The organism is Fibrobacter sp. UWH6, from assembly GCF_900142465.1.
Classification (GTDB): Bacteria; Fibrobacterota; Fibrobacteria; order Fibrobacterales; family Fibrobacteraceae; genus Fibrobacter.
Map to the genome: position 1 here is coordinate 1 of NZ_FRAX01000007.1, position 57671 is coordinate 57671.

46 protein-coding genes (1 of these 46 running past the window's edge) are annotated in these 57671 nt (G+C 49.7%); 27 read left to right on the forward strand and 19 right to left on the reverse strand.

The features are described from left to right. Positions 1 to 294 precede the first annotated feature (294 nt). Positions 295 to 801, forward strand: coding sequence for a hypothetical protein (locus BUB73_RS07685; RefSeq protein WP_101479231.1), 507 nt, complete (start codon positions 295 to 297; stop codon positions 799 to 801). Positions 802 to 808: 7 nt separating this feature from the next. Beyond that, positions 809 to 1879 (forward strand): alpha-hydroxy-acid oxidizing protein, encoded by a 1071-nt coding sequence (locus BUB73_RS07690; RefSeq protein ID WP_073284836.1) that lies wholly within the window; start codon positions 809 to 811, stop codon positions 1877 to 1879. A 65-nt stretch (positions 1880 to 1944) separates the two neighbouring features. Here BUB73_RS07690 and BUB73_RS07695 read toward each other — a convergent pair whose 3' ends face one another. The 6 genes from BUB73_RS07695 to glgC form a co-directional block, all read right to left on the reverse strand. Further along, the gene (locus BUB73_RS07695; protein ID WP_139259151.1) at positions 1945 to 2361 is read right to left on the reverse strand and encodes a hypothetical protein; all 417 of its coding nucleotides are present in this window, start codon (positions 2359 to 2361) and stop codon (positions 1945 to 1947) included. A gap of 122 nt (positions 2362 to 2483) precedes the next feature. Further along, positions 2484 to 3860 (reverse strand): methylenetetrahydrofolate--tRNA-(uracil(54)-C(5))-methyltransferase (FADH(2)-oxidizing) TrmFO, encoded by a 1377-nt coding sequence (gene trmFO, locus BUB73_RS07700; protein ID WP_073284839.1) that lies wholly within the window; start codon positions 3858 to 3860, stop codon positions 2484 to 2486. Next, on the reverse strand, positions 3860 to 4315 hold the full coding sequence (locus tag BUB73_RS07705) for a hypothetical protein (RefSeq protein ID WP_073160952.1): 456 nt from the start codon (positions 4313 to 4315) through the stop codon (positions 3860 to 3862). The genes trmFO and BUB73_RS07705 overlap by 1 nt, the downstream gene beginning before the upstream one ends. A gap of 62 nt (positions 4316 to 4377) precedes the next feature. Beyond that, positions 4378 to 5430 carry an IMP cyclohydrolase gene (locus BUB73_RS07710; RefSeq protein ID WP_073160950.1) on the reverse strand — a complete coding sequence of 351 codons (1053 nt, stop codon included), beginning with the start codon at positions 5428 to 5430 and terminating at the stop codon, positions 4378 to 4380. Between the two features lie 129 nt (positions 5431 to 5559). Continuing rightward, the gene (locus BUB73_RS07715; protein WP_073160948.1) at positions 5560 to 6366 is read right to left on the reverse strand and encodes a NifU family protein; all 807 of its coding nucleotides are present in this window, start codon (positions 6364 to 6366) and stop codon (positions 5560 to 5562) included. A 193-nt stretch (positions 6367 to 6559) separates the two neighbouring features. Continuing rightward, positions 6560 to 7810: a glucose-1-phosphate adenylyltransferase gene (glgC, locus tag BUB73_RS07720; RefSeq protein ID WP_073238817.1), complete on the reverse strand. Its 1251-nt coding sequence runs from the start codon at positions 7808 to 7810 to the stop codon at positions 6560 to 6562. 333 nt (positions 7811 to 8143) lie between these two features. On the opposite strand from glgC, the gene BUB73_RS07725 reads away from it, so the two are divergent. From BUB73_RS07725 to BUB73_RS07760, 8 genes are all read left to right on the forward strand, one after another. Beyond that, positions 8144 to 10006, forward strand: coding sequence for a phosphoenolpyruvate carboxykinase (GTP) (locus BUB73_RS07725; RefSeq protein ID WP_073160944.1), 1863 nt, complete (start codon positions 8144 to 8146; stop codon positions 10004 to 10006). 488 nt (positions 10007 to 10494) lie between these two features. Next, positions 10495 to 11055 carry a PDDEXK family nuclease gene (locus tag BUB73_RS07730; protein WP_175552194.1) on the forward strand — a complete coding sequence of 187 codons (561 nt, stop codon included), beginning with the start codon at positions 10495 to 10497 and terminating at the stop codon, positions 11053 to 11055. A 516-nt stretch (positions 11056 to 11571) separates the two neighbouring features. Beyond that, the gene (locus BUB73_RS07735; RefSeq protein WP_139258435.1) at positions 11572 to 12747 is read left to right on the forward strand and encodes a multidrug effflux MFS transporter; all 1176 of its coding nucleotides are present in this window, start codon (positions 11572 to 11574) and stop codon (positions 12745 to 12747) included. Positions 12748 to 12932: 185 nt separating this feature from the next. Further along, positions 12933 to 13556, forward strand: a complete 624-nt coding sequence (locus BUB73_RS07740; RefSeq protein WP_073160938.1) for a PadR family transcriptional regulator — start codon at positions 12933 to 12935, stop codon at positions 13554 to 13556. Between the two features lie 99 nt (positions 13557 to 13655). After that, a complete protein-coding gene (locus BUB73_RS07745) occupies positions 13656 to 16169 on the forward strand; it encodes a glycoside hydrolase family 94 protein (RefSeq protein WP_073284844.1) in 2514 nt (837 codons plus the stop codon). 228 nt (positions 16170 to 16397) lie between these two features. Then, positions 16398 to 16976 (forward strand): hypothetical protein, encoded by a 579-nt coding sequence (locus BUB73_RS16895; protein WP_139259152.1) that lies wholly within the window; start codon positions 16398 to 16400, stop codon positions 16974 to 16976. Further along, positions 16931 to 17692 carry an FISUMP domain-containing protein gene (locus BUB73_RS07755; RefSeq protein ID WP_073284850.1) on the forward strand — a complete coding sequence of 254 codons (762 nt, stop codon included), beginning with the start codon at positions 16931 to 16933 and terminating at the stop codon, positions 17690 to 17692. Before BUB73_RS16895 ends, BUB73_RS07755 begins: the two co-directional genes overlap by 46 nt. 376 nt (positions 17693 to 18068) lie before the next feature. Continuing rightward, complete coding sequence (locus BUB73_RS07760) at positions 18069 to 18968, forward strand: Rpn family recombination-promoting nuclease/putative transposase (protein WP_073284853.1); 900 nt, start codon at positions 18069 to 18071, stop codon at positions 18966 to 18968. 44 nt (positions 18969 to 19012) lie between these two features. Here BUB73_RS07760 and BUB73_RS17235 read toward each other — a convergent pair whose 3' ends face one another. Beyond that, a complete protein-coding gene (locus BUB73_RS17235; protein WP_073284856.1) occupies positions 19013 to 19786 on the reverse strand; it encodes a J domain-containing protein in 774 nt (257 codons plus the stop codon). Then, a complete protein-coding gene (locus BUB73_RS07770; protein ID WP_073284859.1) occupies positions 19738 to 20076 on the reverse strand; it encodes a hypothetical protein in 339 nt (112 codons plus the stop codon). Before BUB73_RS07770 ends, BUB73_RS17235 begins: the two co-directional genes overlap by 49 nt. On the opposite strand from BUB73_RS07770, the gene BUB73_RS07775 reads away from it, so the two are divergent. Further along, a complete protein-coding gene (locus BUB73_RS07775) occupies positions 20075 to 20752 on the forward strand; it encodes a trimeric intracellular cation channel family protein (RefSeq protein WP_083539694.1) in 678 nt (225 codons plus the stop codon). The genes BUB73_RS07770 and BUB73_RS07775 overlap by 2 nt on opposite strands. A gap of 86 nt (positions 20753 to 20838) precedes the next feature. Here BUB73_RS07775 and BUB73_RS07780 read toward each other — a convergent pair whose 3' ends face one another. After that, positions 20839 to 21636, reverse strand: coding sequence for a J domain-containing protein (locus BUB73_RS07780; protein ID WP_112132464.1), 798 nt, complete (start codon positions 21634 to 21636; stop codon positions 20839 to 20841). Between the two features lie 165 nt (positions 21637 to 21801). On the opposite strand from BUB73_RS07780, the gene BUB73_RS07785 reads away from it, so the two are divergent. Both BUB73_RS07785 and prfB read left to right on the forward strand, forming a co-directional pair. Next, on the forward strand, positions 21802 to 22803 hold the full coding sequence (locus BUB73_RS07785) for a peptidylprolyl isomerase (protein WP_073238204.1): 1002 nt from the start codon (positions 21802 to 21804) through the stop codon (positions 22801 to 22803). 129 nt (positions 22804 to 22932) lie between these two features. Then, positions 22933 to 24043, forward strand: a protein-coding gene (gene prfB, locus BUB73_RS07790; protein ID WP_101479220.1) for a peptide chain release factor 2 whose coding sequence is annotated in 2 segments (ribosomal slippage) — positions 22933 to 23004 and positions 23006 to 24043 — 1110 coding nt in all. Because the reading frame shifts where the segments join, the coding sequence is not laid out codon by codon here. Between the two features lie 69 nt (positions 24044 to 24112). On the opposite strand, the gene BUB73_RS07795 is transcribed toward prfB, so the two are convergent. From BUB73_RS07795 to aqpZ, 7 genes are all read right to left on the reverse strand, one after another. Next, positions 24113 to 25264, reverse strand: a complete 1152-nt coding sequence (locus BUB73_RS07795; RefSeq protein ID WP_073284870.1) for an acyltransferase — start codon at positions 25262 to 25264, stop codon at positions 24113 to 24115. Between the two features lie 12 nt (positions 25265 to 25276). After that, entirely contained in the window at positions 25277 to 25450 is a 174-nt protein-coding gene (locus BUB73_RS17240) for a hypothetical protein (RefSeq protein WP_170932293.1), read from the reverse strand. A 387-nt stretch (positions 25451 to 25837) separates the two neighbouring features. Next, a complete protein-coding gene (locus BUB73_RS07800; RefSeq protein ID WP_073160894.1) occupies positions 25838 to 27532 on the reverse strand; it encodes a diphosphate--fructose-6-phosphate 1-phosphotransferase in 1695 nt (564 codons plus the stop codon). A 110-nt stretch (positions 27533 to 27642) separates the two neighbouring features. Next, on the reverse strand, positions 27643 to 30225 hold the full coding sequence (locus BUB73_RS07805; RefSeq protein WP_073284872.1) for an FISUMP domain-containing protein: 2583 nt from the start codon (positions 30223 to 30225) through the stop codon (positions 27643 to 27645). Between the two features lie 26 nt (positions 30226 to 30251). Beyond that, positions 30252 to 32369, reverse strand: coding sequence for an FISUMP domain-containing protein (locus tag BUB73_RS07810; protein WP_175552195.1), 2118 nt, complete (start codon positions 32367 to 32369; stop codon positions 30252 to 30254). Positions 32370 to 32523: 154 nt separating this feature from the next. Beyond that, on the reverse strand, positions 32524 to 34809 hold the full coding sequence (locus BUB73_RS07815) for a CotH kinase family protein (RefSeq protein ID WP_249269349.1): 2286 nt from the start codon (positions 34807 to 34809) through the stop codon (positions 32524 to 32526). A 206-nt stretch (positions 34810 to 35015) separates the two neighbouring features. Beyond that, positions 35016 to 35735, reverse strand: coding sequence for an aquaporin Z (gene aqpZ, locus BUB73_RS07820; protein WP_073160886.1), 720 nt, complete (start codon positions 35733 to 35735; stop codon positions 35016 to 35018). A gap of 163 nt (positions 35736 to 35898) precedes the next feature. On the opposite strand from aqpZ, the gene BUB73_RS07825 reads away from it, so the two are divergent. From BUB73_RS07825 to BUB73_RS07835, 3 genes are read left to right on the forward strand one after another with little or no spacing between them, the layout of a single operon-like run. Beyond that, a complete protein-coding gene (locus tag BUB73_RS07825; RefSeq protein WP_073284880.1) occupies positions 35899 to 38043 on the forward strand; it encodes a polysaccharide biosynthesis tyrosine autokinase in 2145 nt (714 codons plus the stop codon). After that, a complete protein-coding gene (locus BUB73_RS07830) occupies positions 38003 to 39622 on the forward strand; it encodes a hypothetical protein (RefSeq protein ID WP_249269348.1) in 1620 nt (539 codons plus the stop codon). Before BUB73_RS07825 ends, BUB73_RS07830 begins: the two co-directional genes overlap by 41 nt. 52 nt (positions 39623 to 39674) lie before the next feature. Further along, the gene (locus BUB73_RS07835; RefSeq protein WP_073160882.1) at positions 39675 to 41594 is read left to right on the forward strand and encodes a polysaccharide biosynthesis protein; all 1920 of its coding nucleotides are present in this window, start codon (positions 39675 to 39677) and stop codon (positions 41592 to 41594) included. Positions 41595 to 41603: 9 nt separating this feature from the next. Here the strand turns inward: BUB73_RS07835 and BUB73_RS07840 are convergent, their stop codons facing one another. Continuing rightward, a complete protein-coding gene (locus BUB73_RS07840; protein WP_249269347.1) occupies positions 41604 to 44255 on the reverse strand; it encodes a U32 family peptidase in 2652 nt (883 codons plus the stop codon). Between the two features lie 111 nt (positions 44256 to 44366). On the opposite strand from BUB73_RS07840, the gene BUB73_RS07845 reads away from it, so the two are divergent. Both BUB73_RS07845 and BUB73_RS07850 read left to right on the forward strand, forming a co-directional pair. Then, complete coding sequence (locus tag BUB73_RS07845; protein ID WP_139259155.1) at positions 44367 to 44546, forward strand: hypothetical protein; 180 nt, start codon at positions 44367 to 44369, stop codon at positions 44544 to 44546. Between the two features lie 365 nt (positions 44547 to 44911). Then, a complete protein-coding gene (locus BUB73_RS07850) occupies positions 44912 to 45616 on the forward strand; it encodes a hypothetical protein (protein ID WP_073160878.1) in 705 nt (234 codons plus the stop codon). A gap of 289 nt (positions 45617 to 45905) precedes the next feature. Here the strand turns inward: BUB73_RS07850 and rpiA are convergent, their stop codons facing one another. Together rpiA and BUB73_RS07860 are read right to left on the reverse strand one after the other, a co-directional pair. Continuing rightward, the gene (gene rpiA, locus BUB73_RS07855; RefSeq protein ID WP_249269346.1) at positions 45906 to 46595 is read right to left on the reverse strand and encodes a ribose-5-phosphate isomerase RpiA; all 690 of its coding nucleotides are present in this window, start codon (positions 46593 to 46595) and stop codon (positions 45906 to 45908) included. Then, positions 46595 to 47224, reverse strand: a complete 630-nt coding sequence (locus BUB73_RS07860) for an FKBP-type peptidyl-prolyl cis-trans isomerase (RefSeq protein ID WP_073284886.1) — start codon at positions 47222 to 47224, stop codon at positions 46595 to 46597. Before BUB73_RS07860 ends, rpiA begins: the two co-directional genes overlap by 1 nt. Before the next feature lie 144 nt (positions 47225 to 47368). Here BUB73_RS07860 and BUB73_RS07865 point away from each other — a divergent pair, with 144 nt between their 5' ends. From BUB73_RS07865 to BUB73_RS07905, 9 genes are all read left to right on the forward strand, one after another. Beyond that, positions 47369 to 48097: a metallophosphoesterase family protein gene (locus tag BUB73_RS07865; RefSeq protein ID WP_073160872.1), complete on the forward strand. Its 729-nt coding sequence runs from the start codon at positions 47369 to 47371 to the stop codon at positions 48095 to 48097. 8 nt (positions 48098 to 48105) lie between these two features. Beyond that, complete coding sequence (locus tag BUB73_RS07870) at positions 48106 to 48567, forward strand: 23S rRNA (pseudouridine(1915)-N(3))-methyltransferase RlmH (RefSeq protein ID WP_073160870.1); 462 nt, start codon at positions 48106 to 48108, stop codon at positions 48565 to 48567. A gap of 160 nt (positions 48568 to 48727) precedes the next feature. Next, positions 48728 to 49777: a GGDEF domain-containing protein gene (locus tag BUB73_RS07875; RefSeq protein ID WP_073284889.1), complete on the forward strand. Its 1050-nt coding sequence runs from the start codon at positions 48728 to 48730 to the stop codon at positions 49775 to 49777. A gap of 142 nt (positions 49778 to 49919) precedes the next feature. Then, positions 49920 to 51485: a peptide chain release factor 3 gene (locus tag BUB73_RS07880; RefSeq protein WP_073160866.1), complete on the forward strand. Its 1566-nt coding sequence runs from the start codon at positions 49920 to 49922 to the stop codon at positions 51483 to 51485. 152 nt (positions 51486 to 51637) lie between these two features. Next, entirely contained in the window at positions 51638 to 53212 is a 1575-nt protein-coding gene (gene cimA, locus BUB73_RS07885; protein WP_073284891.1) for a citramalate synthase, read from the forward strand. Further along, entirely contained in the window at positions 53203 to 54492 is a 1290-nt protein-coding gene (hisD, locus tag BUB73_RS07890; RefSeq protein WP_073284894.1) for a histidinol dehydrogenase, read from the forward strand. Before cimA ends, hisD begins: the two co-directional genes overlap by 10 nt. A gap of 238 nt (positions 54493 to 54730) precedes the next feature. After that, entirely contained in the window at positions 54731 to 56647 is a 1917-nt protein-coding gene (locus BUB73_RS07895; protein ID WP_073284897.1) for an RHS repeat-associated core domain-containing protein, read from the forward strand. 60 nt (positions 56648 to 56707) lie between these two features. Next, positions 56708 to 57274 carry a hypothetical protein gene (locus BUB73_RS07900; protein WP_175552196.1) on the forward strand — a complete coding sequence of 189 codons (567 nt, stop codon included), beginning with the start codon at positions 56708 to 56710 and terminating at the stop codon, positions 57272 to 57274. A gap of 344 nt (positions 57275 to 57618) precedes the next feature. Beyond that, on the forward strand, positions 57619 to 57671 hold the 5' end (the start) of the coding sequence (locus BUB73_RS07905; protein ID WP_073284902.1) for an RHS repeat domain-containing protein. Its footprint extends 1087 nt past the window's final position; 53 of the gene's 1140 nt are visible here — the first part of the coding sequence; it begins with the start codon at positions 57619 to 57621; the stop codon falls past the right edge of the window.

The window sequence follows — 57671 nt, forward strand, 5'->3', positions numbered from 1 at the left end:
TGGCCGATGAATTCTGCCGGGATGGCAACCTTGCGAATATTTCTTTTCGTTTTATTCATAGAATTCCTTTTTAGGGTTCTATGGCTAACACGTAAACAAGGACTTCGCAAAAGATGTATCTTTTGAAGGGTATACCGACGAAATCTTGCTCCTGGAGGCTAATATGGTGATGACTTTAAACCATCACCTTTTATTTTATAGTTAGCGCTTGTTATTTTGACGTCCACCCATTTAATAAGCTTGGATTCCGTGTCTGCTTTTTTTTGATTGGTCGATATTTTATATATTGGCGGTATGAATAAGATTTTATTGGGTATTTGCTTTGCTTCGTTTGCCGTTTTGGTGGGGGCATGCTCTGATAGTACTGGCGACTCTTGCAATGGAGTTTGTGCCGATCCGGCTTATCATTGCGATCCTGTTTTTAATGTGAAGCGTCTGTCTGGCAGGGCGTATTCTGAATGCGAAGAGAATATCGTTCGTTATATCGATGACTTGCAGGAATGCAACGATATTTGTCTTGGTGAAACGATTTACAACGAAAAAGAAATTCACCTGAGCTATTTTGATTTTAATCATTGGTATTGCGACTTGTCGGCCAAGGGCAAGAAGAATGAGACTTGCAGCATCAAGTATGTGGGCTCGACTTTCGATGCTTTGCAGCGTACTGTTGGTTATTGCGATATGGATCATATTGTGTCGGATGGGGCCATTAAGCATTTTGTGTGTGAAAGTGGTGACACTGTTTCTGTTAATGAGGGTTTGCGCCGGAAGAAGGCTTTAGAGGGTTCTTCTGTTCGTTAGAGGTTTTATGAATTATTCAGAAGTTTTGGAAAACGCCCGCAAGAACATTGGCCCCAATTGCCAGGTTTGCCCTGTCTGCAACGGTTTGGCCTGCAAGAACACTATGCCGGGCCCTGGCTCCAAGGCTCCGGGAAACGGTGCTAACGATAACTATAATGCTTGGAAAAAGATCAAGCTGAATGTGGACACTTTCGTGCCCAATACACCTATCGATACCAGCACCAATTTGCTGGGATTGAAGTTGAGTTTCCCTTTGATTACGGCTCCTATCGGGTCTATTGCCATGCAGTTTAACCCCACCGACGACGTGGCGGATTTCAACGAAAAGTGCATGGCCGCCTGCGAGACTCGTGGAATTTTCCATGCCTACGGCAATGGCCGCGACCAGCGTATTTGGGACCGTGCCATTGAATCGGGCAAGGCTCATGGGAACAATGGAATTCCTGTTTTCAATCCGGGAACCAACGAAGGTATCATGGGTTTGATGGACCTGTATAAGGATTGCTTACCGCAGGCCATGTGTGTGGTGGTGGATAGCGCAGGCCTTCCGCACTTAAAGACTTTTAACGGCAAGGGTGGCGGAACCAAGACTATCGAAGATCTGCAGGAATTGAAGGCTTATGCCAAGGTTCCCTTTATTGTCAAGGGCATCATGAGCGCACGTACCGCCCTGAAGGCCATGGAAGCCGGTGCCGATGCCATCATCGTTTCTAATCATGGTGGTCGTGTTCTGTCGGATACGCCCGCTACCGCCGAGGTTCTTCCGGAAATCGTCGCCGCTGTTAAGGGTGCCAACGCGGCAAGTCGCGCAGCGGGTGCAACTTCCGGCGCAACTCACCAGACCAAAATCCTCGTGGATGGCGGAATCCGCTCTGGCCTGGACGTTTTTAAAGCTCTCGCTATGGGCGCAGACGCCTGCCTCATTTGCCGCCCAGTGCTGATTTCTTACTACGGCGGCGGTCAGGAAGGCATTGAATGCTACCTGGATAAAATCAAGGCTGAACTTGAGGACACCATGTACATGTGCGGTGCCCGAAAAATTGCAGACATTGATCGCACTATGATCCGCATGGGCTAAATCTGCAATGAACGCAAAGTGCTGCGAATGGCATAAGAAAAAAGCTCCCCTCGAGGGAGCCTTTTTTATAAGCTGAATTTTACGCCGGCAGAAAATGATCCGACTTGTCCAGCACCAAGTTCAAAGAAGAATGATGTGTCTAATCCGAATTCGAAGCCGATTAAAGAGATGTGGAATACAGCTTCAACATCAAATGTGTCACTGTCAAAAATTGTGGCGACCCCGAATGCCAACTGGGAGTAACAACGAAAATCTGTCTTGTTGACCCAATTGAACTTTGCCTTGGGCATGAGCGAAATGGTATGCATATTGATATCATTTGCGACGTATGCGTAAGTCAGGAAACCACCGGTTTCAAGAAGTTTTCCGACTTCAAATCCGTAGGCAATGTTGAATGAACTTGCCGTTATAAAGTCTACTTCTTCATCTTCGAAATCTTTATCGAAAGCATGTGATATTATGTTGCCAGACACAATAGCCATAGCATTGAGATTGAAATAACCATAGCTTATGCTGATATTCTGTTCATGGTCCGAACTAGCGAACGCCGATGCGTACGAAAGCAGTAAACCAAGTACGAAGATGATGGCTTTATTCAAAAGAATTAACCTTCGCATTCCTCGTCGGCTTGCGGGTTAATAAACCTTGCGTTGCCGATGGTGCGGTCTGCGATCCACTGGCGCACAGCGCGTTCTGCAGCGGCTCCAAGAATTTCCTTCTTGTTCTTTTTCTTCAGGCCTTCGTGATGGGGGAGGAGGCCGAAGTTGAAATTCATGGGCTGGAAATCTTCGTTTTCTTCTACCAGGCGGTTCATCAGGGCACCGATGCAACTTTCATCCGGCAGCGGGTCGGCGGCGCCGTGCAACAGCGTCTGTGCCATGTTCCATGCGGCGTACAAACCGGTGGCAACTGCTTCGGTGTAACCTTCGGAACCTGTAATCTGGCCGGCAAACCAAGTAGGCGGAATATCCTTGGCGCATTCCAGTTCCGGGCGCAGGCGCAAAGTCTTGTCCAGGAACTTGGGTGAATCGATGAAGGTGTTGCGGTGCATGCAGCCCAGGCGTGCAAAGTTGGCGTTCTTCAGGGCCGGCACCATGGTGAAGATTTCCTTCTGGGTGCCCCACTTGAGGCGAGTCTGGAAGCCTACCATGTTGTACAAAGTCTTCTGCTTGTTTTCGGCGCGGAGCTGGATTACAGCGTACCAAAGTTTGCCGTTGTTGCCAAGGCCCAGACCGATGGGGCGCATGGGACCGTGGCGCAAAGTTTCGTAACCGCGGCGGGCCAGTTCTTCTACAGGCAGGCAGCCTTCGAACAGTTCGTGCTTTTCGTAGGGGCGGGGTTCCACAGATTCTGCGTCCACAAGGGCGGCCACGAATTTCTCGTAGGTTTCGCGATCTAGGGGGCAGTTGATGAAGTCTGCGGTTTCGCCCTTTTCCCAGCGGTTCATATAGAAGGCGTGGTCAAAGTCGATGGAGTCGGTTTCTACCACGGGAGCGATGGCGTCGTAAAAGTGCAGACGGTCGCTGCCTAGACGCTTGAAAATATCGTCGGCTAGAGTATCGCTGGCTAGGGGGCCTGCGGCCACTAGGGTAGGGCAGTCGCCTTCAAGCGACGTCACTTCTTCGCGGTGCATGGTAATGTTTGGGCAGGCCGCGATGCGTGCTTCTACCAGTTCGCTAAAGATGTCGCGATTTACGGTCAAGGAATCGCCTGCGGGAACGGCTGCTTCGGCGGCGCATTCCATGAGAAAACTGCCCAGCATTCTCAGTTCCTGTTTCAGAAGTCCGTGGGCACTTGTGACACCGAGGGCCTTAAAGCTGTTGGAGCAGACCAGCTGGGCCAAGTGGCCGTCACGATGGGCGGGGGTAGGCTTTACCGGGCGCATTTCATAAAGGTGAACGTCAAAACCGCGGCTTGCCAACTGCAATGCGGCTTCACAACCGGCGAGACCGCCACCAATCACACGAACTTTCTGAGTCATTAGTTCATCACCATTTTTCTGTAAGTCTTGGCGTTTCCGATCCAGAGCTTCACAAGAAGTTCTTCGAGAGATGCCGAGGTGACGCAATCTGGATCAGCATCCTGGATTTCATCAGAAATCATATTGGCCTGGGTGATGTTCAGCATGCCGTAATAGAGTGCTTCCATCAGCTGGGACAGAAATTCGGGCGAAACCCGTGCGATGGTTTCCATGTCGTTTAGGGGAGGAAGCTGAGACTTGTCGGGCTGGAACTGGTCCAGGTTGTCCATAGTCCACATGTCTGCGGCGCGGCCCATGTCGGAGTTAGCGGCGATACCCTTTAGACTGGAGCGGTATTCGTTCCATTCCTTGTCGGTTGTCTTGCCGGCCTTACGAATCTTCTTCAAAAAAGAAAGTACAGCGTAGTACAAATCTTTTTCTTTCTGGTTTGCTTCCCTTTGGGATACTGGAATCATGGATACCTATTAAAAATTCGAAAGAGTCGCGCCGCACGAGGCGACGCAACTGATTAATGAAATTAGTGGCGGAAGTGACGCATGCCGGTGAAGACCATGGCCATGCCGAACTTGTCGCACATTTCGATAGACAGGTCGTCCTTCTTGGAACCACCCGGCTGCACGATGTAGCGAACGCCAGCGTCGTGAGCGGCTTCAACGTTATCCGGGAACGGGAAGAAGGCGTCGGAGCCCATAACGACTTCGCTGAACACCTTGGCTTCCAGAGCCTTGAGACCAGCTTCGTTGATCAGCTTGCCTTCGGCGTCGAAGAATTCCTTGGCTTCTTCCATGCGGGCCACGTTGTCGCGAACGCGGGGCTGGCAGAGGCGGAGGTTGGAGTCGATGCGGTTGGGCTGACCGGGGCCAAGACCCATGATCTGGAAGTAACCGGGCTTGTATTCGTAACCCATGACAATGGCGTTAGACTTGGTGTGCTTGGTAACGATCCAGGTGAAGCGGGCCAGGTCTTCCTTGTTCTTCGGGAACTGAGCCTTGGTAACGGTTTCGAACTTTTCGTAAACGTCAACGTCGCGATCCTGAACCAGCATACCGCCGATCACATGCTTGTAAACCTTGCAAGTGGTGGCCTTCTTGATTTCGCCAACTTCCAGGAGGCGGATGTCCTTGGACTTGTTCTTCAGGAATTCGAGAGCGTCGTCGTCGAATGCCGGAGCGAGGAGGATTTCCACGAACTTGCCCTTGAGGAATTCGGCAGTGTTCAGGTCAACCTTGGAGGTAACAGCGATCACGGAACCGAAAGCGGACACCGGATCACCTGCCCATGCAGCTTCCATAGCTTCGCGGAGGTTTTCGCCGGTAGCCAGGCCACAGGGGTTCATGTGCTTAACGATCACGACTGCATTGGAACCTGCAAATTCGCGAGCCATTTCCAGGGCTGCGTCTGCGTCAACAATGTTGTTGTAGGACAGTTCCTTGCCCCAGTGCTGCTTAGCGGTAGCCAGGCTAGCTTCGGTGCAAGTGGGGTCGCGGTAGAACACGGCGGACTGGTGAGAGTTTTCACCATAGCGCATGGGTACCGGGTCAACGAATTTGAGATTCAGTTCTTCAGACATATTATCCTCTTTGGGGGTTAGTTAATAAAATTATGAGTTATAAATTATGAATTATGAGATTTTGTTTGACGGCGCTGCCGCACTTGTGAAAGCCTATATCTCGTACTTCGTAATTCATAATTGAAACCTTTAGGTTTCAGAAGGTTCACCGCCGAATACGGAGGCATCCGGGTTGATGTTATCCAGGGGGTCTTCGGGTTCTACAACCAGATTATAATAGACATTGTTCTTTAGTTCGTCTTCGATGTAGAACAAGGTTCCGCCCATGGCACTACCACAGCCGGCGCATGCTCCCTGGAAACGGATCTTCAGGCGGTTGCCGTCTACCAGGTCCAGAATTTCGAGGTCGCCACCGTCGCCCTGCAGCGTTCCGCGGACAGACTTGTGGAGCCATTCCTCGATCTTTTCGATCTGCTGGATCTTGGTCATGGCGTTCCATTCGGCATCGGCTTCGGCTCGACCTTCTGCGGTCTGGGTGCGGTACTTGATGCGTTCCATCTTTTCGCGGATGATGATGGCTGTAGCCTTCTTCTCGGGGTATTCCTCAAGAATTCTTGCAATCAGCTTGTTCATCTGACCGATTTCAGGAGCGTCTGCTGCAATGGCTCGAACTTCGGGAACGTCTCGCAATTCTTCTTCGATAGATTCTGCGGTAATCTTGCAGGCGTCGTCTACAGTCACCATCTGGATCTTCTTGCAGAATGTGTCTGCCAGGGCCGTGAATACCGGACCGCCATAGGTAAAGAAACGTGTTTCGAGAATCTTGTCGCAGTCCGGGTCGATCATCAGGTAGACCTTGAGACTTGCTTCCTTCACATCCACCAGTGCCAGGCCCTTTTCGTCGGCCTCGATCTGGAAGATTGCCCCGCGATACTTGGGGGACTTTGCAATATCTTGCACCTTTTGGGAAAGTGTGCTTGTTACATCTTCACTCATACGCTAAAAAGTTAGAAATTTTTCTTTAGAGAAATCCTTTCGCCTCTTGTCCGTAGGCTCGAAGAACCGTTCTTTTTTCTTTTTATGGAGCCCACGCGGGGGTAGCTCTCGCAGCTCCGGCAGCAGCGATTAAACGAATAAAGCCCCGCTTTCGCGGGGCATTCTTTAACCTTTAACCTTTAACCTTTAACCTTTAAGCTTTAATAATCGTGTCCTTGGCGAGAACCACAATGCCGGATTCGGTCACGTGGAACAGCTTGCGGTCGCGTTCCAGGTCGTAGCCGATTTCGAAACCGGCCGGAATATGCAGACCCTTTTCGATAATGGCTCTGCGAACCTTTGCGCCCGGGCCGATAGTCACGTTGGGGAAGAGGATTGCTTCTTCGACCATGGCGTCCTTCTGGATGGATACGCCCGGAGAGAGGATGCTCTTGACCACGGTACCGCCACCGATGATGCAGCCGGAAGACACGATGGAGTCAATAGCTGCGCCCTGATGAGCTTCGTTATCGCCTGCGAAGAATCGTGCAGGAGGCTGGTTCCAGTTGAAGGTACGGATAGGCCAGTAGTTGTTGTAAAGATCGAACGGCGGATTTTCGGAGCAAAGGTCCATGTTCGCTTCGAAGAAGGCGTCCAAAGTACCCACGTCGCGCCAGTAACCCTTGGTACGGGACTGTTCGCCGCGAACGATGTTGGTGTTGAAGTCGTAGACGTAGACCGGATAGTCCTTGTAGAGGGCCGGAATGATGTGCTTGCCGAAGTCGGTAGCGCCGCTTTCTGCACCCTTCATCAATTCACGTACAAGGAACTTGCTGGTGAAGATGTAGTTGCCCATAGAAGCCAGGCAGTAACCCGGATTGCCCGGCATTTCCTTGGGATTCTTGGGCTTTTCTTCGAAACCGATCATACGGTTGTCCTGGTCCACTTCGATAATGCCGAATTCGCTAGCTTCGGAAACCGGAACGGGAATGGCGGCGATAGTCAGGAGGGCTGCGCGGGACAGGTGGAAGTCGATCATCTGGTTGATGTCCATCTTATAGATGTGGTCACCACCGAAGATTGCCACCAGGTCCGGACGTTCGTCAGTAATCAGGTTGATGTTCTGGAAGATTGCGTCAGCAGTTCCCTTATACCAGTCATCGCCGGTACGCATCTGGGCGGGAACCAGGTCCACGTACTGGTCCAGGCTGGCGTTCAGGTTCCAGGCAGCAGAAATGTGCTTGTTCAGAGAGTCGGACTTGAACTGGGTCAAAACCTTGATCTTGAAGATGCCGGAGTTGATGAAGTTGTTCAGAACGAAGTCGATAATACGGTAAGTACCGCCGAAATGAACGGCAGGCTTTGCACGGTCGCGGGTGAGGGGCTGCAGACGGCTGCCCTGGCCACCGGCCATGATCATGCAGAGAATGTTTTTCTGGTGTTCTCTAGAATAGGACCAGCTCATATTGCCTCGTGTAGTTAGATGGCTTGAAAAAATTTACTTGCCTAATCTATCAATTTTTCGCCTAAAATGGGAGATTCTTGCGAAAAAACAATAATTTTTTTGTAAGATTTTTTATTTCATACAGGAATAGTAGACTTTAAAACGGGGATGCGATAGGTTCGGCTCGTACTGCAGGGGGCGGTCGGGACAGGATTTTTCTCACATTTTCACAAAAAACTCGTTTGACGTACCCGATTTTTTTATACATTTTCAGCGTTCGAAAATTCTCGAAAGGGCGAATTGTGCGCAAAACGTGTCCAGGTCGCCTTAACATTAACCAAATAGGAGCTCATAATGTCTCTTACTCTGAACGACATCAAGCACCCGAAGATCAAGGCTTGGGTTGAAGAAGTCATCGCAATGTGCGAACCGGATAACGTTGTTGTTACCGACGGTTCCGTTGAAGAATACAACACTCTTATGCAGAAGTGCGTTGACGCTGGTCTCGCTACTAAGCTCGCTAAGAAGGAAAACTGCTACCTGTTCCGTTCTCTCCCGTCTGACGTGGCTCGTGTTGAATCCCGTACCTTCATCTCTTCTGTTAAGGAAGAAGACGCAGGTCCGACCAACCACTGGATCGACCCGGTTGAACTGAAGAAGACCATGTCCGGTCTCTACAAGGGTTGTATGCACGGCCGTACCATGTACGTGATTCCGTTCTGCATGGGCCCCCTCGGTTCTGCAATCTCCAAGAACGGTATCGAAATCACTGACTCCGAATACGTCGTTCTCAACATGGACATCATGACTCGCGCCGGCAAGAAGGTTCTCGATATCTTCAATGCTGACCCGAACGCTGACTTCGTTCCGTGCCTCCACTCTGTTGGTAAGCCGCTCAACAACGGCGAAAAGGACAACGGCATCTGGCCCTGCGCTGACGTTGAATTCAAGTACATCTCCCAGTTCCCGGAAGAACACCTCGTGTGGTCCTACGGTTCCGGTTACGGTGGAAACGCTCTGCTCGGCAAGAAGTGCTTCGCTCTCCGTATCGCTACCGTTCTCGCTCGCGACGAAGGCTGGCTCGCTGAACACATGCTCATCCTCAAGCTCACCAACCCGAAGGGCGAAGTTAAGTACGTAACTGGCGCATTCCCGTCTGCTTGCGGTAAGACCAACCTCGCTATGCTCATCCCGACTATCCCGGGCTGGAAGGTCGAAACCATCGGTGACGATATTGCATGGATGAAGTTTGGTGCTGATGGCCGTCTCTACGCTATCAACCCTGAAGCTGGCTTCTTCGGCGTTGCTCCGGGCACCTCCGCAGAATCCAACAAGAACGCTCTTATCTCTGCTGAAAAGAACACCATCTACACCAACTGCGCACTCACTGAAGATGGCGACGTATGGTGGGAAGGTATCGGCTATCCTGCAACTGGCAAGCTGGTTGACTGGAAGGGCAATACCCGTGACGCTCTCCCCAAGGACAAGGCTCCGAAGGGCGAAGAAATGGCTCACCCCAATGCTCGCTTCACCGCTCCGGCATATCAGTGCCCCTGCATTGCTGAAGAATGGGAAAATCCGGCAGGCGTTCCGATCTCCGCAATCCTCTTCGGCGGTCGTCGTCCGTCCACCATTCCTCTGGTTCACCAGTCCCTGAGCTGGAACCACGGCGTGTTCCTCGGCTCCATCGTTGGTTCCGAAATCACCGCTGCTTCCACCATTAACGCTGCTGAAGTCGGTAAGATCCGTCGCGACCCGTTCGCAATCCTCCCGTTCTGCGGCTACAATATGGGTGACTACTTCAAGCACTGGATCGAAATCGGTAAGAAGTCTACCGAAGACAAGCTCCCCAAGATCTTCTACGTCAACTGGTTCCGTAAGGACGCTGACAATGCAGAACTTCCGGGTGGCTTCATGTGGCCGGGTTACGGCGACAACAGCCGCGTCCTCGCTTGGATCTTCGACCGTTGCAACGGCGTTGACAATGCTAAGGAAACCCCGATTGGTCTGATGCCGGCAGACGGCGCCCTCAATGTTGAAGGCCTCGCTGAATGCTACAAGAAGACTCTCCCTGCCATCACTTCCGTTGATGTTGAAGGCTGGAAGAAGGAACTCGCTGACGTTAAGGAAAATCACTATCCGAAGTTCGGCGCTCACCTTCCGAAGGAACTGAACGACATCATCGACATGATCCAGGATCGTCTGAACAAGGCATAATTGTCTTAGGTGTCATCCTGAGCCGAAAGGCGAAGGATCTAGCCATTAAAACGGTTCGCAGCTTAACGGTTGCGACCCGTTTTTTTTATATTACCCATACCAGATTAAACGACAAATTATTTGTCAATTAAGCTGCATTTTCTATATCCCCATAACGGTTTGCGAACTGGATTTTGGGTGCCTAGAAAGTGCAGCTTTTTTTGTTTGGAGGAAAAATGAGAAGTATGGAAATTCAGAAGATGTCTTTTCCGAAGATTATGCCGCTGTTGGAATCGTGCATCCGTGAAATGGAGGGGGCTGCAAAGAAAATTCGTGCGACGCTTAAGACCTTCCCGATAGGTCGTCTTCGGGTTTCGCCCCACCGAGGTTCATATCAGTATTTTCATGTGGCAGAGAATAGCAAGCAGGTGGGATCAAGAGGGACTTATATCCCGACGTCGCAGAGGAACTTGGCTTGCGGGTTGGCGCAACGGTCGTACAATGAGACTATGACGGAGGCGTTTACCCGCGGTGCAGATTCGTTGAAATTTGCCTTGCAGGAATTGAATCGTCTAGAAATTGAAAATAGCTTCACTGCACAGGGACCTGGTCGTTGTCAGCTTCTTTGCCCCATTTATTTACCTGACGATCTTTACGCAGAACGCTGGCAGAAGGTGGAATATCAGGGGAAGCTTTTTTATGAAGACGAAGTTCTGCTGACCACCGTCAAAGGGGAGCGAGTCCGCTCAAAGTCTGAAGTCATCATCGCGAATATGTTGAATCAGATGGGGGTGCCGTACCGCTATGAATATCCGTTGAGGCTATCAAGCGGGCGAGTCGTCTATCCGGATTTCACATGCTTGAACGTCCGCACTCGGGAAGAATTTATTTGGGAACACTTCGGGCGGATGAATGATGAGGACTACCAGGTGAAAACTTTTAGGAAGCTAGATAGCTATGCAATGGATGGTTATATCCATGGAGTCAACTTGATTTACACCATGGAGAATGATGTACGCCCGGTGAATTCGAAAACCATTGAATTGTTGGTGCAGCAGTTCCTGCTGTGAGGCGTTGTGCGGACGTTTCAGCTGTAAGGCGTAAAGATGTGTTTTTGGCGAAAGATGCTGTCAAAATAGGTGGAAGTGGCTGTCGAAAATCGGTTTTATTCGGATTTGACCGCCACTTTTGGGGGCATTTACTGGTATTTTGTGGAAATATGGCTGTCTAAAGACGTTATTTAGGCGTTTAGACCGCCATTTTTTATGTGTTCACGCTAGTTTTGGGGTGGCATGGTGCTCAAAGACGTGTGTTGTGCGGTAAAATGGCTGTCAAAATGTCGTTTTAGGTGGTTTTGACAGCCACCCTGCGGTAGAAACACTGAAAATTTGGCGGTCAAGAAGTGCTTTTTGAACATTTAGACCGCCAGTTTGCGTGGTTTCGCACAATCTGCGAGATTTCGCGCATTTGAATCGCCAGCAAACTCCCTTGAACGAATTTCTGAAAATTTCTATCGTTGGCACGCGAAATCAACGAGAAACCGCTGTTTGGTGTAAGGCTCCTGTTGATTTTATAAGGATAAATTCGTGAGTTCCAAATCAAAATTCACGTTCTTGATGTTCCTTCTGGGAATGCTTTCTGCCTTCGGGCCCTTCGTTACAGACCTCTACTTGCCGGCTTTGCCGAACCTGGCTGACTACTTTAAGGCGACGCCTTCTGCTTCGCAGTTGAGTCTTACCATGAGTATGCTGGGGCTCTCCATCGGTCAGCTGTTCATTGGTCCTCTTAGCGATAAGTATGGTCGCAAGCGACTGCTCCTGATTTGCCTTGTGCTGTTCGTTTTCGGTACCATGGCCTGTATCGTGAGCCCGGACATTGCCACCTTTAATATCTGCCGCTTGATTCAAGGTCTTGCGGCATCTGGCGGCATCGTGATCGCCCGTTCTGTTTCTGCCGATAGTTACCGCGGCCCGGTGCTGACAAAGTTTTTGGCCATGGTCAGCGCCGTGAATGGGGTGGCTCCTATTGCAGCACCTGTGCTGGGCGGCTTCCTGCTGAACTTTATGAGCTGGAAGGGAACTTTTGCGGTGCTTCTCGTTTACGGTTTCATCTTGCTGTTTATGGCAGGGAAGTTCCAGGAAAGTCTTGCGCCTCGCCGTCGCAGTCAGAAGCCGTTACTTTCTAGCTTTACCTTGTATGTAGACGTCTTCCGCAACAGGGAGTTCGTCCGCTATTTTGCGGTTTGTTCCGCTTCCATGATCGTGCTGTTTGGCTACATCGCTTCGTCGCCCTTCATTTTCCAGAAACTGTATGGCCTTTCTCCCATGGGCTTTAGTTTCTGCTTTGCCTTGATCGCCTTCTGTACGGCGGTGGGCTGCGCCTCTTCCGGCAAGATCCGCAGTGATCGCACTGCCATCAAGATTGCGGGCTTCGGTGTGTTCTTTGCAAGCCTTGCCGTTGCCGCCTGCCTCTTGACCCATGCGCCGCTGCCTCTGTTGCAGTTGAGCTTCATGGTCACGACCTTCATGTTCGGTTTGATGCAGCCGCCCGCCAGCGCCCTGGCCTTGAACGCCGAACGCAAGAATGCTGGCACCGCTTCCGCCGCCATGGGGGCAGCCGGCTTCCTGATGGGCGGTATCGCTTCGCCGATTGTTGGCTTGGGCGATATTGCCGTGAGTGCTTCGGCCATGCTGGTGACCGGTGGATTTTTGACCATGGTCTTTATGCTGGTGGCCAAGGCTAAAATGCCTAAAAAAGGTTAGCGGTTCTATTGGGGCGGTAAGCCCCATTTTTTTTGTTTAATCGCACCGAAAAATGCAGATTATTAGAAAAAAGTGCGAAAAAAATTACACTATCTTGTTCGCTCTTTAAAAAAAAGCCTATATTACAACTTGGAATAGTTTTGCAAGTGGTACTTTGTAAGGGTACTTTAAGAAGGAATTGGGCTATGAATCGTTATGACTTGGTGCTTTTGGGACTTATCCTTGAGCATGAACGCAGCGGCTATGATATCATTACCGAAGTGCGTGAACGTGAACTTGATAGATGGGCTAACTTGAGCACCTCGACGGTCTACAACCGCCTTACGACTCTCGAAAAGAATGAATGCATCAAGGGCCGCACCGAACGCGACGGTAACCGTCCGGAACGTGTGGTGTTCAACATTACCGATAAGGGTAGGGACGTTCTGAGAAAGGAAGTGCTGAAGCACTTGACCGGCTTCAATGATGATCCCCGTACCTTGGGTTTTGCATTCCTGTTCGGTGCCGAAAACAAGGAAGTTATTCGCACTCTGGAAGCTCACGAACGTCGACTGGTCCAGGAAATCGAGGCTCTCGAAAAGATGATCGCCAACGAACCGCGTCCTACCTTGTATCCCGAAGGACCGTTCTTGAACTGCATGAGCCGTGACCACATTCTTGTTGAACTGAAGTATGTGCGTGCCGCTATCGGCATCCTGCGTGACCCGCTGCGCAGCAAGAAGTTGGATGGTTATTTCTACATCAACTTCGGCAGCCGTCCTTTCAACATGGAAGATGGTGAAGTTTCTGCAGAAAGCACTGAAAAATAATGTTTTTTAAGGGGGGCCTGGGCTTAAAAAGCTCATGCCTCTTTTTTTTATTTCTAAATTTTTAACAAAATTTTTACTAACCCCTCTAACGGAGATAAAATGGCTACAACAAAGACAAAGAAGCCCGTTGCAAAGAAGGTGACCGCTAAGGCCGCTGCTAAGTACGGCTACTTCGATGACGCTAAGAAAGAATACGTTCTCACCAACCCGGCAACCCCGATCAAGTGGTGCAACTATGTTGGTACTCTGAACTTCGGCGGTATCGTTGATACTACCGGTGGTACCCTGGTTTGCAAGGGCGACCCGGCTCTGAACCGTATTACCAAGTACATTGCACAGATGCCCTGCTCTGACTTCAAGGCAAGCACTGTGTACATCCGCGTCAAGGATGGCAAGGGCTACAAGATTTTCTCTCCGTTCGTAGTTCCGACCCTCACCAAGATGGACAAGTGGGAATGCCACGTTGGTCTGTCCTACATGCGTTGGAATGCCGAAGCTTTCGGTCTCGCCGTTCAGGTGACCATCTTCGTGCCGACTGGCTCTAACACTCTCCTCCAGGACATCCAGGTGACCAACCTCGGTGGTGCCGCTAAGGAAGTGGATATCATCCCCGTTTACGAATTCAGCCACTTCGAAGCTGAAAAGCAGCTCACCAACGCTGACTGGGTTCCCCAGACCATGACTCTCAAGGCTCATCCCGAAAAGTCTGGCCACGTCGTTCTCGAACAGTACGCTTACATGAAGCGTGATTTCGCCGTGAACTACGTTACCGCTGACTGCCCGATCAAGAGCTTCGACGGCGACCGTCGCGTGTTCCTGGGCTCCAACGAAATGGGTTCCTGGGCAAATCCGCTCTCTCTCCAGAACAAGGAACTTTCTAACAGCGAATGCGACCGCGGCGACAATATCGCAGCTCTCATGATCCACGCTGGCAAGATCGCTGCCAAGAAGACTTTCCGTACCTGCACTCAGCTCGGTCAGGAACAGTCTCTCAAGGTTGCTGCTAAGGCTATCAAGAAGTACCGCGACCTCAAGAACGTCGACAAGGCTTTCGAAGATCTGGCTCAGTTCTGGGTCAAGTACCTCTCTACCATCCAGGTGGAAACCCCGGATGCAGCTTTCAACTCCATGGTGAACGTGCACAATCCTCGTCAGTGCCACACCACCAAGAACTGGTCTCGCTACCTGTCCCTGTACCAGCTAGGCTACGGCACCAGCCGCGGTATCGGTTACCGTGACTCCAGCCAGGACCTCATGGGCGTTATGAGCCACATGCCGGAAGAAGCTCTGGTTCTCGCTAAGAACCTGCTCTCCGTACAGCGTCCGGAAGGTAACGCTATGCACCAGTACGCTCCGCTTGCTCTTGAAGAAGACAACGGCAACGAAGCTAACGCCGGTGACTCCCGCGAAAAGAAGGGCGTGCTCGATGAAAACGGCAACCCGGCTTACGCTGACTGGTATGGTGACGACCACCTGTGGATCGTTCTCACCGTTGCCAACTACCTCAAGGAAACTGGCAAGCTGGAACTCCTCAAGGAAGAAATTCCGTTCTACGAAGCTGGCAAGAAGCGCGCTCAGCGTGAAAAGGGCACCGTGCTCGAACACCTCAAGCGTTCTGTCAACTTCAGCCGCACTCACCTCGGTAAGCACGGTCTTCCGCTCCTCGGCTTCGCTGACTGGAACGACTGCATGAACCTGCCGCTGGGTGCAGAATCCTCCTTCAACACCGGTCTGTACGCAAAGGCCCTTCTCGAAATGATGGACATCTGCGAAACTCTCGGCGACAAGGAATCTGTCGAAATGTACAAGGGCTGGTACGAAGATGTCAAGAAGGCATTCAACGACTGCGCTTGGGACGGCAAGTGGTGGATCCGCTGGTTTGGCAAGGACGGCACCGCATACGGTACCAACAAGGCCAAGTATGGTAAGATCTATTGTAACAGCCAGTCTTGGTCTGTGATGTCCGGTATCGCTTATGGCGAACGTGCAGTGCAGGGCATGGACAGCTTGAACAAGCTCCTGAACACCGCTAACGGCGTTAAGAGCTCTACTCCGGGTTACCGCGGCTTCGATCCGACCGTTGGTGGCATCTCCACCTATCCTCCCGGAGCAAAGGAAAACGGCGGTATCTTCCTCCACACCAATCCGTGGGTGATGATCGCTGAAACCATCCTGGGCCGTGGCGACAAGGCATTCCAGTACTACAACCAGATTAACCCCGCTGCAAAGAACGTCAAGCTTGACGAATTCGAATCCGAACCGTACTGCTATCCGCAGAACATCCTCGGTGACGAACACAAGCAGTTCGGTATGGGCCGTAACGCATGGCTCTCCGGTACCTCTTCTTGGACCTACCAGGCTGCTACCCAGTTCATCATCGGTGTTCGCGCTAGCTTCAAGGGCTTGATCGTTGATCCTTGCATTCCGTCCGCATGGGGCGAATTCAAGGTGACCCGTAAGTTCCGTGGCGCTACCTACGAAGTGTCCGTGAAGAACCCGAAGCACGTCTGCAAGGGCGTTGCCAAGATGGTCGTCGACGGTAAGGAAGTTGATTCCAACATCGCACCGGTGTTCACTTCTGGCGTACACAAGGTCGAAGTCACCCTGGGATAATTTGAACCATAACGCTGCGTGATACGGCGTTGCTCGCCCCCTCACGTACGACTTGTACGCTACGGGGGCTCGCGCCTTGTCTCACTTGGTTCTGATTCAAATTATAATTCGGATAAAAAATCTGGAAAGATTTAAAGAGGCTCGTCTGCAAAGGCGGGCTTCTTTTTTATTTGGAGTTTGTAGATTTGTCCGTAGAATATTTTTGAAATTGTGGGTTAGAGGTCTCTCATGAAAAAGAAATTCCTTGCTCTTGGAACTTGTGCGTTTGCTTTGGGCCTTGTGGCCTGCGATGACAGTACTTCTGCGAATGGTTCGTCTGGGGATGAAAATCCCGCTGAAGTGTCGTCTTCTTCAATCTTGACAACTTCGTCTCCGACCGAGGATCCCGGCAGTTCTTCCTCTAGTGTCATCCTGAGCGGAACGGAGTGGAGTCGAAGGATCTTTGTCGGTGCTTTATTTGCCGCGCTTTGTTTTTTTACAGCCTGTGACGACAGTTCCAGCGGTGCCGGACCGGAACCTGTGGCGGAAATTTCAAGCAGTAGCGATGGTGAACACGCAATCTCCTCTAGTTCTGTTACGGACAAAGAAACATCCTCTGGTGGTGGTCTGGTCTCGTCTTCGTCTGTTAAGTCTGATTCAAGTAGTGAACAAATGAACTTTAGCTCTGTAAGTGGCAAGAATAGTAGTTCGTCGGTGGTTGAGTCGAGTTCTTCTGAGTATCTTTTTTGTAACGAAGGTGATCGGGATACGGTTGTAAAGGATTGGGGAATAAATATTATCGTTGTGAAAATAACGACTGGGTTGTAGATACAATTGTCTATGTTGATTTACCCAAGGTCTACCCCAATATGGATAGCCTTTTTGATACAAAGTATACAGAATATGGAGAGTTTGAAGACCCTCGTGATCATCAAAAGTATAAAACTTTAATTCTTCATAAGCATGATGATGATGGCAATATTGTTGACGGTGTTGTGATTGAGGCCTTTGCACAAAATTTGAATTACGGGGTGATGATAGATACTAGTGTCCTTGTACGCGATGACAACAAGGTGGAAAAATACTGTGATTTAAATGATGAATGGTTTTGTAATAATGGCTGGGGTGGTCAATATGCCTGGAGCGAGGCAATGGGGTTGCCTGCCAAATATGATTCCGTTCTTTGGAAAGATCCCGTTGGTGGCGATACCCGCATACATCAGGGAATTTGCCCAGAAGGTTGGCATATTATGAACGGTTATGAGTGGAAAAATTTTACGTCTAGAGGGGGGCTTAGTCTTGCCTCGAAAGTGAACTGGGCTCCGCTGGATATGGCTGGCGCTAATTTGCTTGGTTTGTCGGTTCTTTTCAAAATGAGAGCGTATGAACTGAATTGGGGGCACGCAAGCTTTTTTTTCCCCACAGAGCGTGAATTTGATGCCGTATTTTATATAAATGTTGGTGAAAAATATGTGTATTACGGTGAACAACATGTTCTCGGAAAACAAAACCATGCTTATATTCGTTGCGTAAAGGATTATTAATCCTTTACTAATTATTTATCAAAAAGTTTAACAAAAAAATAGGCTATGTTCTACTAATGTGTAGGACTGCCATTTTATGTTGAATTTGCTGAAAAAATACTAAAAAATGGTCTAACCCAACAAAAATTAGGTTAGACCAAGTATCTAAGATACAGTTTTTAGGTAGGTAAATCTCAGTTTCTAATAGGGTGTGTTTTTTTAGATAGTTATATTACATCTGCACTTTGAAAGAACATAGCCTTTTTTTTTCAATTTTCTTTAAATGTCATCTTTTGTCATTTGACTTTTCCTAAATTACATTCCGTGCGAATCCATCGCGCACACTTAACTCAATATGCCTTGCAGTTTCCGCTTGTTTGCAAGGAAAGGAAAATCTATGAATACAAAAGACCACGATGGCATCTTCAAGACAGCCTTCAAGGAACCGAAACGCGCAGCCTCGCTGCTTAAGCTTGCCGCAAAGAAGAACAAAAGTTTAGCCCGATTTTTGCAGGTGGTAGACCTCAAGACCATGCGTGCCGAACGCACCGAAACCAACCGCCATGGCCTCAAAGGCTCCGCAGACCTTGCCTTTACCCTCAAAATCAAGAATTCCAACAACAAGGCCAAACTTTTTGTTGGCCTAGTTTTGGAGCACAAGTCGTATCCAGATAACGAAGTGGTTTCCCAGCTGGAACACTACTTTTACGAACTGTTCCGCCTCAGTCGCCCCGACTGCCCAATGGTGGCTGTAATCGTCTATAACGGTGAAATCAAGTGGAACCCGCTCAAAGCAAAACTTTACGCAAAATACCCGGAGTATTTCCACGACATCGGCTATCCCTTCAAAATCGAGATGATCAACGTGGGCAAGGAAGTGGGGGATATCGACTTCAGCAAGCTGAACCCTTACGTGGCGCTTACACTTGTTGCCATGAAGTATGTGTTCAATGCCGAAAAGTACAAGCCCCTCATGGACAAGGCCGTGGCATATTTTACGAACCCGAAAAATAAAATCGACGCAAACTTTATCCAAGAAGTTTTGCTATACTTAGGCGAGGAATCATCTTCGGAATACAGGGAGGCTATCATGGACCGTCCAGAAATCATGGCAGAACGCAAGCGTAACGGCTTTGTGTCTGTAGCCGATGTAATCCGTGCCGAAGGTCTTGCCGAAGCTAAGCATTCCGCTGTAATCAAGGCTCTGAAACGTGGTAAGCTTACAGTTGAGGAAATCGCCGAAGATAACGATTTTCCTCTTGATGAGGTCCTTAAGATTCAAAAGGAACTGTCTTAAGTAAAATTTGAAAGTATTCGATTTTGCTGATTACTTAATCAATCCTACTTACCCGGAATGGCGTAGATTCGATATGTAATTGTGTAATATGGAATAGAGCGACCTGTTCGTGAATGCTTGGTGAGGGATGTCCGGTCGTATATTACAGAGACTTCCGTTGAATCGCCATTCTTGAAATAGGCGGTACCTTTGTAGAAGGATGGCGTGTGCAAATTCAGGCGGTCCTTGAGAAGTTCTTGTTCCCTGTCGGAAACAGATAGTGCTTTATGGATTGTAACTCGTGTACATTCCATCTTGTTGCACAGGTATTCCTTTGCCTTGTATTCCAGGACGCAGGTGCTTCCCGTGATAGGGCCCGCAATGACCATTGCTCCCAATGCGGCAATGATGAGAAGAATGTAGATGTTTCTGATGTGATTTCTTTCGGGCAGTTGCTTTGATCCAAGAAGCAGTATTTCTGCTATAATTCCAAAACAGATGAGGGCGATTACTAGAATTGCAATGATGCAATGCCCTTCTGTAGTTTCCAAAAAATGCCGGTCTAAAAAATACAACCCGCTTAGGATTCTGGCGCAGAACGCCAAGGCTCCAATGGTAGCCAGGCTGGAAAGAACTAGAATCTCGGGCTTGGCGACAAATTCAGAGCATATTCTTTGATACCATTTAATCTGCTTCGCTTCGTTTGCGCGAATGATCTTTTTGCCTTTGCAGGTTTTACAGATGGTTTGGTCGGATGCTCTGCCTTCCCCAAGACAGTCGGGGCAGATTGCTATTTGGATGAACCCTTTTCCATCGCATTTCTTGCATTTGCCAGCCATTCAAGTCTCTTTTTTTTTTGACCGAGGCATTTAGGGCAAGTGATGCAGTCTGAAGTTTTTATGGAATCTTCTGCATCTTCTTCCAAGTCGGGGAACAGACCCTCAGGTTCTTCGCTAGGATGTTCTTCGAGGTAACGGATGCGTGCTTCTACAATGTTGATTCGTTCCGGGGAAGGATCTTTCTGGATCATGTCCAGGATTTCGTAAAGTTCCTCAAGAGGAAGCTTGTTAATTTGTGCTTCGTACTCCTGCAAATACTTTTCGTCTTTCAGATTTACCTGGTTGATCATGGCTGATTGCGACTCCTTTTCCCAACGAACTCAAGATAGTTTATTTCTATATTTGCGTTCGCTTATGCTTCTCATGGTTCTTGATATTCTGGGTACTTTCGCCTTCGCGATTTCGGGGGCTGAAAAGGCTGTTCGTTACAGGCTGGACTGGCTTGGCCTTATTGTTCTCGCCACGGTTACGGGAGTTGGGGGAGGTATCCTGCGCGATGTGATGCTGGGGGCTACTCCGCCAGCGGCTCTGACCAATCCGATTTATTTTCCTATTTGCATCGTGGGAGCTTTTTTCTACTTGCTCATGCGCAAGAAGATTCGGAAAATCCGAGTTTTTATTCTTGTGGCCGATGCCTTGGGGCTAGGCTTCTTTACTGCGGTTGGTGCAGCAAAGGCTAGCGCTATGGCGGCTGGACCTTACTCTGTTATTTTGTTTGCCGCCATTACTGCGGCTGGTGGTGGGTTGATTCGCGATTTGCTGGTCAGCGAAATCCCCCAGGTGCTAAAAAGCGACTTTTATGCAACGGCGGCCCTGATTGGCGGTATATTGTTTTATGTGTTAGAGTTTGCCAACCTGGGCAGTACTCCGCGAATTTTAATCACTACGGCTTTTACCTTTAGCCTTCGTCTTTTGGCCATGCGCAAAAAACTTGAATTGCCTAAGACACGTGAAAAAACATTTTAGATCGTTCAAAATTTGACTTTTTTATCAAACAAAACAAGCCTGTCTTTTCTGACAGGCTTGCTTTGTTATGTTGTTTGTTTGATTCTTTACAGAAGGTCGACCGTTACTTTGAATTTTAGATGACTGTGCCTGGTGTGGGAACGTCCTGTCTTCACGAATCGGGCGACAATATCCTTTGATTCTCCGTTACTCATTTTGGCCTTGCCGAAGTAGGTGTAGTCGACCTTTCTGGATAATTCTACCTCTAGGCATTGGACTGAACTAGACTTAAGGATTTTGTCGTTAAGAGTGTTTTTGGCCTTGCTTTCCATCCAGCCGAATCCGTCTGACGTAACGGGGCCTGCAATGATGGCGGTCAGGATTCCCACGATAAAAAGGACTGTTCCTATGGTGCGCGGTTTTGAACCGTCGGCATCGTTGGTGGAGCCCTTGATAAGGTTATTCCATTGTTTGAAGAGAATGCTTAGTGCCAAGAGCAATATGAATCCGGAGGGGAATATCATCTCCGCATCAAAAAGGAACTCTAGAGTGACGCACATCTGGTCCCATACCGATCTGGCGGTAAAGGCGATCGCGATATAGCAGGCGATGGATTTGAAGAACACGCCTGCGGGATTTTGCAAGTAGCCGTCGTATTTTTCTCGTGCTGTATGGATTCTATCGGCTTCTACGCTGGAGACGGCTTTCTTGCCCTTGCAGGTTTTGCAGACGCCTCTGTCTCTTGAAACTCCGGTTCCAAGGCAGTCGGGGCAGTCCACCAGGTAAAGGGTTCCTAAACCATTGCAATCCGGGCACGTTCTACGACCACGCTTTCCTGAACCCTTGCACCAGGAACATGTGCAGGTTCCCTTGCTTTGGGTGCTATCCTTGTGCTGCAGCTCCACGATGTTCTCCTTATAGGTTTGCGTTCCTTGTCTGCGAAAAATAAAAAATTACATCCCTTATTAACGAAAAATAATGAAAACAAGTTCAACGCCCTTGTCTTGCGACTTTCCCATCTTCTTTTTTGCTATCTTTATTGTCGGAAAATTTTTAACAAGGATGATATAATGTCCCTTAAATTGATTTCTCGTGGTGCTGCCGCTCTGCTTTTGACTGCTAGCATCGCTTCTGCACAGTTGATGAATTCCAAGAGCCTGGATGTGATTCGTGTCGAAAAGACTGGTATTTCTGCAGGCAAGATCGATAGCCTTGCCAAGATGCTCGGCGAACAGCAGTTCCGCGGCAAGAAGATTGACGACCAGACGATGACACAGCTCCGTTACGCAGTCATCGACAACCTGGTTGGCCAGGAACTTATCAAGCTGGAATGCAAGAAGCAGGGCATTAAGGTTCCGGCGGCCAAGGTCGACAGCCTGACCAAGCTTTTCAAGGCTCAGTTCCCCAGCGAAGACGCTTTCCAGAAGGAACTGAAGAAGTCCAACACCACCATGGCTCAGTTCAAGGAAAAGATCGAAGATCAGCTGAAGAGCGAAGCTATTCTCGAAAAGAAGGTTCCGTATCCTAAGGATCCTACCGAAAAGCAGCGTGAAGCTTTCTGGGAACTGAACAAGTCTAAGGTTGCCATTAACGACTCTGTTAGCGGTGCCCGTATCGTGATCAGCACCAAAGGCAAGTCTGCTCAGGAAGTGGCTGACGCCAAGGATATGCTGAAGGGTCTTGCAGCACAGGTTCGCTCCAAGAAGGCTACCTTCGCACAGCTGGCTGCCATGTACAGCGACGACCAGACTGCCAAGAAGACCGGCGGTGTGGTTCCCAAGTTCGTTAAGGGTAACGACGCTCTGGGCAAGGCCATTGCCAAGATCAAGGTGGGCGAAATTACCGAAGTCTACACCGACAAGGACGGCGTTGCAATCTTTATGCTTACCGAACGTAATGACGGTAAGTATGATAGCTACAAGCACCAGATTGACTACATCCTGCGCGTGCAGGCTGAACAGGATCGCCAGGCTCAGCTGAAGGCTTACCTGGATGGCCTTGGCAAGACTTACAAGGTTCAGTACCTTGATGCCAAGTACACTCCGCCTCAGGCAATCGGCGGCAATAACTAATCCGCTTACGGTTTAGTCCGCTTAAATAATTGAAAAAGGCAGCGGTGGATTCAAGCCGTTGCTTTTTTTAATAGAAGTTTTACTCCGGGCCTCAAACCTGTGGCCTCGAACCTTGAATGGAGATTTTGAATGGCTTTCCAGACTACACATACCGGGCTGATTGATTTGCGTGCGCGTATCGATAAGCTCTGGGGGTATCTTTGACTTAGAGGCAAAGACCGAAGAACTTTACGTGTTGGAAAAGGACTCCAACGACCCGAACCTGTGGAATGACCAGGAAAAGGCTCAGAGCATGATGAAGAAGATCGGCAACCTTCGCGATCTTCTGAACAAGTGGACTGAAGTTTCTTCCATTTGCAATGATCTGGCCGAACTTTATGAAATGAGCAAGGACGAAGAGTCCGAAGATTTGACCAAGTCCATCGAAACGGATATCGCTGACCTTAAGGCCAAGATCGAAGAGATGGAATTCAAGAAGATGCTGAATGGCCCTGACGACGCTTGCGCCTGCTTGCTGTCTATCCACCCGGGTGCCGGTGGTACCGAATCCCAGGATTGGGCCTTGATGCTGTTCCGCATGTATACCCACTTCTTTGAACGTGAACGCATGGACTTCAAGGTGGTAGACTTCCAGGAAGCGGAAGATGCCGGCCTTAAGAGCGCAACTATCGAAGTGACCTGCGAAAACGCCTACGGCTTGCTCCGTTCCGAAATCGGCGTGCATCGCCTGGTTCGCATTAGCCCCTTCGATGCCAATGCCCGTCGCCACACCAGCTTTACCGCAGTGTACCTGTACCCCGAACACGAAGACGTGGAATTCGACCTGGATATGGCTGATGTGCGCGTGGATACCTACCGCAGTAGCGGTGCCGGTGGTCAGTACATCAACAAGACGGACTCCGCAGTCCGTATGACCCATTTGCCCACAGGCATTATGGCTAGCTGCCAGACGGAACGTTCTCAGATCCAGAACCGCGAAACCTGTTACAAGATGCTGAAGACCATGGTGGCCGAACATTACCGCCTCGAAGAAGAAGCCAAGCGCGATGCTCGCATGGCTGAAAAGAAGAAGGTGGAATGGGGTAGCCAGATCCGCAGCTATGTTCTGCAGCCTTACCAGCTGGTAAAGGACCTGCGCACTGGCGTAGAAACCTCTGACACCGCCGGCGTTCTGGATGGCAAGATCAAGCCTTTCATTAACGCATACCTGCTTAGCACCAGCGAACAGCAGAACGGCTAAGTGAATGTTTCGCCGAGGGTGCTCGGCAACGACTAGAATTTGCCCCGGATTCGTCCGGGGCTTTCTTGTTTACAGCACCTTCCTGATTCCCGGTACCTTGCGGAGCAGGTAAACGGCCCCCAGCGAAATTCCGAAGAAGCCTATGGCGGCCAGAGGTGCCGTAATGATGGGGTGGGGCTCCAGCACCGTCAATTTGAGGCCGTAGAACGTTTTGATAAACAGCGGGTGGATCAAGTACACGCCCATCATGCAAGGGGTGAGTGCGGCAACCCAGCGGAGGCAGCTTGCGATACGGCTGCCGTGTTCGGGCTCATTGCCGTGTTGGGCATTGTCGCAGTGTTGGGGTGCATTGTCGTGTTGGGTTTTGTCGAGCTTGCGGCTGAACTTTGCGCGGACGGCGGCGAATATGGCTGCGTCCATTAGGAAGGTCATGGGCCTGAAATTCCCGAAGAAATATTCGTTGGGCGTATTGCGCATCTCGCTAATGTAGGTGGCCGCCACGAAGGCGATGATCCATGAAGCCAGTGCGGCGCCGTACAGCCATTTGCGGGCGGTGGCTGAAATCCCGAAGTGGGCGAGGTAGAAACCCGTGAGATAGAAACCGGCGAAAGAGGTTACGCCCTGGATACTCAAGTTCTTGTACATCCTGAAGTGGGCGAATTTTACAAGGAGGTGATCCGCAGTCGGGAGTAGCAAACCAAAGGCGAAGAAGATGGCGATTACATACAGGACCATCTTTCGTGAGGCGTGTTCCGTAAACACCCGCAGAGGCGGCGTCAGAACGTACAGGCCCGCAATGGTATAAAGGAACCACAAATGTGAAGCGGGCTTGGTAAACAGCAATAGGGGCGCCGACAGCAAATCCAGAACGTCACCGCCGGCAATAACTTGCTCGATGATTCCGTACACAATCACCCAAAACAGGAGCGGTACTAAAGTACGGGGGAGATTATGGGTGAAAATTTTGCGAGGTGGGTGAGGGTACTTGGGTGAAAGCATAAAAGCACCGCTAACCATGATGAATACACCCACGCCGAACCTGCTCAAACTATTCAAAAAGTTTAATGCGGCAAAGTCACTGGAGTCAACCGGAACCGTGTACCAAACAGATGTGACCGTGTGCTGGAATACAACGACGAATGCGGCTAGTATGCGCAGCAAGTCGGCGTAAATTTCGCGCGAGGCTTTTTTATACTGTTTCTGTTCTGTAGCTGAATTCATCGTGTTTGAAATTTAGAATTTCAAATCGTAACGTTTGCGCATTTCTTCTTGCTGTTCTGCGCTGAGGCTATTGAAATACTTCTTGAATCCTGGGCAGAACTTGGTGTGAAAATGCCAGAATCGTCCAATCAGGGACTTGGGATTCTTGTCGTACTGTGCGCGGATTTTGCAGTTATCGCATGCCATAAGTTACCTCGTGTTTTGGGAAATATTAAAAAAAAGGCAGTGGATTTCTGCAAAAAAAAGGAATTCCACTGCCTTTCGGCATTGTAAATTGAAAAATAATGACCAGAGAATGCCTTTTTTCCCTAAAAGTGCTGCCCTTAAGGAGTAGTTGACAAGATTTTGGGACAATATACGCTTGATTTTGTGTGTAAACTAATAAAAAGGCGGTGTTTTGCTTTGATATTCAGTGATATCCACTGCCTTTTTTCAAAAGAAAGGTGTTTAGGGTAAAAAAGAAAGGCTCCCGCGCAATTGCGAGGGAACCTCTCTTTAAGTCAGTGCTGTCTCGACGAACTTAATCGGCGATGACCGGCGACGATCGGCGATAACCGGCGACGCTCGCCTTACTTACTTCTTCTTGGCCGGAGCCTTCTTAGCAGCAGCAACCTTCATGGCGCCGCGTTCCAGCTTGATGGTGAAGTTGGTAACGTCGCAAACTTCGCTGGGACCCCAGTACTGGATCGGACCCGGATAGGTGTAGGATTCAGTCTTGGCCCATTCTTCGCGGTTAGCAGCAAAGAACTTGAACGGAGCACCGTCGAGAACGACGAGAGCCTTCTGGATAACCGGCTTGTCTGCACCGTGACGGCGTTCCATGTTCATCATCATGGTGATAGGAATGCCACCAGCGGTCCACTTTTCGATACCCTTGGTCAGGTCGCGAACAGAGCTCATGTAGCCGTTCATCTTGTTGAAAGCGAGAACGGAAGCGGTGTAGCCCAGGCTGTAGCAGTAGTCAGCGTCGAAGTTGGACGGAGCTGCGCAACGGCCTTCGTAACCGAAGAAGTGGTTGAGAGCGGAGAACTTGCCCTTGAAGTTCTTGCGGCTCTTGAGTTCGCTCTTCACCATGTCGATGATGAGCTTTTCGGTTTCGATGAGGGAAACCTGAACGTTGCCATGAGAGTCGCGGTCCAGCATGAGCTGAGCCTGAACGAAGGAAGGCAGAGAAACGAGGACTTCAGCAGAAGCCTTGGAAACCCACTGGCAGAGCTTTTCAACCTTAGCAGCGGTGTCGAGGCCTTCAACTTCCTTTTCGTGGTGAGCGAGGGCTTCGGAAAGTTCAGAAATCAGAACGCCAACATCGGGGATGAATTCCAGGAGGCCTTCCGGAATGAGGGCAACACCGAAGTTCTTGCCGTCAGCAGCACGTGCAGCAACGATGTCTGCAACATACTTGATGACCTGCTTCAGCTTCATCTTCTTAGCCTTGACTTCTTCGGAAATCAAGCAGACGTTCGGGTGGGTCTGGAGAGCAGCTTCGAGAGCAATGTGAGAAGCGGAGCGGCCCATGAGCTTGATGAAGTGCCAGTACTTCTGAGCGGAGTTAGCATCGCGCATGATGTTGCCGATGAGTTCAGAGTAGGTCTTCACAGCGGTGTCGAAACCGAAGGAGGTTTCGATGTATTCGTTCTTGAGGTCGCCGTCGATAGTCTTGGGGCAGCCGCAAACAACGCAGGAAGCGCCGTTAGCCTGGAAGTATTCACCGAGAACAGCAGCGTTGGTGTTGGAGTCGTCACCGCCGATGATGACGATGGCGTCCAGCTTCTGAGCCTTGGCAACAGCCATGCACTTCTTGAACTGTTCTTCAGTTTCCAGCTTGGTACGGCCGGACTGGATGATGTCGAATCCACCAGTGTTGCGGTAGGAGTCCATGATCTTTTCGTTGATCACGATGAACTTGCCGTTTTCGAGGCCAGACGGACCGCCGAGGAAGCCGAGAAGCTTGGAGGACTTGTTGATGGACTTGATACCGTCGAAGAGACCTGCGATAACGTTGTGGCCACCAGGTGCCTGACCGCCAGAAAGAACAACGCCAACGTTCAAAGCCTTAGCTTCGCCAGCAGCCTTGCCAGCCTTCAGCTGAATGTAGGGAGCACCGTAGGTGTTGGGGAACAGAGCCTTGATCTTCTTCTGATCAGAGACAGATTCAGTTGCCTTACCCTTGTTGAGTGCGACATTGAGGGCGCCCTTACGGAGAGCGACGGGGAGTTTCGGCTGGTAGGCCTTGCGAGCCTTGCCGAGGACGGACAGATTGTCAGCCATTGTTTCTTCCTTTGGTTAGAAGTCTGCCTTTTTCGACAGACGGGTTAAAAAATATACGCAGAGAAATATAGTAAATAGATTCTTTGTTGTTATTTAAGCCTGTGATTTGTTTAGTCCTTTACGCAGCGGATATTTCTGGCATCATCCTTGTCGGCGTATTCTGTTGTGCTACTGCTTGAACTGAAATAAATGTAATAGCCGTTGTTCGAGGAATACTGGTCTGCAGTCCAGTAATCTGCGCGAGATCCAACATTGCTGAACGAACCATTGCTATATGGGTTGCTTCCGTAAGCCTTAAGATCAAATCCGTAATCGTTTGTGGCATTATCAGAGGTTGTCCATGTGGTAGTGGCTCTGAGAGCATATACGGCGTTGGAGTATTCTGTTTGCACGAATGAAATTAAGGTATTCCATTCGGCTCTAGTGGGAATGTGCCAACCTGCAGGACATGATCCCTGAATGGGGGTCGAATAAGAACAACTGGCTCCGTATCCACAAGAAGATCTTGTCTTATTCAGTGCTGCATTCCAGCGATAATATCTGCCTCTTTCAGAGCAGGGAGAAGTTGATTGGACTGGACTGGATCCTGCATAGCACCAGCTTTGTCCTGATTCTACTGTAGGCACGAAATTCAGGTTTTCTGCCATCCAGGTCTGGGTGCCGATTGTGACATAGGTGTATTTTTGGCCGTCTCTAGAGTCTGTAAATGTTGCGCGACTCCATTCCTTTTCTGTGCAGGACATCGTGCATGCCTTAACCGGAATTTCTTCGCCTTCACGATTGGTTGTGCATGCGCCATAATTTTTTTCGAATTCATCCTTAGCTTCGCGCCATGCAGATTCATCGCTATCCCAAACATAAATGATGGTGGTATTTATGTTTCCTGCCTTGAATTCGCCTTCGGTACCGTCGGCCCAGCCATAAGTGTCGCACATGGTTGTTGCTGTAGCTTGCCAGGAATCCACGCTGTAGATGTAACAGTTTCTTGTATTCACGGATCCTATTTTCACATCGCCATCAACACCGTCTTCCCATTGGTAGGTGTCTACTTCGACGGTCTTGGCTTCTCGCCATGCGCTGTCGGCTACATAGTAGTAGTAATAATCAGGGTTGACGGAACCAGTCTTGATTTCACCTGGGGTTCCTGCTTCCCATTGGTAAGTGTTGTATTCCAAGGCGGTAGCATCATCAATACCGGATTCTCTACAGATCTTGTAAAGATTGCTTAGAGTGTCCAGCAGAATCATGCCTATCTTAGTTGAATCGCATTTCTGGAACAAGGTCTGCAAGGGGTCATAGCTCCATGTGCCATTATAAACGTAGAATGAATCTGTTGCGCTACCTTTTTTAACGGCTCCCATTTCATCATTCTTCCAGCCATAGGTATCCTTTTCGTAGGTGGTTGCAGAATCCCAGGCGGAACCATAGCGACAAATGAAGTAACGGTCCTTGTTAGAACTGTTGGGATTCTGATTCTTCATGACTTCGGCGTTACGGGTAGAGGTGCATTTTCCGATGCCATAGGCGTTCTGCCAGAAGTCATTCATACTGTTATCGAAATATGCGATTTCCGCAATGTTCCAGCTGGACACCGAAGCGCGAACAATGTTCTTGTCAAAACTATAGGCCCAGTCGGCCATGGCGATTTTCTGCGCAGAATCTTGCCAGAGGCCATCTTCGGCAATGTCCTGCCTAAAATGACTGATTTCTTCTGCGGTAAGAGAATCGCTTAGATCCCTGAGGAACAGCAGCGAGATTGTCATCAGTACGCCGTTGTTGTTGGCGGTGCTGAACAGGTCAAGATCTTCGGCGTTGGTAATCTTGGTGGGGAACCCGAATGCGTTCATGATTTCCTGCTGTGCCTGTTTTTTTGCAGCAGCTAAAGAATATCCCATCCGATAAAGTTTTAATACGCGGTCATATTCCAGGTGGGTGAGGATATTGATGTTCGCTTTGGTACGTCCAACCTTTTTCTGGTCGCCTGCAGAAATTTCTACAAGGGACTGTAATGTCATATAAGTTGTCGTCCATGTGCCGGTGACTTCATTGTAATATCGGCCGGATGCTTCCATGGACACGATGCCGTTTTCAAGAGTTACGGCGGGTATCACGAAGTCACCCTTGTTGCCAGAAACTTCGTCGGTATAGGAACGGGTTGTCTTTGAAAGGGAATCGCCGTAAAGTTCCGTGAGATTGATTACGCTATGGAACATGAAGGGGCCCTTCTGGGCGACGCCAGTAATGGTGCCGTTTGTCAGGGCATAAGGTTCTGTGCGGTCAAGAACCCATTGTTCATCTTTACAGACATAGGTGTATCCACTGGTGACGGTGTATACGCGGTTTCCTTCCCATTCATCAAAGCAGTATTTGAGTTCCTTGAACGACAGGACGGATTTCATTTTTGCCGTATCCGCAATGACTGCGGAATCCTTTAAATAAATAGTGTCATGATTCAACACCAGGACACCAATGATGGAATCCACAAAAACCGTGTCGATACGATACAGCGTATCAAGAATTTTTAACGTGTCAATATTGAATACGGAATCATTGACATACACGGTGTCATATATAAATGCATTCCCATTTTGTTCAGTTGCACTAGATGTTGAGTCATCGCCACATCCGTAAATGAACAAAGCTGCCCAAAGGCTGAAAGCAAAGAAAATCGTATAAATCTTTCTATTCAACATAATTTATCCTTTTTCTCGCCTTTAGGTTAATCCTTGATACAGCGGATATTTCTGGCATCATCCTTGTCCGAGGATTCTATTGTGTAGTTATTGTATTTGAATGAAATTTGATAGCTGTTGCTTGTGGATATCTGATCTGCAGTCCAGAATTCTGCATGGGTTCCCACATTGCTGAACGAAGTATTTCCATATGGATTACTTCCGTATGCTTTAATGCTAAATCCATAAATATCGGTGGCGTAGCTGGAGTTTGTCCATGTGGTTGTGGAGTTTAATGCAAAAACGGCATTGGAATATTCATTCATCACAAAATTAATGAGAGTATACCATTCTTCTAATGTGGGAATATGCCAACCTACAGGACATGATCCCTGAATGGGGTTTGAATAAGTGCAACTAACTCCATATCCACAAGAAGATCTTGTCTTATTTAGTGCGGCATTCCAGCGGTAATATCGACCTCTTTCGGAGCAAGGAGATGTTGATTGAACAGGGCCCAATCCTTCATAACACCAACTTTGGTCTGATTCAGCTGTAGGCACGAAATTCAAATTCTCAGCCATCCAGGTTTGAGTTCCAATCTTGGCCGTCTTATAAATCTGGCCGTCACGAGTGTCAAGTACGTATGCGCCATCAACATCATATTGGACAAAGCCTTCTTCCGTACAAATATACAGGGTTTCAGTGGAGTCTTCCACAACTTTGCCAATTGAGGACTCATCACAAATCTGGAACAAGGTTTGCATGTAGTCATATGTCCAATTATTGCCTAATCCGCAAACATAGACTGAATCGGTAACATTACCTTTCTTGATGTCTCCGGTTTTGCAGGAATTCCATTTATAAGTGTCTTTTTCAATGGTGGTTGCCTCGCGCCAGTTGGTGCCATTGCAGATATAGTACTGTTCAGTGGAACTTGCCGCTACAGACTTGTTGTGAAGAATGATGTTTTTTCTGTAGGAGTTGCATTGGCCCAGGCCATACTTATTTGACCAGAACTGATTCAGATAATTTGTATATGAAGAGATTCCCGCAATATTCCAACTGCTTAGGTTTACGGATATATTGACGGATTTAACGTCGACGTAAAATCTGTAGGCCCAGTCGGCCATATCCTTCTTCAATGCAGAATCGTTCCAGACACCATTGATCGCCAGGTCATTGCGGAAGGATTCAATATTTGCCAAAGCGGTTGAATCGTCAAGATCTCTCAGGAACAGTAACGAAACTGCCATCAGCAGGCCATCACCTTCTTTCTCGCCATACAAGTTCAGGTCTTCGGCGTGTTCTACGGTAGTTCCCAGTCCTAGTGCATTCATGATTTCCTGCTGAGCTTGCTTCTTGGCGGCATCAACGCTGTAGCCCTTCATATACAGTCTTTTTACGCGGGGGTACTCCAGGTGGGTCAGCAGATTCACGTTGACACTGTCGCGGCTGATGGTTGAATCCTTGTGGCTCAACTTGGAAATTGCCTGGAGCGTCACCTTCTGTAAACTCCACTTTCCGGTAACTTCGTTAAGGAATGTTCCTTCGGCTTCTACTTCTACAATGGGATTTTGCAGGGTGACCTTGGGAATCACGAATTCCCCCATATTACCAGAAATCTTGTCGCTGAAACTATTACTCGTCTTTTTTAGGGAATCCAGGGTTAATTCGGTAATGGTTACGTTAGACTGGTAGGCGAGAGGCCCCTTCTGGGCCATGCCTGTAACTGCCGCATTATTCAAGGTGTAGTCTACATAGACAGACCAGGAACCATCTTTACAAATGTATGTCTTTCCCTTGGGGATGTTTACCCTAAAGTTTTCCCATTCCTTTGCGCAGGAATCCAGGCTTACCAGTTTTTCAAATTCCTTGGCGGCAGAGGAATCTACCAGGTAAGTTATGCTATCTAGATAGATGGTATCGTTGTGAGTGACAATGACTGCCCTAATTGAATCCAACTTTACCGTGTCGACATTGTCGATGGAATCGTTGAGGATGTAGAATTGTCTCAGGGAGTCAGTAGTATACACGGTATCGTGGTGAATACCATTTGCATCTTCGATATTTTTGTCAGCAGCACTAATTTCAATTGTACTACAGTTCGTAAAGCACAAAGCCGTCAAAAAAAACAAAAAGGGAAAAATTAAATGCTTAATCATAAAATTCTCCATTCACACTTGATTAAGATATTTTTTTTTAACAAGAAAGGTAGGGACGTTAACCTTTTTTGTGTTAAACTGTGCTTTAAATCGCAAAAAACGTGATGCCGAAGCACCACGTTTTTCTGAAATCTTCTAAACCGATAGAGAAATCTTATTTGAATTGAGCCGTCAAGGTCATACCTGCGCTAGGTTCAACCAGGCGAGGATTCTCAGTAGATCCGTCAGACCATCCCGTGAATACGCCTCCCGATACGGCCACGGCGGTAAGCTTCAGCGGGTTTCCTGCCAGGAATTTGCCCTGGTAAGTGGTGCTGGGGAGGGCCATTTCATCGACATAGATCTTGCCGTTACCGCTTGCAGACAGGGTTACAGAAACTTCACCGGAAAGGCCGAAGTAGTTGGCTAGTTCCTGGCGGGTGGTTTCGGTGCGGTTCTGTGCGAATCGCAGCAAATCGCTGCCGGAGGGGGCCCAGGTAAAGCTGCTCTGGTTACGGGGCCAGCGCTGTTCGTCGCGGGACTGTTCGCTACTGGGAATGGTGGCCAGCATATTCTGTACGGCGGCCTGGACCTTTTCGTAAGTCAGGTAGCTGTTCAGCAAGATGCAGGACTGGTTAATGAACAGACGCTTGAAATCGGGGTTGGCCAGGAGTTTCTTTAGCATGTTGCCCAGTGTGGTGGTGGAGCCCATGCCCCAGCCGCCCATACCGCCGCCGAAGCCGCCGATACCACCTATGCCGCCCTGGTTGCCACCCTGGTTGCCTCCATTGTTGTTATCCATGGTTGCGCTTCCCAGAACCCACTGGAACATATTTTGGCTTTCTGTATCGAAGCCGGTAATACCCGGGCTAAAGCCGTAACCATGGTCCACGTCGAAGATCATGGCCTTGAAGGGCTGGCCATTGGCGGGGCTACCCCAGAAACGGATGTTGTTGTTGGGCCAGTCGCCGTTGTGGATATACATTTCGGCAATCATATACTGGGCGAAACTGCTTATGTTCAGTTTCTTCTTGACTTCTTCGTACTGCTGGTTGTTTTCGCCTTCGAAGTTGCCACTGGTAATCGTATTTACCAGCTGTGCGAATTCATTAGCCGAGGCTCCGTTGGTACCGCTGGGGCACCAACCATTCTGATAGCCTTCGTCGCCGTTGCTGCAGTTCTTGACAACGTTGATGCTCTTGCTGTCGACACCGTAGTTGGTTTCGGCAAAACTGCGGTTCAGGCGTTCGCGCATGTCGTGGATGCCGAAGTATTCGCCGTTGTAGAATACCACCACCTGGCGGCTACGCTGGTAGTCCACTTCGGTACCTTCCATGAGGCTTACCAGCATGGGGTCGCCAAAGTAGTCTGTCCAGAAGCGGTTACCGTTGTTGCGGAGGTTGAATGCCTTGAACTTCTTGGCTTCGGGGCGGGTCTTGAACAGGGAATACTTTAAGGTCTTGTCGCCATAGTTGTCATTATCCATCTTGATGGCGACGCTCTTCTTGGGCTTATAGCGGCTGTAGTTTCCGATAATAGAGATGCCGGCATCAAATTCCCAGTTCTTGGTCTTGGTGGAACTTCCGTTTTCGAAGAATTCTACATGGACAGGGAGTTCTGTATCCTTCCAGAAGTTGGCCTGCTTACAGGGTTCGCTGCACTTGGGATTGTTGTTGTCGGTGGCACCGAAACCGCCTATATCCCACATGCCGCCGCCCTGGTTGTTGGTCAGGGGGCCTGTAGCATAAAGGCCATCGGTGGAGTCGAACATGTCGTGGTGATTCACCGTCAGGGCGACCACAGGCATGGTCACATTTTCGTTAATAAAATATGTTTGCGTTGTTGTATCTGCGGCTTGCCCATTTACAAATTCAGAGCAGCGGATCACGGTGTTTTCGGTAATCGGCTTGGCTGCTGTAATGCTTTCGGAATTCTGGGTGGGGAAGGAGCCATCGAAGGTACACTTGATCTGGCCTCCCTTTTGGGGGGTAGGCGGATCGATGGTCAAACTGGTATAGAAACCTGCCGGCGGCAAGAAGCTCTCCTTGGGAGCGTGGTTGTCGTCATATTCCTTGAGGGCGCTGGAAGAAGGTTCCGTAATGACGCCTGCGCTGCTGGTAGGTACAGGATTATTGGGGTCCACCGGGGTGGGTTCCGTGGAACCGTTGGAATTGGGGGAGGGATTGTTCGGGTCCACGACACCGGCGCTGCTGAGGGGGGCAGGATTGTTGGGGTCGACAGGGGTAACATCTCCGCTTGCGCTAGAAATGATATTGCCGTTTTCGTCGTAAATAGGTTCGCTAGATTCGCTGGAATTGATCAGCTCTCCGGTGGTGCTATCATCAGCGCCGGTTGAACTGTCGTCGGAACAGGCTGTTGTTCCAAGAGCTGTACCCAAAATTAAAGATCCTGCCAGGGCATAACGTGCCATTGCAGACATACGGACGATTTTCTTATTCACAAAACACCTCGAAGTGAAACTAAATCAATCCAAAACCACACACTACCAAGCCTCAAATTAACTAAAGATTCCCATATAAGTACAATTATAAGGTTTTCTTTACATTCTTTGGGCATAAAAAAAAGGATGGCATGACCGAAGTCACACCATCTAGAAACTAAAAGTTCCGTTATTTTGCCTTTAGAGCGGGCTAGTACGTTTGACGATTACTTGGACTTGCCCAGCATCTTGTAGGCGAAACCGCCGATGCAGCCGCCGAGAATGGGGGCTACCCAGAAGAGCCACAGCTGCTTGATAGCTGCACCGCCAACAAATACGGCCATTGCAGTGGAACGGGCCGGGTTCACGGAGGTGTTGGTTACGGGGATAGAAATCAGGTGGATCAGGGTGAGGCAGAGGCCGATGGCGATGGGGGCGAAGCCTGCGGGAGCGCGGCTATCGGTTGCGCCCATGATCACGAACAGGAAGATGCCTGTGAGGACCATTTCGACGATAAATGCGGTGCCCATGCCAGTGGCCTTGCCACCGAAGGCGTTCACGCCGTTTACCAGGGAATCGGACCAGCCGTTAGTGGCGAAGGCACCGATGCCTGCGTTAGTCAGGTTGGGGCATGCCACCAGCAGAAGGATACCTGCTGCGACGATACCGCCCAAAATCTGTGCGACGATGTAAGCCGGAGCTTCCTTGGCAGAGAAACGGCCGCCCATGACAAGGCCCAGGGTAACTGCAGGGTTCAGGTGGCAACCGGAAATATGGCCAATGGCATAGGCCATGGTCAGAACGGTAAGACCGAAGGCGAGAGAAACGCCAACGTAACCGATGCCGGTTGTGGGGACGCCGCAAGCGAGGACTGCGGAGCCGCAGCCGCCCAAGACCAGCCAGAAAGTACCGATTGCTTCTGCAATTGCACGAGAAAACAGTTTCATGTTACATCTCCATATTTTGCCCCCGTGGGGTTAGGATGGGGTGGGGGCAGTGTTTTTTGGTTGTTTTCTAAAATACAAATTGTGTATATCACTGGCTAGTGACTAGTATCACCTCTCCAAAATATTACATAAATATTATATTTGGCACCACTAGGAGTATTGTATGGAAACGAACGAACAGAAAGCGACTATCAATTTGGCAGGTCTGCTTCCCCAGAGGGCTGGGGATACCATCACATTGATAGAAGCCATTGGTATTCTCTGGTCTAAGAAGTTTTTTATTGCAGCCTTTATGGTTGTTGGCGCACTGATTGGCTGTCTGGTCATGAACTGGATTCGTCCCGAATTTACAAGCGACGCCATGCTGCAGATTGATATTCGCGGAAACAAGGCTACCCGAGCCATGGGCGAAATGGGTGCCCTGTTGGATATGACTAGCCCCGCCGACGCCGAAATCGAACTGGTTAAGAGCCGTAGCGTGCTTGCCTATGTGGTTGAAGAGGAGCATCTGCGCTTTAATGCCATTCCGGTAGGCAAGATGGATCGCCTGCTCCATCGCGAAGGTCGCATGGACATCGACGAACTGGATATTCCAGAAATTGCCCGCCGTGACCGCTGGACTGCCACGGTGACGGGCGCTAATTCCTATGCCGTCATTACTCCCGAAGGGGCAAAACTTGTAGAAGCTGAAGTCGGCGAAACTGTTCGCGCTCCCTATGCCGGTGATACGTTGGTGATGCGTGTGCGCCTGATTCGCGCAGCCGTCGGTCAGGAATTTGTACTACAGCAACTTAAGCCACTGGCCGCCATTCGTAGCCTAGCCCGAAAGTTATCTGTTAGCGAAAAGGGGAAGCAGACCGGTATTCTGGCCGTTTCCCTTAAACATCGCTATGCTGATCGTTCCGCAACAATCCTGAATGCCATTGCAAATACCTACGTGCGCCACAATGTAGAAAAGCGTAGTGCCGAAGCCGAAAAGACTTTGGAATTCCTAGAAAAACAGTTACCCGGTGTTAAGGCCAAGTTGGACACCGCCGAAAAGATCCTGGCCGATTACCGCCATAAGATTGGTTCTGTGGACATGACTGGTGAAACTCAGGTTCATTTGCAGAAAGAAGTGGACTTGCAGAAGCAGTTGCTGAAGCTGCAGCAGGAATATCAGGAAGCTACTCGCTTGTTCAAAGATGAACACCCGGCAGTGCGTACCATTGCTAAGCAGCAGGACAAGTTGAAGGGCGAACTTTCTAAGTTGAAGGCTAGCGCAGCTAAGATGCCCTTGACTCAGCAAGAAGTGATGCGCCTGCAGGAAGATGTGCAGGTGAACAATGCTATTTATAACACCATGCTCAACAACATCCAGCAACTTCGCGTGGTTCGTGCCGGCGAAGTGGGTAACGTACGCGTGGTGGACTATGCCATGGTGGAAGATCGCCCCAGCAAACCCAAGAAGTTGAACATCCTTATCTGCTGCGTTGCCGCATCCTTCATGGTTGCGGTGTTGCTGGTGTTCCTTATGCGTATGCTCCACAACGGCGTCCGTAGTACAACTGAGGTGGAAAAGGCTACGAGTATCAGTGTTTTCGCAAAGATTCCTGAACGTCGTGGTAAGGTCATGAAGGCACGTCGTCGCAATTTGGTTCCCTTGGTTGTTTCTCAACCTGAAGATCCGGCAAGCGAAGCCTTCCGCAGTTTGCTTACCTCTGTGGATTTTACGGTTCCGTCTCAGACCCATCCTGTAATCATGGTGTCTGGTCTTATTCCTGGTGTAGGTAAGAGTTTTGTTTCTTCTAACTTGGCTGCACTACACGCTACGTCTGGCAAGCGCACTTTGCTGATTGATGCGGATATGCGTCGAGGCGTGCATCGTAGCAGTAGTAAAATGGGTCTGGCTGAAGTGCTGGGAGGTTTGTGTGAATTTGGAGTTGCAGTTGCAACCTCTGATATTGAAAACTTGTTTGTTATTTCTGCTGGACACACGAAGCTGTCGCCCAGTGAACTATTGCGTGGTGAAAACTTTAGGAGCATGCTTGATGAGGCCCGCAAACAATTCGATGTAATTATTGTGGATACCCCACCCATGAGCATGGTGACCGATGCCGAATTGATTTACCCTGCTGCCGATTTCAGCCTGTTTGTTCTGCATTATGGAAAGCATAGCATGGATGAAATTTCCGAGGCGATGACCAAGATGAAGCGCTTTGGAGAAAAGCCCAAGGCCTTTGTGATGAACCACTGCGAACGTGAAACCGGCCGTTATGGATACGGTTATGGTTATGGATACTATGGGTATTACTCCAAGAAAAAGTAAGGATGATTCCGAGACCCGTGGCGTTTTTGCTTTCTTGGGTGCGGTTGCTGTAGCCTTTGCCTTGCTTGGTTTGTTGGCAAATACCGCTTTTGCTGCATCTCCTGTACACGGAACCGAACATAACCGTAACCTTCGTGGGCTGGATTATATGCCCATGTTGTTGGAATACCATAGGCATACCATAGGGGAGGGTAGACAGTTCTTTGCATACCCTGCCCGCGATACCACCTTCCGCACACACTTCAATGAAACGGAAGCCCGCGCCATGGCAAGCATTGCGGATACTATCGGCGATGTGTTCGTTGGCGGTCCCCACGTTTATGCAGTTGCCGTTTCTCCTATACTTGGAATTGACTTTCGCGGAGGCGAAGCCCTAGACGATACTATTTGGCCTGGTGTTGATGCTGGTCTTTACATTCGAGGCTTTGCCGATTCCCTGGATTTTGACCTTGATGCCCGTATGTATTCTGAAGCGCACAGTGCAGGAGTCAATAAGGGCGCCAAACGTAAACCCAAGAGTTATGATGGGGAAGTCTTTGATGTTCAAAGTGAAAATAGCAATGACGGCGGAGCCGATTACGTTAGCTATTCCCGTTATCGCGCCCACCTTGGTTTGAACTATGCTTTTGCCAGGCTGGAACTTGCCCGAGATGTAATGCACTGGGGGCCCGGTTATTACAATAATTTGTCTTTAAACCAGTTTGCGCTCCCTTATAACATGATTTCCCTGGATTTTAAGTTTGGTCCCCTCCATGTACTAAGCGCCTACGCAGACCTCCGTGTCAACAGCTGGAGTTACAGCAAGGATAACCTGAATGATCGTAATTTGTATGCACACCGTTACGAACTTAACTTGTTCAAAAACGACTTGGTGGTTGGCATAAGCGAATTGCAAATCCTGTACAACGAAAATAAACCTTGGCTCTTTGTTCCCGTGGTACCCCTGTTTATCGAAAAGGGCAATTACACCGAGCGAGTGAATAACGGCGCTCTATCTATGGATTTGAATTACCGTCTATTCAATACGGCTCGAATCTATGGTGAATTCTTCTTGGATGACCTGGAGTCTCCCATGGCCGTATACGAAAACAAGTACAGCAATAACCGTTGGGCTGCCATGGCGGGTATGCAAGTGTCCCATGACTTTTATCTTAAGGAAAAAAAGATTGAAGCCGGAACTATCGCAGAAATTGCCCGTGTAGAACCATACACCTATGGTCATTATGATACAGCTATGGCCCAGATGGCTCACCTGGGAATGCCTCTAGGAAATCCCAATGGACCGAATAGCTTGAGTATCGACTGGGCCATATATGGTAGAATGACTTTAGATAAGTCTGCGACGACTCGCAGTATATTTATGAGTTACCGTAGTCAGTGGCTCTGGAAGGGTGATGATTACGGCAGCAGCATTGATGACCCCTACAAATGGGCAGAAAAGCACTTTATACATGGTGCAAAAATGCACTACAATGGCACCGTCGCCCTTGATTTTAGGGGCGTGTATGTTGGATTCATGGGGGAATACACCTTTGGAAGCGACCCTGCAGTAAATGTGCGCACCACACTCATGTGGTAGTTTCTATATTTTACGAATCCTGGAGCATGGGTATATAAAAAGGGAGTGGCTTATGCTAAATAAAATTCGTCTACTGTTTGCCAACTTCAGGTTGCGAAAGCGTTTGTTGGCTGTAGCGGATGCATGCATCGTTGTTTTTGCAGGGCTAGTAGCGAATGTTCCTCTCCCTTTGTTTGCAGAACGTATCGGACGCCCCGACCTCATTGTCATTTTTGCATTGACTGTATTGACCTGCTTTGGTTCCCTGATTTTTATGGGGGCCTACAATAAGCTGTGGCGCTATTTTAGCAAGAAGGATTACCTGAGCTGTATCTATGGCTGCCTTTTGGGCATGTTCCTGGGCTACTTCTTGCTGTACCTGACTACCGAAAAAGTATTCATTGAGTTTCAGATCCTCCACTTTATCGTGGCGACCTTTGGCATTTGCGCTTTCCGCTACCTGTTCAAGGATGCCTTTATGGTGCTCCTTAAGACCGGCATAGACGAAGCCCACCGCAAGCGCACCATGATCATTGGTGCCGGCAGCGCCTCTTTGGCTTTGCTCCGTGAATTCAAGGTGGCCTCGGAAGATATGTCATCTGACAATGCGGCCAGCAAGATCAATCCAGTTTGCCTGATTGATGATGACCGTGATAAGATCGGTAAGACCTTTGAAGGGGTTCTTGTTGCCGGCGGTACCAGCGAAATCCCAAAAATCGCAAGGCTCGAACGCATCGAAGAAATCCTTTTCTGCATTCCCAGCTGCCCGGCCCCCGACCGCCAGAAAATTTTGGAAATCTGTAACGACACCAACCTGCCTGTAAAGGTGGTCCCCTTCCTGGGCAATATTGTGGAATCCGGCAATTACGTGGGCCAGATCCGCGACATCAAGGTAGAAGACCTGCTGGGCCGTGAACCTATCAAGTTCAACAACAAGGATGTGCGCAACTTTATCGAAGGCAAGGTCTGCATGGTTAGTGGCGGCGGTGGCAGTATCGGTAGCGAACTGGTACGCCAGATTGCCAAGTACAATCCCAAGCAGGTGATTATCATAGACATTTACGAAAACAATGCCTACGATATCCAGCAGGAACTGGTCATGGAATATGGCAAGGAACTGAACCTGGTGACCCTGATTGCCAGTGTGCGAGACTACTTCCGCATGAACGAAATCTTCAAGACCTACAAGCCCGACGTGGTGTTCCATGCCGCCGCCCACAAGCATGTGCCCCTTATGGAACACAACCCCATGGAAGCCATCAAGAACAACGTGATGGGTACCTTTAACATGGGTTGCCTGGCCCTGTTCAACAATGTACAGAAGTTCGTGATGATCAGTACCGATAAGGCCGTGAACCCCACCAACGTCATGGGGGCTAGCAAGCGCTGCTGCGAAATGATCGTGCAGTACCTGAGCCAGCAGGCCGGCAGCAAGACCGAATTCGTGACCACCCGTTTTGGAAACGTGCTGGGCAGCAACGGTAGCGTGATCCCCCTGTTTAAGCGCCAGATCGAAAAGGGCGGCCCCGTGACCGTGACCCACCCCGACATAATCCGCTACTTTATGACCATTCCCGAGGCGGTGAGCCTGGTGATGGAAGCGGCCTCCATTGCCAAGGGTGGCGAAATCTTTGTGCTGGACATGGGCCAGCCGGTCAAGATCGTTAGCCTGGCCGAGAACCTGATTCGCATGTACGGCAAGGTGCCCTACAAGGATGTGGAAATCAAGTTTACCGGTTTACGCCCCGGCGAAAAGATCAAGGAAGAACTCCTCATGAACGAAGAGGGGTTGCTGCGCACAAAGAACAAGCTGATCTTTATCGGAAAGCAGATCGAAATCGACATGGATCAGTTTATTGTGGCGCTGTGGACCTTGCGTAATGCGGCCAAGAAAAATGACGACAAGGCTGCCATCAGCGCCCTGCATGACATAGTGCCTACTTTTACTACACCCGAAGAATTCAACAAGACCGTAATGATGAAGGCCCTATAGGGGGTCGACTTAATCGCATTTCTTGCGGTTCTGCCAGGTGCTTTCGTTGAAGAGCTGGCCTTCGCTGAGGCCGTACTTTTCCTGAATGCCGGCTTCACGGATGGCATCTTCGATGGAGACTTTTCCGCGGATGGCCTGGGTGTAAATTAGCACCTTGCGTCGGACAGTTTCTGGATCTTCGTTGAGCATTTCTAGGCGGAAATGGTTTACGCCGGAGGTGCGGAGTTGAGGCATCAATTTAAGCGCAGACTGGGGACGGCCTACGAATAGGGTGTTGCGGCATTCTGCGTCGGATTGCAGGAAGTGGCGTTCTCCCTTGTGGTCCAGGATTTCCACCTTGTGCTGGGTGCAGATTTTTCCGCATTCCGGGAAGCGGCGGCCTGTAGTAAGGCTGCGGGCGAAAGCGCAATATTCCGAATGGAAGGCGGGCATGTACTGGTGAAGGGTCAGTTCCAGGCGGCTGCCGTCGATGTTTTTCAGCAGGTCGAAAAGCTGGGTGCTGTTTAGATCCCAGGAGGGGTGGATTGTCTGCAGTCCCTGATCCAGAAGCCATTCGTAGCTGGCGGAGTTGGCGGCGTTCAGGCTGTAGTCGCCTACGAGAGGGATCCCGCTATCCTTGAGGATGGACAGGGAACCAAGATTGCGGACAAGGGCGAAATCCGGGCAGAGTTCCAGAATCTTTTTCAGGTAATGATTTTCGCCGGGCTTGTGGATTCGCAGGGTGGCCATGCCAGCCTTAAAACCAAGTTCACGAATCTGCTGGAGGGGTTCGTCATATTTGACGCCCCAGTCGAAATCCATGATGACGTTGTCGATGTCTAATCCCTTGAGGGCGGCAATCTGTTCCGGGTTGCGGACCAGCACGGAGATGACGGGCTTTGCAACTTTGTGGACGATGCCGAATTCTTTTTGCGTGTCATCCTGAGCGGAGCGGAGCGAAGCCGATGGATCTTGAGCAGCTGCGGACTTCTTGGCGGCAACGGCGAACTTTGCAGAAATTGTCTGCAGGAATTTTTTTCCGTTTGCGGCGCTGATATTCATTTCCTTCCACTGCAGGGAGGAGGCTTCCAGCTGTTGAATTGCGGACTGTCGCAGGTTGCGCAGCACCTTTCCGGGTACGAAAGGTGCGCCGGCCACGTGGACCATCAGACTTCCAAGTTCATAGGGCGTGGCCGACAGGCCCCCAAGTTCCTTGCGGGCCAGCGCTTCCAGAGCTGCAGGGTCGACTGCATTTTTCGCCTGTTCCAAAATCTGTTCGCTTTGTACTTCTGCGGCCTTATCCATCCCTTGCATCAGGGTGGTTCCCGCCAGCCAGACTTTCAAGGTCAGAGGTTCGCCCACCGCACCGGAAAGTTCCATGTTCACCGCACGCTTGGTTTCCTGATTTCGGTCGGTAAATGTCTTGCGCAGTTCCTTTTCCAGGGTGGGGGAGTCGTTGCGGAAAACGTCCATGTTGCGGCCGATCTTTCGTGTGTCGAAATCGTAGCCGAAGTCCAGGCGCAGCAGCGGACCCATGCCACGCATGCCGTCTCCACGCTTGCTGTGGGCGTTATGTACAATCTGCGCTCCGTACAGGCGGCTTCCCAGGGAGACGCCAAAGCGGTAATCTTCAAAGAGGATGCCGTCGCCGGGGCGGGGGAGCCATTCCTTTTCGGCGGTTACAAAAACAGATGAACGCTCTACCTTGACGACTTTACCTAAATAAAGACCGTGATGATTGCTGAAGGTTCCGTTCACCAGTTCCTGGTGGTTGTCGCCATCAAGCCAGCCGGTAGTCAACCCGCGGGAGAACAAGACTTCCAGCGGTTCCAAGTCTGAACTTTCCAGACCGAGATCGCCCCGCTTGCTGGTGGCTGCGGAAATGTTGTCCAACGCCTTTCTATAGGCTCTCGTTACGGCAGCCACGTATTCCGGGCTCTTCAGACGGCCTTCCACCTTCAGGGATTCCACGCCGATTTCGGCAAGTTCCTCAAGCTTGGGGAGGGCGCACAAATCGCGGGTGCTGAACAAATACTGGGCGTCGGTTTCGGTGAATTCCTTGCCGTCTACAAAAATGCGGTAGGGGAGGCGGCAACTTTGGGCGCACTGGCCTCGGTTTGCGGATCTTCCGCCGAAGTTTTCACTGGTGAGGCACTGGCCGGAATAGGAGACGCAAAGGGCTCCGTGTACGAACACTTCGATTTCAAGGTCGGTTCCGCTCTTGACGGCGGCAATCTGCTTGGCCGAAAGTTCGCGGCTCAAAACGGCGCGGTTAAAGCCGATGGATTTTACCAGGTTTACGCCCTCGGCGCTGGCCAGGGTCATCTGGGTGCTGGCGTGGATTTCCTGTTCCGGGCAAATTGCGCGAATCAAGCGGGCGAGGCCAATGTCCTGGATAATAAAGGCGTCGGGTTTCAAGGCGATAATCTGGGACAGGAATTCCGGCAACTCCTGCAGCTCACGCTCGAAAACAAGAACGTTCATGGCCATGAAACTGCGGACGCCTCGGCTTCGGGCATACTCGATCATGGCCTTTACATCTTCAAAGGAAAAGTCTTCGGTACGGCCGCGAGCGTTCCAGTGGGGAACCCCGAAATACACGGCGTTGGCCCCGTTCTTGACGGCGGCTTCCAGCATTTCCCAGGTTCCAACAGGCATCAAAAGTTCTTGTTCTTTCATCATTGCGTACCGGATTTTAAATTACGCTCCACAAGATAGAAATTACCATCCATTCTAATTTCTATTATTGGGAACATGAAGTTTTATTCCCTTTTGTCTTTGATTTTTATTCTAATGGCTTTCTCTTTTATGGGCTGCGCCGATAAGGAAGCACAGGCCGAAATTACACGCCTGAAACAGAATAACGCCAGTCTTCAGCACTCTGTAGATTCGCTTCAGCATACCCTGGATTCCCTGAACGCCTACGGCGATTCCGTGAAGAAATCTTTACAAAAGCTGGATATGCACCTCTAACTTTGGGGCCTTCGGCCTGAAAATTAAGGAAACAGCGGGTTATGCCCGCTTTTTTTATATAAAAAGTCAGATATTCCAACTTGAACTGCCACCTCTAGTCGGTCGGTGCGGGGGATTCGTTGTGAATATTTTGTATATTTGGCCTCGTGGCAAAAACTCGTCTACCGCTGCGGCGGAGACCCCTTTAAATGCTTCGCCGGCCCAATTTGCCCGAAGCCTTATGGCCAGTCAAGCCTCTCCGGAGGCGCTAGTAAGATGGCTTTAAGCATAAATCCGAATACGGATTACATTAACCCAACGCCACACCGCCTGCGGGTTCTTCCAGCCTGTAGTCGCGGTCAACCCTTATTTATGAGGTGCCCCGAATGGAATACATCGCAATCGCTCTCTCACTCGTTGCAGTGATCTTGAGCATCGTTATCCTGACTAAGGTTAACAAGCTCCTTACTATGCTTCGTACCCCGATTTTCAAGAAGCTCACCCCCGACATGAACCTGAAGCCGGGCGCACGCCGCCCCGTTAACGCTCAGGAAATGGCTCAGCGCGGTGAACGCAACAACAAGGAAAATCGCCAGAAGGAAAATAAGGAACGTCCTGCAAAGGAAAACCGCGAAAATCGCGAAAACAAGGCCGCCAACGCTGCACAGCCGGCTGCCCGTAATGAACAGCGTGAACAGCGCGCTGAACGCAACGAACGTGGCAACCGCCGCGACCGTCGCGAAGGCCGCCCGGAACGTCCCCGTCGTGAATTCAACGCCGCCGCTGCAGCTCCTGCCGCAGAAGCCGCCGCTCCCGTAGCTGCCGCTACCGAAGCTGCTGCACCGGTCGCCGCTGAAGCTCCTGTTGCTGAACGCCGTCCCCTCGCTCCTCGCATCCCGGTTGAAACTCCGGCCGCTCCCGCAGCACCCGCAGTTGAAGCCCCCGCCGCAGCTCCCGCAGCTGTTGCAGCACCGGTTGTGAACGAAGCTGATATTGCTCCGGTTGAAACCACTTTCGATCCGTCCAAGGTTCGCTATGGCCGCCGCAACGTGATCAAGAAGGCTCCGGAACTGGCTGACGACGAAGCTTAATTAGCTTGGCTCAAAGCATTAAAAAATCCTCCGCAGAAATGCGGGGGATTTTTTTAATTACGAATTACGAGATACGAGTTATGAGATATTTGTCTGCGTTTGTCATCCTGAGCGGAGCGAAGGATCTAGTGGCGCAGACTCAAATTATGAGATACGAACTGTGAGTAATGAGCTGTGAGCTAAAGTAAGGCGCCTTCGGCGCGATTATCTAGCTCAAAGGAGCCGAAGGCTCCGTCCTCATGCCAGAAAGCGAGCTTTGCGAGCGCCCTCATACCTAGAACCTCGTTCCTTAGAATTCGATCAGTCCCTTTTCTTCGTCGGCGAGGATTACCTTGGTTGCCATGTCGACGAACAGACCGTGACCGACGATACCGACGATGTGTTCCAGTTCGCGAGCCAGCTTGTCAGCATCAGCAATAGGAGCAAACTTGGCGTCGGCAATGAGGTTGCCAGAATCGCTAATCACCGGACCGTCCTTACCGGGAGCGCCCATACGGACCTTGACTTCGCCACCCAGCTTGGCAACGCGTTCGGTTACGACTGCGATTGCACCCGGGATGATTTCCAGAGGAACTGCGAACTTGGTACCCAGCTGGTTCACCTTCTTGCCGCTGTCTGCGATAATCACGTAGTTGTCGGTCATGGAGGCCACAATCTTTTCAAGCAGGTGAGCTGCACCGCGGCCCTTGATCAGGTTGCGGTTGTCGTCGATTTCGTCGGCACCGTCAATGACCATGTCCAGGTGAGAGACTTCGCCCATTTCCTTCAGGGGGATGCCCAGAGCGCGGCACTGCAGGGTGGTGCTCCAGCTAGTAGAAACGCCAACCACCTTGATACCTTCGGTCTTGATGCGTTCTGCCAGGCGGTTTACCATGTGGGCTGCGGTGCTTCCAGTGCCAAGACCGACGGTCATGCCGTCCTTGATCATGTCAGCGGCGCGTACGCCTGCGGCTTTCTTCAGTTCATCCATGTTGGCCATTATCGCCATCTCCTGTTGAAATTATCGGGGTTGTTAAGATCGTCGCCGAATTCGTCGAACTCATCCTGTTCGTCAAATTCGTCCTTATCGGGAAATCCTGATTCCAGTTCGGTAAAGCTGGGGGATTCTACGGCAACGACCTGCACGTCAAAGGTCAGGTCCTTACCGGCAAAGGGGTGGTTGCCGTCTACGATTACGGTTTCCTTGCGGATTTCCTTGATGGTGTATATACCGTCAGCTTCGTTATCGTCGTCGCTGTCCAGGTTCAGTCCATCTACAAATTCGTCGGCCGTTTCGGGTAACTGGAACTCACGGATGTCTTCATCCTGATACATTTCCAGTTCCATGCCCAGCCAGATTTCACCAATTTCTTTCAGTTCGTCCTTAGGGACTTCCAGGATCAAGTCATCGCGGAAAAGACCGTAGCCGAGATTCGCGTCAATGTCGATTGTGAATTTCTCGCCAACGCGGCGACCATTCAAGGCACTCTCCAGACCGGGGATAATGTTGTTGTACCCATGAATGTACACGAAGGGGTGGGATGCCGGCACTTCTTCCAGAATCTTTCCGGACCTTTCCATTAAAGTGTAGGCAATGCTGACCTTCAGCTTGTCTTGAACAATTTCCATACGACGCAAAAATAGTAAATAGAGCCGTATTTTTAAATGCGTATGACGTTTAAGGCCTTAGCTTTGTAGAAAAGAAAACTTAATTTTTGCTTTTCTCGCCACCTAATTCTCTCATATTTCTTCTTTTTTATTTAAATTAGGCTCATGCTTTACGGAATTTGCTCTGATATCCATTCTAACGCCGAAGCTTTCAAGGCTGTGCTCCAGTCCATGGAAGATAATGGTGTAGATCGGAAGGTTTGTCTTGGTGATTTGGTGGGGTACGGCGCAGACCCCGATGAATGTGTAGCCCTGGCTCGTGAAAATATGGACATCTGCATTATCGGTAATCACGATAGTGTCGCCATCAAGCACGAATCCAGCGAAGGCTTTAACCCCTATGCCAAGCAGGCTATCGAATGGACCCAGACCCACCTTTCCAAGGAATCTGTGGAATACATGCGCAGCCTGACCTACATCCGTGAAGAAAACGATATTTGCTTCGTTCACGCATCGCCCCTGAGCCCTGCAGACTGGGTCTATGTGACAGAACTGGAAGATGCTCTGGACGCCTTCGATCATTTTTCTGGCCGCTACTGTTTTGTGGGACATACCCATAGCCCGGTTATCGTGGCAAGCCGCCCCATGGCCATTCCCAAGATTCTGGATGAATACGAATATACCATCGAGAATACGGAACGTCTGCTGGTGAACGTCGGCAGTGTGGGGCAGCCTCGTGACCGCGATCCCCGTTCCTGCTGGTGCCTGCTGGATACCGAAACCAAGTGCGTGCGCATCATCCGCGTGGATTACGACATCGCCAAGACCCAGGAACGCATGCGCAAGCAGGGAATGGCAAACTTCCTGATCGACCGCTTGTCAGTTGGAAGATAGTAGCCTCCATGAAATGGGTTCTCGCAGTTTTTGGTAAGGCAGGTTCGCCTTTTGTTGCCGACGAAGTCGACAAGTACGTCAAGCGTCTCCGTGGGGGAGCCATCCCTCTGGAAGTCGTGGAACTCAAGGAATCGAAGCTGGACGACCGAAACCAGTCCCTGGCGCAGGAAGCAGCCCTTTTCGAGAAGAAATTCCCCAAGAGCGATTTCAAGCGGATCATTCTTTCTGAAGAGGGGAAGCTGATGGACACGGTCAAACTATCTGACACGCTCCGTGACCGCTTCCCGGGAAATGTGGTATTTCTGATCGGTTCCGCATACGGTATAGACGAGAATCTGAAGAAAACCGCCGATATGCTGTTGAGCCTGTCTCCTCTGACTTTTACCCACGACCATGCCCGAATCATCTTTGCGGAACAGCTCTACCGGGCCCAGATGGTGATGCAAAATCACCCGTACCACCACAGGTAGTGGCTGGACCATACAGGTTGTAATAAAAATATCTGTTTTTCGGGGTATTTTTGTATAGTTAGATGTTCTGAACCCGACGTAATCATCTATATTCTTGTCCATGGGTTCCGAATATTATGACAATCATTTCTCGTATTTTCTAGACAACAACGAAAAAAGGATGAATGGCATTTTTTGCCGAATCCTCTGGTATTGCTGCCTTGTTTCTCCGACGATCGCCTTAGGCGTTCTTTTTGCCGCCTTTCCTGGCGTCACTTATTGGGCCTGTCTCCAGTCTTTTTTGGTGATTTTCGTTTTCGCCATCGGCCATTCGGTGCTTTATAAGTTCAAGCCTGAAAGTTCCATTATCAAGTACATTGGACTGGTAGGTGCCTTGGTGACCATCTACGTCATGAGTATTGGCCACATGGACATCTCGCTAAGCTACTTCTTTGTGCCCATGACCAGCCTTCTGTATTGTAAGCGCAGGACTTTCGTCACCATGAGCATCCTCAGCTATTTGATGATGTTGGTCAGCAACTGGCAGATTTCAGAATTCGAGGCCAGCGCCCTTGCTAATCCGGATGCCGTCGAATGGTTTGTTACCCACATTGACGGAATGACCATCGAGTTCGTGGTGATGTTCGTAAGTGGCTTCTTTATTAACAAGGCCATGGTTAAGCACCTGAAGACCATGTACAGTAATGAAGTGAATATCAATAAGAGTGAGCATTCCGCCTACACAGATCAGCTAACTGGATTGTGGAACCGCAGGTACATGGAACGCGCCTTTGACAAGTTCATGGTGGTTCAGCACAATTCCGGAGCCATGCTGGTGGTGGATATGGACCATATGAAGGTGGTGAATGACTCTTATGGACATCTGGAAGGGGATAGGGCCATTAAGTTGTTCGCAAACATCTTGCAGAAGACTTTTGACAAGTCTGAATCCGTGACCATCTGCCGTTTCGGCGGTGATGAATTCGTGGTGCTCTTGCCCAACGTGAAGAGCATGGCCGATTTGACCTTGTGCATCAGCCATCTGATTTCTAATTCCGACGAAGCTTTCTGCAACGACGAAAAATTGAATGTCATCAATATTTCGATAGGGGCGGCCTTTGCAAACGACCTGGATATGAACTATCAGGCCCTATTTGATCGCGCAGACAAGGCCCTTTATGATGTGAAAAAGTCAGGTCGTAACAGCTACCAGATTTACACCGAGATGTAATAAACAGTTAAAAGCCCTGTCAAATTTAAGGAGAACAGTCGAGGTGTCGGCTGTTTTTTCTATCTTTACCGCCGCAAAAAAATGAACCCTAATTCTTGAGTTCCTGGCTTCAAACCTTTTGCCTTGAACCTAGAGCCTTTTTATGAACGAAGAAATTTCTAAACGCCGCACTTTCGCCATCGTTAGCCATCCTGACGCTGGTAAGACAACCATTACCGAAAAGTTCCTGTGGTACGGCAACGTGATCCGTGAAGCAGGCCATGTTCGTGCCAAGTCCAACCGCAGCTACACGGTTTCTGACTGGATGAAGATCGAACAGCAGCGTGGTATTTCTGTTTCCAGTTCCGTTCTGAATTTCCCCTTCGAAGGTTGCATGTTCAACCTGGTGGATACCCCGGGGCATCAGGACTTCTGCGAAGATACTTACCGCGCCCTGACCGCTGTGGACGCCGCCCTGGTGCTTATCGATAGCGTGAACGGCGTAGAAAAGCAGACCATCCGCCTCATGAACGTGTGTCGCATGCGCCACACTCCGATTATCACCTTCATCAACAAGATGGACCTTGATGGTCGCCATGTGCTGGACCTGCTGGATGAAATCGAAAATGTCCTGAAGATCAAGGTGGCTCCCTTTACTCTGCCCATTGGCGTGGGTAAGCTTTTCAAGGGTGTGTACTGCATCGCCGACAATACCTTCCATACTTTTAACAAGGAAGAAGGGGAGCAGCAGCTTATCCAGATGACTGGTCCCGATGATCCCCGCCTGGTTGAAATGTGCGGCGAGAACTGGGTGGAACAGTTCAAGGAAGAATACGAAATGGTCACTGGCGCTATGGATCCGTTTGACCACGAAAAGTTCCTGAAGGGGGAGATGTGCCCCGTGTTCTTTGGCAGTGCCGTGAACAACTTCGGTGTACGTCAGCTGTTGAACGCCTTTGCTCAGTTGGCTCCTCCTCCCATGATCCGCGATACCGACAAGCGTCCTGTGGATCCGGGTGAAGATGCTTTTAGCGCATTTGTGTTTAAGATCCAGGCTAACATGGACCCCAAGCACCGTGACCGTACCGCATTCCTGCGTATCTGCTCCGGTAGCTTTACCCGTGGCGAAAAGGTTTTCCATGTGCGTACCGGCCGAGAAATCCGTCTGGCTGCTCCTACCGCATTCCTGGCCAAGGACAAGGAAGTCATTGACAATGCCTGGGCAGGCGACATCGTGGGTATTAACGACCCCGGTCTGTTCCGCATCGGCGATACTCTGACCGATGGTGAAAAGATGAGCTACACCGGCATTCCTGACTTCGCTCCGGAACATTTTGCCCGCGTCACCCTCCTGAACCCGCTGAAGTCCAAGCAGATGGCCAAGGGCCTGGCTGAACTTTCTGAAGAAGGTGCTACCCAGCTTTATGAACCTATGAAGTCCGCTATTCCGGTGATCGGTGTGGTGGGTGAACTGCAGTTCGACGTGCTGAAGTTCCGTCTCCAGAGTGAATACGGCGCTGACGTTTCTTTGGATCGCGTACCCGCTCACGGTATCCGCTGGGTCTCCGGCCCCGAAAAGGACGTGAACAAGTTCGCTGAAGAATATGCCATGGACTGCATGCTGGACAAGGAACGCAACTTAGTTTGTCTGTTCCCCAACGAATATCGTCTGAATCTGGCTATCAAGAATTACGAAAACTTGACCTTCGCAGAAACCTCCCAGGGATAGTTTCAACGAATCGGCCTTCGGGTAAAAAAATTACGAGATGCAGTAAATTCGCTGCATCTCTTTTTTAAACATCAGGCAAACACCTTGCTTTACTGTTTATTGTATGAACACATCGAAAAAAAACAAAGTTTTTTGCTAAATTTACTGCACTTATGAAATGCTTTATCTATGACACCACGCTGCGCGACGGCAATCAAGATCGCAAGATTAGTCTCTCTCTGGCCGATAAAATCCAGATTACTCGAATTCTTGACTCTTTCGGTATTGATTACATTGAAGGCGGCTGGCCCAACCCGAGCAACCCCACCGACGAAGAATACTTCCGCGAAGTAAAGAAGCTGAAGCTGAAGCACGCCAAGATCGCTGCTTTCGGTAGCACTCGCCGCCCGAAGATTCTTCCCGAAAAGGATCCGCTGCTCCAGGCATTGGTGAAGTCCGAAGCTCCAGTAAAGACCATCTTCGGTAAGAGCTGGGACCTTCACGTTACAGAAGTCATTCATACTACTCTGGAAGAAAACCTGGACATGATCCAGTCTTCCATCGAATTCCTGAAGGAACATTCCAAGGAAGTTATTTACGACGCCGAACATTTCTTCGACGGTTATAAGGCCAATCCTGAATATGCCATCGAAACTTTGAAGGCTGCCGCTCTCGGTGGTGCAGACTTTATCGTTCTGTGCGATACCAACGGCGGTACCATGCCTTGGGAACTGGAAGAAATTTTTGAAGCCGTCAAGGAACATGTAGACGTACCTCTGGGCATCCATGTTCACAACGACTCCGGCCTTGCTGTGGCTAACAGCATCTACGCCGTGAAGTCCGGCGCATCCATGATTCAGGGTGTCATTAACGGTTACGGCGAACGCTGCGGTAACGCCAACCTCACCACCATCATGGCAGACCTGGTCTTCAAGATGGGCGTGAAGTTCTTTGCCGCCAAGAAGATGGCTGGACTTCGCAAGCTGTTCCTCAGCGTCGACCAGATTGTGAATCTGGCTAGCGATGTCCGCGCTCCGTACGTGGGCGAGGCTGCCTTTGCCCATAAGGGCGGAGCACACATCGACGGCGTCATGAAGGTGTCCCGCAGTTTTGAACATGTGGACCCCCATTCCATCGGTAACGACCGCGTATTCGTCACCAGCGATCAGGCTGGCGGCTCTCTGGTTGTTGAAAAGCTGAAGGCCATCAAGCCGGGCATCGACAAGAAGGATCCCATGGTGGCAAAGCTTTTGCTTGCCATCAAGGAAAAGGAAAACGCCGGCTGGCACTTCGACTCCGCCGAAGCCAGCTTCAAGATGCTGGTGTATCGCCAGCTGGGCATGTTCACCGCACCCTTTGAATTCATGAACTACCGCGTCACCGAAGACAAGACCCCGCAAGGTGTGTCTGTTTCCCAGGCCAGCGTCAAGCTGAAGATTGGAGACAAGATCAGCCATCAGGTGAGCGAAGGCGACGGTCCTGTGAACGCTCTGGATGCAGCGCTGCGTAAGGCATTGCTCCCGTTCTTCCCGTATATGGCCAAGGTCCGCCTGGACGACTTTAAGGTCCGCGTTCTGGGTTCTTCCGTCGGTTCCGACGCACTGGTCCGCGTGTGGACAACCTTCGGTGACGACAAGGAACATTGGAATGTGGCAGGTGTCAGCACCAACATCATCGAAGCCAGCTGGCTTGCCTTGATGGACGGTCTGTGCTACAAGATTTTGAAGGAAACTAAGAAATGCAAATAGTTAAGGCTACTCCTAATTCTAAGGAAATTGAACGCATTTGCGGTCGTGAAGTTGCTCCCAGCCGCGAAATTTATAACAAGGTTGTAGATATCCTTGCCGACATCAAGAAGGGCGGCTACGCCAAGGCTGTAGAATACGCTCAGAAGTTCGATGGCCTTGAACGCAAGAACATCCGCGTTTCCGAAAAGGAAATTGCAAAGTCTGCCGCCAAGTGCCCTGCCGATTTGCAGAAGGCTCTCAAGCAGGCCATCAAGAACGTTCGCGATTTCCACCAGAACCAGATGGAAGAATCCTGGCTCATGGAAGGTAAGGACGGCGTTGTTCTTGGTCAGCGCATCCGCCCCATGAAGCGCGTGGGCCTTTATGTTCCCGGTGGCGCAGGCATTTACCCCAGCACCGTGATCATGAACGCAGTGCCCGCTCTCGTTGCCGGTGTTCAGGATATCGTTGTGGTGACCCCCATCAAGGGTGAAATCAACCGCGCCGTGGCTTTCGTGCTGCAGCAGTTGGGCATTACCGAAGTCTACCACATCGGTGGCGCTCAGGCTATCGGCCTGTTGGCTTACGGTGCCAAGGACGCCAAGGGCAAGACTATCGTTGAACGCGTCGACAAGATTGTGGGCCCGGGTAACGTTTTCGCCGCCGTCGCCAAGAAGGAAGTCTTCGGTGTCGTAGACATCGACATGGTGGCTGGTCCTTCCGAAGTTCTCGTCATGGCCGACAAGACTGCCGATCCGGACTTCGTTGCCGCAGACCTGCTTTCCCAGGCTGAACACGGTTCCGGTTTCGAAGCTGCCATCTGCATTACCGACGACATGGAAACCGCCCAGATGATTTCTGCTTGCGTAGACGTCCAGGTTGAAAACAGCCCCAAGAAGGAACTGCTCCAAAAGGTGCTGGACAACTTCGGTCGCATCCTGGTGGTAAAGGACTGGTTCGATGGTGTTGCCATTGCAAACAAGATTGCTCCGGAACATCTCGAAGTCATGACCGACGAAGCGGAATCCATGGCTGCCCAGATTGAAAACGCTGGAGCCGTGTTCATTGGTCACTGGTCTTCTGAACCGGTGGGTGACTACTTTGCCGGCCCTAACCATGTGCTGCCTACCAATGGCACTGGTCGCTTCTTCAGCCCTCTCGGCGTATACGACTTCCTGAAGCGTATGTCCATCATCCGCTACAGCGAAAAGGCCATCAAGAAGAACGCCAAGGCAATTGCCGCTGTTGCAATGGAAGAAGGCTTCTACCATCACGCACAGGCTGTGCTGAAGCGCCTTTAGTTCAACGCCGCTTCTTTAGAATAAATTTCTTGAATAAAGAAAAACTTTTAAAACCGAGATGTTCATCTCGGCTTTTTCGTTGCATAACTGAATAAAATCGCAAAAATCAGAAAAGTATCCTTACGGCTTAAACATTTATGCCAAGAATCGTGCCGTTTCGGACCAGTATGTCTATGATCGTCTGGGAAGAATTTCATCTATTTTCGTCAAGAATGGTGCATCACTGTCTACGGAACTTGTGTCCTATGCATATTACCCTACAGGAAATGTTAAGACCGTAAGGCTTGGCAACAATGTTACAATTGATTATACCTACCATATCTCGGGTGCTGTAAAAACAGCCACTGCGAAAAATGCTGACGGGAAGAAGCTATTTGAAGAAGAACTCTACTATGAAGACTGTGGCAACCACAATTGCGTTCCTCAGTACAACGGTAACATCAGCTACATGGTTCATGAACTTGCTGCTAATGGGGAACAAAAACGTAGTAGCAAGTACGTGTACGACTTCATGAACCGTCTCACGTCTGTGGAGGATTCTGAACAGGATATGTTCAATGAATACTTTAAGTATGATGAACAGGGCCGAATTGTAAGCCAGCGCCGCGGCCAGGGTCGCGGGGGTGATGGCGCTACCGGCGGTGAGTACGGCTACTATGCAAACACGAACCGTCTCGAGAAGGTCTCCGGTGGCATGGGCGGAATGTCTGCTGCAAACCGCGATATGAGTGCTTCCGAGAACTTTGTTTACGATGCGGAAGGTAATCTCATCGAGGACAAATCCAAGAACCTCAAAATTTCCTATGATTGGAGAGGTATGCCGGTGGAGTTCAGGATGGAAAGCAAATCAGGAAACGTACTTGAGAATACGCGTAGTTGCAGCAGGGACAGTGTCAGGGTGCTGATGGCATACGACGGCTCCGGCAGGCGCGTGTCCAAGACCCGTGAGCGCAAGGCGTGCATTTCCGAGACATCCTCTGGCGCGACATCCGAGCGAACATACGCCGCCGACTGGGAACGTGAACTCGTGACCCACTACACAGGCATCGGCACCGAGGTCCGCGAAAGTTTCCACAACGGCTCTCCCAGCGAAACAAAGGTTGTGGTGAACATGCCCCAGGGCCTCGGCCGCTACGGCGTGGAAGATGCCACGGATCCCTTCAAGGGAATCGACAAGGATAAGCTGGCGGGTTACATCCCCAGCGCAAAATTCGAATGGTTTCTCAAGAATCATCTCGGAAGCACTATGCTCGTGTACGGCTCCTCCGCCTACAACGACCCGTTCAATTCAGGCTACAAGGGTGGCGTGAAGGCCGCCTACGACTACCGCGCCTTCGGCGAGCAGGTCTCCCTCGCGGAACCCACCGACAAGGTGACCGAGAACTTCACCGGCAAGGAATTAGATGACGAAACCGATCTGAACTACTTCGGCGCAAGATATCTGGATCCAATGCTCGGAATGTGGACAAGCGTGGATCCTGCAAGACAATTTGCAAGCCCGTATCTGTATGCAGGGAACGGCGTGAATCCGATTGGAGCGATTGACCCAGATGGGAATGAAACGCATATCTTTCTCGGCGAAGGCAATGAAATTACGGAAATGCAGTATAATTCTGAGGGGTCCGCTTTAGCTTATTTGAATTATTTTGATGGCCGTCAAGAAGTGTTTGCAGAACCCGCTCAAGGTAGTTATTTCTACGCAAAGAGTAATGGAATTGATTTTGATGTGGTGGGAGAATCTTTTGATTTCGGAATGAACTCTAATGCAAATGTAATGATGAATTCCTGGTTTAATGAAAATAAATGGACCGAATTCAGAGAATGGGGCTCAGGAGGATTATATGATTTTAAATCACAGTTCTATAAAGGCGCTGAAAATACCGTTGGAATTGTAAATGGTACGATAATGACCGCTCGTGATGCCGGCAATGCTTTGTGGGGTGGTGTTGCATCGTATCAGTATGGTTTAACTTGGCTAGGAATGCATGTGGCTTCCGATGCAGCTGCTGGATGGGGCGCTTTGTCAAAGCAGGGAAGAAAAATGCAAATCTATGGGGCCATTGGATGTGGTGTCGGTAGAGGAACTTGTGAAGATTATACAAGTCGATCAATGCAGGATTGGGGCTATTCTCGTGATTTTGGAAAACCTCGCTAAAATAAGTGTTTTTTAAAGGATGAAAAATACCTTGTATAGTTCCCGTAGAGAGAAATTATAGTGAAAAAAATGTTTGAAAATTTTAGCAGCAATGTTTATTTATTTTGGGAAAATTTCACTAAATTAGGTGTGGTTTTATTTACGCTGGCAAATGTCCTTTTTTTAGGCATGTGTAGCAGACCTGAATATTCTGAGGGACAGCCTTATACTCTATTGAAATCTCAAAACGCTGATGGTCAACTTTCCTTTTGTGAAATCGAAGGGAGAAAAATATATCATTACAAAAAACCGAAAAAAATTGATGGCTTGCAATATTATTATCGCGGCGATCGAGATGTTAGGGATGAATGGGGGCTTGCGTATAAAGATAGGAATGGATATCATCCGTTAATATCTGTTCTGGTTCCCTTCCAACAATCGCCTGGTTTGGAGTTTTTCGTTTTCGATAAGCCCAATGAGTATACTGTCTTTTATTATTTGAACAATGAGGATGGTCGAATTGATAGTATTCGAGTTGATGAACAACCCTTTTCGAAAAAAGTTGTGTTCAAGAAATTAAATCGGTTTGATTTAAATGAATTGTACGTGAAGAATTCGGCTTGTTTTGTAGATAGGGGGCGAAAATGACATCAAAAATATTGTCAATCCTGTGTATTTTATCGCTGTGCGTCGAGGCTGTGATTGAAATTCAACATTTTTTTTTGGACGCTTCTTTTGATTGTTTTAGCTTGATTTGGGTAATACGTTGCTTTGTCATTCTGTTTTTGGTTGTTTCGGCTGTAGCCTTGTTTATTGAAACGATAAATGTGCATATTCGATATTTACCAAGAAAGTCGTGGCTGGTTCTTGTTTGGTTAATTGCGTTCATTGTTTGGTGTCAAATGTTGTGCTCGCCGAATTGATGTGATAATTGTAATTTTTAGCCGAAAAAAGTCTATGAGCAACTGAAAATTTCCTATGATTGGAGAAGTATGCCGGTCGAATTCCTACATGAAACAGGTGACAACTCCAAGGACTACAAGCT

Bases quoted from the DNA above. Each gene is read 5' to 3' on its own strand.
- BUB73_RS07685 (WP_101479231.1), top strand. From the start codon at position 295: ATGAATAAGATTTTATTGGGTATTTGCTTTGCTTCGTTTGCCGTTTTG.
- BUB73_RS07690 (WP_073284836.1), top strand. From the start codon at position 809: ATGAATTATTCAGAAGTTTTGGAAAACGCCCGCAAGAACATTGGCCCC.
- BUB73_RS07695 (WP_139259151.1), bottom strand. From the start codon at position 2,361: ATGGCTATTGTGTCTGGCAACATAATATCACATGCTTTCGATAAAGAT.
- trmFO (WP_073284839.1), bottom strand. From the start codon at position 3,860: ATGACTCAGAAAGTTCGTGTGATTGGTGGCGGTCTCGCCGGTTGTGAA.
- BUB73_RS07705 (WP_073160952.1), bottom strand. From the start codon at position 4,315: ATGATTCCAGTATCCCAAAGGGAAGCAAACCAGAAAGAAAAAGATTTG.
- BUB73_RS07710 (WP_073160950.1), bottom strand. From the start codon at position 5,430: ATGTCTGAAGAACTGAATCTCAAATTCGTTGACCCGGTACCCATGCGC.
- BUB73_RS07715 (WP_073160948.1), bottom strand. From the start codon at position 6,366: ATGAGTGAAGATGTAACAAGCACACTTTCCCAAAAGGTGCAAGATATT.
- glgC (WP_073238817.1), bottom strand. From the start codon at position 7,810: ATGAGCTGGTCCTATTCTAGAGAACACCAGAAAAACATTCTCTGCATG.
- BUB73_RS07725 (WP_073160944.1), top strand. From the start codon at position 8,144: ATGTCTCTTACTCTGAACGACATCAAGCACCCGAAGATCAAGGCTTGG.
- BUB73_RS07730 (WP_175552194.1), top strand. From the start codon at position 10,495: ATGACGGAGGCGTTTACCCGCGGTGCAGATTCGTTGAAATTTGCCTTG.
- BUB73_RS07740 (WP_073160938.1), top strand. From the start codon at position 12,933: ATGAATCGTTATGACTTGGTGCTTTTGGGACTTATCCTTGAGCATGAA.
- BUB73_RS07745 (WP_073284844.1), top strand. From the start codon at position 13,656: ATGGCTACAACAAAGACAAAGAAGCCCGTTGCAAAGAAGGTGACCGCT.
- BUB73_RS16895 (WP_139259152.1), top strand. From the start codon at position 16,398: ATGAAAAAGAAATTCCTTGCTCTTGGAACTTGTGCGTTTGCTTTGGGC.
- BUB73_RS07760 (WP_073284853.1), top strand. From the start codon at position 18,069: ATGAATACAAAAGACCACGATGGCATCTTCAAGACAGCCTTCAAGGAA.
- BUB73_RS17235 (WP_073284856.1), bottom strand. From the start codon at position 19,786: ATGGCTGGCAAATGCAAGAAATGCGATGGAAAAGGGTTCATCCAAATA.
- BUB73_RS07775 (WP_083539694.1), top strand. From the start codon at position 20,075: ATGGCTGATTGCGACTCCTTTTCCCAACGAACTCAAGATAGTTTATTT.
- BUB73_RS07770 (WP_073284859.1), bottom strand. From the start codon at position 20,076: ATGATCAACCAGGTAAATCTGAAAGACGAAAAGTATTTGCAGGAGTAC.
- BUB73_RS07785 (WP_073238204.1), top strand. From the start codon at position 21,802: ATGTCCCTTAAATTGATTTCTCGTGGTGCTGCCGCTCTGCTTTTGACT.
- BUB73_RS07795 (WP_073284870.1), bottom strand. From the start codon at position 25,264: ATGAATTCAGCTACAGAACAGAAACAGTATAAAAAAGCCTCGCGCGAA.
- BUB73_RS17240 (WP_170932293.1), bottom strand. From the start codon at position 25,450: ATGGCATGCGATAACTGCAAAATCCGCGCACAGTACGACAAGAATCCC.
- BUB73_RS07800 (WP_073160894.1), bottom strand. From the start codon at position 27,532: ATGGCTGACAATCTGTCCGTCCTCGGCAAGGCTCGCAAGGCCTACCAG.
- BUB73_RS07805 (WP_073284872.1), bottom strand. From the start codon at position 30,225: ATGTTGAATAGAAAGATTTATACGATTTTCTTTGCTTTCAGCCTTTGG.
- BUB73_RS07810 (WP_175552195.1), bottom strand. From the start codon at position 32,369: ATGATTAAGCATTTAATTTTTCCCTTTTTGTTTTTTTTGACGGCTTTG.
- aqpZ (WP_073160886.1), bottom strand. From the start codon at position 35,735: ATGAAACTGTTTTCTCGTGCAATTGCAGAAGCAATCGGTACTTTCTGG.
- BUB73_RS07825 (WP_073284880.1), top strand. From the start codon at position 35,899: ATGGAAACGAACGAACAGAAAGCGACTATCAATTTGGCAGGTCTGCTT.
- BUB73_RS07830 (WP_249269348.1), top strand. From the start codon at position 38,003: ATGGTTATGGATACTATGGGTATTACTCCAAGAAAAAGTAAGGATGAT.
- BUB73_RS07835 (WP_073160882.1), top strand. From the start codon at position 39,675: ATGCTAAATAAAATTCGTCTACTGTTTGCCAACTTCAGGTTGCGAAAG.
- BUB73_RS07840 (WP_249269347.1), bottom strand. From the start codon at position 44,255: ATGATGAAAGAACAAGAACTTTTGATGCCTGTTGGAACCTGGGAAATG.
- BUB73_RS07845 (WP_139259155.1), top strand. From the start codon at position 44,367: ATGGCTTTCTCTTTTATGGGCTGCGCCGATAAGGAAGCACAGGCCGAA.
- BUB73_RS07850 (WP_073160878.1), top strand. From the start codon at position 44,912: ATGGAATACATCGCAATCGCTCTCTCACTCGTTGCAGTGATCTTGAGC.
- rpiA (WP_249269346.1), bottom strand. From the start codon at position 46,595: ATGGCCAACATGGATGAACTGAAGAAAGCCGCAGGCGTACGCGCCGCT.
- BUB73_RS07860 (WP_073284886.1), bottom strand. From the start codon at position 47,224: ATGGAAATTGTTCAAGACAAGCTGAAGGTCAGCATTGCCTACACTTTA.
- BUB73_RS07865 (WP_073160872.1), top strand. From the start codon at position 47,369: ATGCTTTACGGAATTTGCTCTGATATCCATTCTAACGCCGAAGCTTTC.
- BUB73_RS07870 (WP_073160870.1), top strand. From the start codon at position 48,106: ATGAAATGGGTTCTCGCAGTTTTTGGTAAGGCAGGTTCGCCTTTTGTT.
- BUB73_RS07875 (WP_073284889.1), top strand. From the start codon at position 48,728: ATGAATGGCATTTTTTGCCGAATCCTCTGGTATTGCTGCCTTGTTTCT.
- BUB73_RS07880 (WP_073160866.1), top strand. From the start codon at position 49,920: ATGAACGAAGAAATTTCTAAACGCCGCACTTTCGCCATCGTTAGCCAT.
- cimA (WP_073284891.1), top strand. From the start codon at position 51,638: ATGAAATGCTTTATCTATGACACCACGCTGCGCGACGGCAATCAAGAT.
- hisD (WP_073284894.1), top strand. From the start codon at position 53,203: ATGCAAATAGTTAAGGCTACTCCTAATTCTAAGGAAATTGAACGCATT.